General features: G+C 72.9%; 52 protein-coding genes and 1 tRNA gene (1 of these 53 only partly in view). 29 read left to right on the plus strand and 24 right to left on the minus strand.

Features of this window, described 5'->3' with window-relative positions; translation table 11 throughout:
• The 4 genes from LNK82_RS36925 to LNK82_RS36940 form a co-directional block, all read left to right on the plus strand.
• A protein-coding gene (locus tag LNK82_RS36925; protein WP_230569067.1) for an ABC transporter ATP-binding protein crosses the window boundary here: on the plus strand, positions 1–407 show its 3' portion. It extends 364 nt beyond the left edge of the window; only the last 407 of its 771 coding nucleotides appear in the window; the start codon falls outside the window, past its left edge; the stop codon is at positions 405–407.
• Positions 408–417: 10 nt separating this feature from the next.
• Positions 418–1179, plus strand: a complete 762-nt coding sequence (locus LNK82_RS36930) for an ABC transporter permease (RefSeq protein ID WP_230569066.1) — start codon at positions 418–420, stop codon at positions 1177–1179.
• A 123-nt stretch (positions 1180–1302) separates the two neighbouring features.
• Positions 1303–1614, plus strand: coding sequence for a trypco2 family protein (locus LNK82_RS36935; RefSeq protein ID WP_230569065.1), 312 nt, complete (start codon positions 1303–1305; stop codon positions 1612–1614).
• On the plus strand, positions 1614–6113 hold the full coding sequence (locus tag LNK82_RS36940) for an AAA family ATPase (protein WP_230569064.1): 4500 nt from the start codon (positions 1614–1616) through the stop codon (positions 6111–6113). Before LNK82_RS36935 ends, LNK82_RS36940 begins: the two co-directional genes overlap by 1 nt.
• Before the next feature lie 57 nt (positions 6114–6170).
• Here LNK82_RS36940 and LNK82_RS36945 read toward each other — a convergent pair whose 3' ends face one another.
• On the minus strand, positions 6171–6926 hold the full coding sequence (locus tag LNK82_RS36945) for a class I SAM-dependent methyltransferase (RefSeq protein ID WP_230569063.1): 756 nt from the start codon (positions 6924–6926) through the stop codon (positions 6171–6173).
• 386 nt (positions 6927–7312) lie between these two features.
• Between LNK82_RS36945 and LNK82_RS47225 the strand changes: the two genes are divergently transcribed.
• Positions 7313–7444 carry a hypothetical protein gene (locus LNK82_RS47225; protein WP_268996868.1) on the plus strand — a complete coding sequence of 44 codons (132 nt, stop codon included), beginning with the start codon at positions 7313–7315 and terminating at the stop codon, positions 7442–7444.
• 111 nt (positions 7445–7555) lie between these two features.
• Here the strand turns inward: LNK82_RS47225 and LNK82_RS47985 are convergent, their stop codons facing one another.
• Entirely contained in the window at positions 7556–7996 is a 441-nt protein-coding gene (locus LNK82_RS47985) for a DUF6326 family protein (RefSeq protein WP_230569062.1), read from the minus strand.
• A 216-nt stretch (positions 7997–8212) separates the two neighbouring features.
• Between LNK82_RS47985 and LNK82_RS47990 the strand changes: the two genes are divergently transcribed.
• Complete coding sequence (locus tag LNK82_RS47990; RefSeq protein WP_230569061.1) at positions 8213–8530, plus strand: hypothetical protein; 318 nt, start codon at positions 8213–8215, stop codon at positions 8528–8530.
• Between the two features lie 7 nt (positions 8531–8537).
• On the opposite strand, the gene LNK82_RS36960 is transcribed toward LNK82_RS47990, so the two are convergent.
• A complete protein-coding gene (locus LNK82_RS36960) occupies positions 8538–9524 on the minus strand; it encodes a hypothetical protein (protein ID WP_230569060.1) in 987 nt (328 codons plus the stop codon).
• A gap of 70 nt (positions 9525–9594) precedes the next feature.
• On the opposite strand from LNK82_RS36960, the gene LNK82_RS36965 reads away from it, so the two are divergent.
• Positions 9595–10065: a MarR family winged helix-turn-helix transcriptional regulator gene (locus LNK82_RS36965; RefSeq protein ID WP_230569059.1), complete on the plus strand. Its 471-nt coding sequence runs from the start codon at positions 9595–9597 to the stop codon at positions 10063–10065.
• A gap of 12 nt (positions 10066–10077) precedes the next feature.
• Here the strand turns inward: LNK82_RS36965 and LNK82_RS36970 are convergent, their stop codons facing one another.
• From LNK82_RS36970 to LNK82_RS36980, 3 genes are read right to left on the minus strand one after another with little or no spacing between them, the layout of a single operon-like run.
• Positions 10078–10575: an NUDIX hydrolase gene (locus LNK82_RS36970; RefSeq protein ID WP_230569058.1), complete on the minus strand. Its 498-nt coding sequence runs from the start codon at positions 10573–10575 to the stop codon at positions 10078–10080.
• Entirely contained in the window at positions 10572–11072 is a 501-nt protein-coding gene (locus LNK82_RS36975; protein ID WP_230569057.1) for a hypothetical protein, read from the minus strand. The genes LNK82_RS36970 and LNK82_RS36975 overlap by 4 nt, the downstream gene beginning before the upstream one ends.
• A gap of 7 nt (positions 11073–11079) precedes the next feature.
• Entirely contained in the window at positions 11080–13374 is a 2295-nt protein-coding gene (locus LNK82_RS36980; protein WP_230569056.1) for an NACHT domain-containing protein, read from the minus strand.
• Positions 13375–13961: 587 nt separating this feature from the next.
• Between LNK82_RS36980 and LNK82_RS36985 the strand changes: the two genes are divergently transcribed.
• Entirely contained in the window at positions 13962–14180 is a 219-nt protein-coding gene (locus LNK82_RS36985; RefSeq protein WP_230569055.1) for a hypothetical protein, read from the plus strand.
• On the opposite strand, the gene LNK82_RS36990 is transcribed toward LNK82_RS36985, so the two are convergent.
• The 5 genes from LNK82_RS36990 to LNK82_RS37010 all read right to left on the minus strand — a co-directional run bounded on the left by LNK82_RS36990 (position 14177) and on the right by LNK82_RS37010 (position 17689).
• Complete coding sequence (locus tag LNK82_RS36990) at positions 14177–15430, minus strand: lysyl oxidase family protein (protein WP_230569054.1); 1254 nt, start codon at positions 15428–15430, stop codon at positions 14177–14179. The genes LNK82_RS36985 and LNK82_RS36990 overlap by 4 nt on opposite strands.
• A gap of 248 nt (positions 15431–15678) precedes the next feature.
• Positions 15679–16092, minus strand: a complete 414-nt coding sequence (locus LNK82_RS36995) for a hypothetical protein (protein ID WP_230569053.1) — start codon at positions 16090–16092, stop codon at positions 15679–15681.
• A 104-nt stretch (positions 16093–16196) separates the two neighbouring features.
• The gene (locus LNK82_RS37000) at positions 16197–16526 is read right to left on the minus strand and encodes a hypothetical protein (RefSeq protein WP_230569052.1); all 330 of its coding nucleotides are present in this window, start codon (positions 16524–16526) and stop codon (positions 16197–16199) included.
• A 229-nt stretch (positions 16527–16755) separates the two neighbouring features.
• Positions 16756–16995, minus strand: coding sequence for a barstar family protein (locus LNK82_RS37005; protein ID WP_230569051.1), 240 nt, complete (start codon positions 16993–16995; stop codon positions 16756–16758).
• Positions 16996–17044: 49 nt separating this feature from the next.
• Complete coding sequence (locus LNK82_RS37010; RefSeq protein ID WP_230569050.1) at positions 17045–17689, minus strand: 4a-hydroxytetrahydrobiopterin dehydratase; 645 nt, start codon at positions 17687–17689, stop codon at positions 17045–17047.
• A 92-nt stretch (positions 17690–17781) separates the two neighbouring features.
• On the opposite strand from LNK82_RS37010, the gene LNK82_RS37015 reads away from it, so the two are divergent.
• Together LNK82_RS37015 and LNK82_RS37020 are read left to right on the plus strand one after the other, a co-directional pair.
• A tRNA-Arg gene (locus LNK82_RS37015) sits at positions 17782–17853 on the plus strand.
• Positions 17854–17874: 21 nt separating this feature from the next.
• A complete protein-coding gene (locus LNK82_RS37020; RefSeq protein WP_230569049.1) occupies positions 17875–20184 on the plus strand; it encodes a hypothetical protein in 2310 nt (769 codons plus the stop codon).
• 39 nt (positions 20185–20223) lie between these two features.
• On the opposite strand, the gene LNK82_RS37025 is transcribed toward LNK82_RS37020, so the two are convergent.
• Positions 20224–20862, minus strand: coding sequence for a helix-turn-helix transcriptional regulator (locus tag LNK82_RS37025; RefSeq protein WP_230569048.1), 639 nt, complete (start codon positions 20860–20862; stop codon positions 20224–20226).
• 95 nt (positions 20863–20957) lie between these two features.
• Here LNK82_RS37025 and LNK82_RS37030 point away from each other — a divergent pair, with 95 nt between their 5' ends.
• On the plus strand, positions 20958–21863 hold the full coding sequence (locus tag LNK82_RS37030; protein ID WP_230569047.1) for an oxidoreductase: 906 nt from the start codon (positions 20958–20960) through the stop codon (positions 21861–21863).
• 28 nt (positions 21864–21891) lie between these two features.
• Here LNK82_RS37030 and LNK82_RS37035 read toward each other — a convergent pair whose 3' ends face one another.
• On the minus strand, positions 21892–22458 hold the full coding sequence (locus tag LNK82_RS37035) for a hypothetical protein (protein ID WP_230569046.1): 567 nt from the start codon (positions 22456–22458) through the stop codon (positions 21892–21894).
• Positions 22459–22608: 150 nt separating this feature from the next.
• Between LNK82_RS37035 and LNK82_RS37040 the strand changes: the two genes are divergently transcribed.
• Complete coding sequence (locus tag LNK82_RS37040) at positions 22609–23166, plus strand: TetR/AcrR family transcriptional regulator (RefSeq protein WP_230569045.1); 558 nt, start codon at positions 22609–22611, stop codon at positions 23164–23166.
• Positions 23167–23215: 49 nt separating this feature from the next.
• Here LNK82_RS37040 and LNK82_RS37045 read toward each other — a convergent pair whose 3' ends face one another.
• On the minus strand, positions 23216–23794 hold the full coding sequence (locus LNK82_RS37045; protein ID WP_230569044.1) for an SMI1/KNR4 family protein: 579 nt from the start codon (positions 23792–23794) through the stop codon (positions 23216–23218).
• Between the two features lie 18 nt (positions 23795–23812).
• A complete protein-coding gene (locus tag LNK82_RS37050) occupies positions 23813–24433 on the minus strand; it encodes a CGNR zinc finger domain-containing protein (protein WP_230569043.1) in 621 nt (206 codons plus the stop codon).
• A gap of 138 nt (positions 24434–24571) precedes the next feature.
• On the opposite strand from LNK82_RS37050, the gene LNK82_RS37055 reads away from it, so the two are divergent.
• Together LNK82_RS37055 and LNK82_RS37060 are read left to right on the plus strand one after the other, a co-directional pair.
• Positions 24572–25510, plus strand: a complete 939-nt coding sequence (locus tag LNK82_RS37055) for a pyridoxamine 5'-phosphate oxidase family protein (protein WP_230569042.1) — start codon at positions 24572–24574, stop codon at positions 25508–25510.
• Entirely contained in the window at positions 25507–25974 is a 468-nt protein-coding gene (locus LNK82_RS37060) for a nuclear transport factor 2 family protein (RefSeq protein WP_230569041.1), read from the plus strand. Before LNK82_RS37055 ends, LNK82_RS37060 begins: the two co-directional genes overlap by 4 nt.
• Positions 25975–26053: 79 nt before the next feature.
• Here LNK82_RS37060 and LNK82_RS37065 read toward each other — a convergent pair whose 3' ends face one another.
• From LNK82_RS37065 to LNK82_RS37090, 6 genes are all read right to left on the minus strand, one after another.
• Entirely contained in the window at positions 26054–27982 is a 1929-nt protein-coding gene (locus LNK82_RS37065; protein WP_230569040.1) for a bifunctional aldolase/short-chain dehydrogenase, read from the minus strand.
• The gene (gene mtnA / locus LNK82_RS37070) at positions 27963–28913 is read right to left on the minus strand and encodes an S-methyl-5-thioribose-1-phosphate isomerase (protein ID WP_230569039.1); all 951 of its coding nucleotides are present in this window, start codon (positions 28911–28913) and stop codon (positions 27963–27965) included. Before mtnA ends, LNK82_RS37065 begins: the two co-directional genes overlap by 20 nt.
• Positions 28914–28981: 68 nt before the next feature.
• The gene (locus LNK82_RS37075; protein ID WP_230569038.1) at positions 28982–29602 is read right to left on the minus strand and encodes a LysE family translocator; all 621 of its coding nucleotides are present in this window, start codon (positions 29600–29602) and stop codon (positions 28982–28984) included.
• A gap of 6 nt (positions 29603–29608) precedes the next feature.
• Positions 29609–31189, minus strand: coding sequence for a B12-binding domain-containing radical SAM protein (locus tag LNK82_RS37080; RefSeq protein WP_230569037.1), 1581 nt, complete (start codon positions 31187–31189; stop codon positions 29609–29611).
• A 103-nt stretch (positions 31190–31292) separates the two neighbouring features.
• Positions 31293–31442, minus strand: coding sequence for a hypothetical protein (locus tag LNK82_RS37085; RefSeq protein ID WP_230569036.1), 150 nt, complete (start codon positions 31440–31442; stop codon positions 31293–31295).
• Between the two features lie 180 nt (positions 31443–31622).
• Positions 31623–32135, minus strand: a complete 513-nt coding sequence (locus tag LNK82_RS37090) for a peroxiredoxin-like family protein (RefSeq protein WP_230569035.1) — start codon at positions 32133–32135, stop codon at positions 31623–31625.
• A gap of 337 nt (positions 32136–32472) precedes the next feature.
• Between LNK82_RS37090 and LNK82_RS37095 the strand changes: the two genes are divergently transcribed.
• From LNK82_RS37095 to LNK82_RS37125, 7 genes are read left to right on the plus strand one after another with little or no spacing between them, the layout of a single operon-like run.
• Positions 32473–33936 (plus strand): class I adenylate-forming enzyme family protein, encoded by a 1464-nt coding sequence (locus tag LNK82_RS37095; protein ID WP_230569034.1) that lies wholly within the window; start codon positions 32473–32475, stop codon positions 33934–33936.
• Positions 33933–35069 carry an acyl-CoA dehydrogenase family protein gene (locus tag LNK82_RS37100; protein ID WP_230569033.1) on the plus strand — a complete coding sequence of 379 codons (1137 nt, stop codon included), beginning with the start codon at positions 33933–33935 and terminating at the stop codon, positions 35067–35069. Before LNK82_RS37095 ends, LNK82_RS37100 begins: the two co-directional genes overlap by 4 nt.
• A gap of 2 nt (positions 35070–35071) precedes the next feature.
• On the plus strand, positions 35072–35704 hold the full coding sequence (locus LNK82_RS37105; RefSeq protein ID WP_230569032.1) for an FMN-binding negative transcriptional regulator: 633 nt from the start codon (positions 35072–35074) through the stop codon (positions 35702–35704).
• 6 nt (positions 35705–35710) lie between these two features.
• On the plus strand, positions 35711–38716 hold the full coding sequence (locus LNK82_RS37110; RefSeq protein WP_230569031.1) for an AMP-binding protein: 3006 nt from the start codon (positions 35711–35713) through the stop codon (positions 38714–38716).
• The gene (locus LNK82_RS37115) at positions 38706–39872 is read left to right on the plus strand and encodes an alanine racemase (RefSeq protein WP_230569030.1); all 1167 of its coding nucleotides are present in this window, start codon (positions 38706–38708) and stop codon (positions 39870–39872) included. Before LNK82_RS37110 ends, LNK82_RS37115 begins: the two co-directional genes overlap by 11 nt.
• Position 39873: 1 nt before the next feature.
• On the plus strand, positions 39874–43839 hold the full coding sequence (locus LNK82_RS37120; RefSeq protein ID WP_230569029.1) for a non-ribosomal peptide synthetase: 3966 nt from the start codon (positions 39874–39876) through the stop codon (positions 43837–43839).
• Entirely contained in the window at positions 43839–44081 is a 243-nt protein-coding gene (locus LNK82_RS37125) for a phosphopantetheine-binding protein (protein ID WP_230569028.1), read from the plus strand. Before LNK82_RS37120 ends, LNK82_RS37125 begins: the two co-directional genes overlap by 1 nt.
• An 11-nt stretch (positions 44082–44092) precedes the next feature.
• On the opposite strand, the gene argJ is transcribed toward LNK82_RS37125, so the two are convergent.
• The gene (gene argJ / locus LNK82_RS37130; RefSeq protein ID WP_230569027.1) at positions 44093–45250 is read right to left on the minus strand and encodes a bifunctional glutamate N-acetyltransferase/amino-acid acetyltransferase ArgJ; all 1158 of its coding nucleotides are present in this window, start codon (positions 45248–45250) and stop codon (positions 44093–44095) included.
• Between the two features lie 442 nt (positions 45251–45692).
• On the opposite strand from argJ, the gene LNK82_RS37135 reads away from it, so the two are divergent.
• From LNK82_RS37135 to LNK82_RS37160, 6 genes are all read left to right on the plus strand, one after another.
• Positions 45693–46472, plus strand: a complete 780-nt coding sequence (locus tag LNK82_RS37135) for an enoyl-CoA hydratase/isomerase family protein (protein ID WP_230569026.1) — start codon at positions 45693–45695, stop codon at positions 46470–46472.
• A complete protein-coding gene (locus LNK82_RS47995) occupies positions 46469–47872 on the plus strand; it encodes an asparagine synthase C-terminal domain-containing protein (protein WP_230569025.1) in 1404 nt (467 codons plus the stop codon). The genes LNK82_RS37135 and LNK82_RS47995 overlap by 4 nt, the downstream gene beginning before the upstream one ends.
• Before the next feature lie 17 nt (positions 47873–47889).
• Positions 47890–48696, plus strand: coding sequence for a TauD/TfdA dioxygenase family protein (locus LNK82_RS37145; RefSeq protein WP_230569024.1), 807 nt, complete (start codon positions 47890–47892; stop codon positions 48694–48696).
• A 178-nt stretch (positions 48697–48874) separates the two neighbouring features.
• Positions 48875–50521, plus strand: a complete 1647-nt coding sequence (locus tag LNK82_RS37150; RefSeq protein ID WP_230569023.1) for a vanadium-dependent haloperoxidase — start codon at positions 48875–48877, stop codon at positions 50519–50521.
• Positions 50522–50639: 118 nt separating this feature from the next.
• Positions 50640–51206 carry an RNA polymerase sigma factor gene (locus LNK82_RS37155; RefSeq protein WP_230569022.1) on the plus strand — a complete coding sequence of 189 codons (567 nt, stop codon included), beginning with the start codon at positions 50640–50642 and terminating at the stop codon, positions 51204–51206.
• Positions 51207–51243: 37 nt separating this feature from the next.
• Positions 51244–51711, plus strand: a complete 468-nt coding sequence (locus tag LNK82_RS37160; protein ID WP_230569021.1) for a peroxiredoxin family protein — start codon at positions 51244–51246, stop codon at positions 51709–51711.
• A gap of 4 nt (positions 51712–51715) precedes the next feature.
• Here LNK82_RS37160 and LNK82_RS37165 read toward each other — a convergent pair whose 3' ends face one another.
• Complete coding sequence (locus tag LNK82_RS37165) at positions 51716–53239, minus strand: MFS transporter (RefSeq protein ID WP_230569020.1); 1524 nt, start codon at positions 53237–53239, stop codon at positions 51716–51718.
• A gap of 137 nt (positions 53240–53376) precedes the next feature.
• Here LNK82_RS37165 and LNK82_RS37170 point away from each other — a divergent pair, with 137 nt between their 5' ends.
• Complete coding sequence (locus tag LNK82_RS37170) at positions 53377–54381, plus strand: methyltransferase (protein ID WP_230569019.1); 1005 nt, start codon at positions 53377–53379, stop codon at positions 54379–54381.
• A gap of 160 nt (positions 54382–54541) precedes the next feature.
• Entirely contained in the window at positions 54542–56590 is a 2049-nt protein-coding gene (locus LNK82_RS37175) for a hypothetical protein (protein WP_230569018.1), read from the plus strand.
• On the opposite strand, the gene LNK82_RS37180 is transcribed toward LNK82_RS37175, so the two are convergent.
• Complete coding sequence (locus LNK82_RS37180) at positions 56571–57212, minus strand: hypothetical protein (RefSeq protein WP_230569017.1); 642 nt, start codon at positions 57210–57212, stop codon at positions 56571–56573. The genes LNK82_RS37175 and LNK82_RS37180 overlap by 20 nt on opposite strands.
• Between the last annotated feature and the right edge of the window lie 46 nt (positions 57213–57258).

Genomic DNA, 57258 nt, shown 5'->3' on the forward strand with positions numbered 1-57258 from the left:
ACCTGTTGAGGCGCTTCTCCCTGACCGACGCCGCCGCGCGGAAGGTGTCGACGTACTCCGGTGGCATGCGCCGCCGGCTCGACATCGCGATGAGCCTCGTCGGGAACCCGCCGGTCATCTTCCTCGACGAACCGACCACCGGTCTCGACCCGCAGGGCCGCATCGAGGTGTGGCAGGCCGTGAAGGACCTCGCCGACCGGGGCACGACGGTGTTGCTCACCACGCAGTACCTGGACGAAGCCGAACACCTCGCCGACCGGATCGCGATCCTCCACGAAGGACGGATCATCGTGGACGGCACGCTCGCCGAGCTCAAGCAACTGCTCCCGCCCGCCAAGGTCGAGTACGTCGAGAAGCAGCCGACACTGGAGGACGTCTTCCTCTCGCTCGTCGGCACGAACGAGTGAGGACCGGGCAATGACCAAGAACTTCTTCGGTGACACCACCGTCCTGCTCGGACGGTCCCTGCGCCACATCGCCCGCAGCCCCGACACGATCATCACCACCGCGATCATGCCGATCGCCATGATGTTGATGTTCGTCTACGTGTTCGGCGGCGCGATCGACACCGGCTCCGACTCCTACGTGCAGTACCTGCTGCCCGGCATCCTGCTCATCACCGTCGCCTCGGGCATCTCCTACACCGCGTTCCGGCTCTTCCTGGACATGAAGGGCGGCATCTTCGAACGATTCCAGTCCATGCCGATCGCACGCTCGTCCGTGCTGTGGGCGCACGTGCTGACCTCGTTGGTCGCCAACCTGATCTCACTCGTGGTCGTCGTGCTCGTCGCCCTGCTCATGGGTTTCCGCACGGGAGCCGGGCTCACGGCGTGGCTCACCGTCGCGGGCATCCTGGTCCTGTTCACCCTGGCGCTGACCTGGCTCGCCGTCATCCCCGGCCTCACCGCCAAGTCCGTCGACGGCGCGAGCGCGTTCTCCTACCCGCTCATCTTCCTGCCCTTCCTCAGCTCCGCCTTCGTGCCGACCGACACCATGCCCGGCCCGGTGCGCGCCTTCGCCGAGCACCAGCCGGTCACCTCGCTCGTCAACACCATCCGCGACCTGTTCACCCAGCAGCCGATCGGCACGGACATCTGGCTCGCCCTCGGCTGGTGCGTCGGCATCCTCGTCGTCGCCTACGCCTTCGCCACGGCCACCTACCGCCGCAAGATCTCCTAGGCCGTCCCCGACAGGAGCCCGTTCGGCAACCGACGGCGTGAGCGGATGTTCCCCAGCCGGGGCGAAGTGGTGATCGTGTCACAATCGGCCTGATTCTCGGCGCAGTGAACAGGGGGTTGGGACGTGACGAACCGGGTGGGCATCGCGGAGGCCATCGACGGGCTGCGGGAGGAGTTGGGCCTGGCCCAGGACGCCGGGGCCGACCACCAGTTCCGCTTCGAGGTGACCGAGGTCGAGGTCGAGCTCCTCGTCGAGGTGCGCAAGGAGGCCAAGGCCGGCGCGAAGGTGCAGTTCGGCGTGGTCTCGGTGAACTCGGACGGCAAAGCGGCCAGCGCCCGCACGCACCGGATCAAGCTCCGGCTCAGCGCCACCGACGCCGCCACCGGCCGCAACCTCGAGGTCTCCCGGGATGTCGAGCGTCCGTGGACTAGCTGATGGACCAGCGCAGGCTCGCCGACGTCCGCGCGGGCACGGAGGCGGTGGCGCGCAGCACCGGCTCGGGTTACCTGATCGGCAGGCGGCTGGTGCTGACCGCCAGGCACGTCGTCAGCGCGGGTGACGGCGCCTGGCCACGCGTCGTGGTCCGGCTCGGTCACCCGAACCGGGAACGACGACCGCGCGACGCCCGGCTGGTGTGGAGCCATCCCGAGTTGGACGTGGCGCTGCTGGAGCTGGAGCCGCCCGAGGACGGGGACATCGGCGACGCCGTGCGGTGGGGCGTCGCCGACGGCATCGAGCAGGTTCGCTACTCGGGTATCGGGTTCCCGGGGTTCGCCGACTACGGCGAGGCGGGCGCCGGTGTCGAGCAGCTGGCCGGCGTGCTCAACCCCCTGTCGACGGGGCCGCACGGCAGCAACGTCCTCGACCAGGACGCGGCGCCGCAGCCGGGGCGGCGGGCCTGGGCCGGTGTGTCCGGCGCCGCCGTCTTCTGCGCCGGTCTGCTGGTGGGCGTGGTCGTGCTGGACGACGTCGACTTTGGCAACCGGCGGCTGCACGCGGCACGCCTGGACGCTGTGGTGCGCGATCCCGGGTTCCGCCGCCTCGTCGAAGCGCACGGCGGATCGAGCCCCGTCGCCGAGTCGGTCACGGCGCCGCCACCGCCCTCCGGTGGACGCCGGGGCGCACGGGCGGCGTTCCGGTACGAGCTGAGCGCGGCGATCGTCGAGCACACGTCCACGGTCGTGGGGCGGGAGAGCCAGGTACGTCGGCTGATGGCGTTCAGCGGGGCGCGGGAAGGCGGTTACGCCCTCGTCGAAGCGCCGGCCGGTTTCGGCAAGACGACGCTGGTCGCGGATCTGTGGCGGCGGCACGCCACCGACGCGTGGGACGGTCCCGCGCCCGACCTCGTCGGGTTCTCGCTGCGCCGCGACCTCGGTGACCACACGCCGGCCGCGTTCGTCGCCGGGCTCACCGGTCAGCTGGCGGCGCTGCTGGACCGGTCGGACGACGGCGCCCGCCGGCTCGACGAGCTGTGGCAGGAGGCCGCGGCGAACGCGGGGCCGGACCGGCCGCTGCTGCTCGTCGTCGACGGCCTGGACGAAGCCTCGCCGGACCGCCCGGGTGTCGCGGAGCTCCTGCCCGCGCACGTGCCCGACTTCACGCACGTGGTCGTGACCTCCCGGCCGAGTCCGCGGGCCCGGTCGCTGGTGCCGCCGCACCACCCGCTGCACCGCGCGCCCCTCGTGGCGCTGCCGCCGCTGTCCGTGGCCGAGGTCGTCGAACTGCTCCACGTCTTCGGTTCCGCCGAGCCCGCGTCGTTCGGGGCGGCCGTGCACGAGGTGACCCGGGGCGAACCGCTGCTCGCCCGGTTCACCGCCCAGGACGTGGCGGGGCGCGGCGAGGCGGCCCTCGCCGCCTACCGACGGGAACGGCCCTCGGACGTGGCCGGGTACTTCCGCTGGCAGCTCGACCTGCTGGAGGTCGACGCCGAGGACGACACGACCTGGGACGCGCTCGCCCTGCTGCTCGCGGCGGCCCGCGGCCTGACCGAGGTCGAGATCGCCGAGGCCCTCGGCGCGCCGGCCCACCGGATCCGGCGGGCGCTCGCGCCGGTGCGCCGGTTCCTGATCGGGTCGCCGCGGCACGAGCTGATGCACGAGGAGTTCGCCGTGGTGCTGGCCACCCGGTTGACGGCGGCGCAGCGGCGCGCGGCCGACCGGCGCCTGCTCGACTGGTGCCGGGGTTACGCCGAGGCCGGGTGGCCCGACGACACGCCCGACTACGCGCTGACCACCGTGATCGCCCACGTCGACCGGGCGAACGACTTCGAGCTGGCCGCGCGGCTGGTCGGCAGGCGGCGGCTGGAGCTGATGGTGGCCAGGACGCTGTCGCCGCGGGGCGTGCGGGCGGACGTCAGCGCCGTCCTCGACATCCTGGTGCGGAGGTCGCCGCCGGACGTCGTGGCCGAGATCCGCACGGCCCTGGCCGCCGTGAACGTCAAGGGCATGGCCGACGACGTCCCCGGATCACTGCTGGCGGCCCTCGTCGCCGCGGGTGAGACGGCGCGGGCCGAGGCACATGCCGCGTTGGCCGAACGGCCGATCGACCGGTGCCGGGCGTTCCAGTCGATCGCGGTCGCGCTGTGGCGGGCGGGCGAGCCCGAGCGGTGCCGCCAAGCGGTCGGCGCCGCGGTCGGCGCGGCGCGCGCGGCGGGCGACCGGCACCAGTCGTCGTGCCTGGAGGAGTTGGCGCTGGAGCTGTTCTCGGCGGGCGCGGTGGCGGATGGGTGCGAGGTGATCAGGATCTGGGCGCGAGGGCGGCCGGTCGCCCTGGCGTTCAAGCGGATCGCGCCCGCCCTCGTGCGCAACGGCGCCGCGCAGTTGGGCCTCACGATCGCGCGGGGCTTCACCGACCGCGCGGACGTCGCGATCGCCCACGCGCTGCTGGCCCTCGCGCTGGCCGAGGCCGGGCAGGTCGACCGAGCGTTGGCGGTCGCCGACGGGATCGACGACCGGATCACCGGTTGGCACCCTGACAACCTGCCGCTCACCGTGGCGAAGCTGGCCATCGCCGTCGCCGACCGGGGTCGGACCGATGCCGCGCGCGGGCTCGTCGACAAGGCGAGCCTCCTGCTGGCCGGACGTGAGCACCCGTGGGACGAGGACCGGGTCGGCGTCGCGGCGGCACGGGTCAGGATGGGCGAGCCGGAGCACGGCCCGCGCGTCCTCGCCGGGCTCAGCCGCATGACCGAGAGCCGCCGGCACCGCGAGTGGCCGGAGATCGCTTGGTGGTTCGACATCGACTGGGACGAGTTCTCCGGGTGGGCCGTCGCGACGCCGCGACGCGATGCCGCCGTCGTCCTCGCCCACCAGGCGGTCCTCGCCGGGGTCGACGGTGAGCTGCTCGACCTGTGCGCGGACGGCGAGTCGGCCGAGGTGGTCCGGGCCGCGATCGCGATCTCGCACGTGCACGCGGGCGCGGTCGAACGGGCGCGGGACCTGCTCAGCGGACTCACCTCCGACCAGGGGAAGGTCCAGGTGCTGCTGACGATCGCGAGCGCGCTGGCCGTGCGGTCCCCCGTGGACGCCAGGGAGGCCGCGCTGGGTGCGCTCGGCCACTTGGAGGCCGCGCGCGGGGACGTCGCGGTCATCCTGGCCAGGGCCGGCTTCGGGGCGGAGGCGATCGAGGTCGCCGAGGCGATACCGGAGCGCTCGATCACGCGCGGGTCGACGTTCGCCCGGCTCGCGGACGTCCTCGGGCTGGTCGACGGCCCGCCGACCGCCGAGATGGCCGCAGACCTGCTCGACCGGCCGACGTTCGACTCGGACCTGGCCCTCGCGTCCACCGCCGACGAGGTGGTGGAGGTGCTGCGCCGGCGCGTGGAGTCGTCGCCGTACCCGCTCGTCCGGCGTGCGATCGTCGCCCGCGACGATCACGAGCTGCGCCGGGTCCTGCCGGAGTTCGACAAGCTGCTGCGGGTGCGCGCCACCGCGCTGGCCTACGTGGTGCGGGGCCAGCTGGCCGAAGGGCGCCCGGAGCTCGCGCGAGCGGTCGCGCTGCACTCGCTGTCCGTCCTGCCGGCGCAGGGCGTGGAACGCGATCGCCGCGTCTTCTTCGACGCCGTTGTGCGCGCCCTGGCCGGGTCCGGGCGAGTCGACGCCGCGCTGGCCGTCGCCGACCGGCTCGCCTACCGGGACGGCCGTGCCCCGGCCGTCGTCGGGTTGCTCGAAGGCGGCGACGTGGGCGCCGCGCTCAACCTGCTCGGCGAAGGTGCGGAGACCCTGGGCGAGCGGGTGGCCGACCTGCTCGCCCACGGCGGGTTGACCGAACTGGCCGTGAACCTGCCGACCGCGCTGCGCCGCCGCGCGGAGCGGAACGACCACAGGTTCTCAGCGGCTCTCGAAGCGCTCGTCGACGCCCCGGACGGCACGGACCCCCATGCGATCGCGGGGTACGAAGACCTTCGCCGGGGTGCGGTCCTCGACGCGGTCGTCACGCGGCTGGCGCGCGCGGGCCGCTTCGAGACCGCCCTGGCCGTCATCCGCGATCCGCAGCCGTACCGGGTGGAGTACTGGGACGAGGGTGACGGCCTGCCGAGCGACGAGACGCTGGCGGTCGTGCTGACGACACTGGCCACTCACGCACACGGCGTGCCGGCGAGGAGGCAGTGGGCCCGGGAACTCGCGGAGACGGCGCACCGCACGGCGTCGGCGATCGGCACGCCGTCCGGCACAGGCCGGCGCCTGACCTCGATCGGCCAGTCGAACGCGGACAAGGCCAGGGCTCTCGCCGCCGTCACCGGCTATCCGGGTTGGGCGGACGACGCGGCGCTCGCCGTGCTGCGCGACGCGCTGCGCCTGTCCCTCGACTGGAACAGGTACGTGTTCTTCTCGGTGCTGACGGCGGCGATCCCGTTCCTCGGCCGGCTCCGCGACGGGGTGCTCGAACGGACCGCGCACAGCGTGCTGGACGTGGACTCGTGGTGGACGGCCTGAGCGGGTGTTCCGGTGCGACTCCGGCCGGAGCGCGGCGGCTCCGGCCGGAGTGTCCACTCAGGACGATCGGCGCGCGACGAGCAGGAGCCGCCCGCTGCCGATCCCGTAGGGTTCGCCGCCCGGGCCGCCGAACAGCTCGACGTCGGTGAACCCGTGGCCGGACAGCAGGTCGACGATCTGCGCCACCGTGTACACGTGGTGGATCGCGGTCACGTCGAGCTGCTCCTCGCCGCGGGTGAACCGGTAGCGGCTGAACACCCGGCTCCCGGCGACGTCGTACTCGCTGGTCGCGAGGACGGTGATGTCGCCGGTCCGCATGGTCCGCGGCTCGGCCCGGTAGCCGGGCAGGACCGACTCGGCGGCCGAGCCGAAGTCGACGACCAGGCCGCCGCCGGGCCGGACGGCGCCGCCCAGCGCGGCGGCGAACTCCCGCAGGCCGTCGAGCTCGAGGTAGCCGAAGCTGTTGCCGAGGCAGAGCACGGCGTCGAACCCGTTGTCCCGCGGGATCTCCCGCATGTCGGCGCGGACGAATTCGACGTCGAGGCCGTCGGCGGCGCGCCGGGCGTGCCCGATCGCTTCGGCGGACAGGTCGACACCGGTCACGCGGTGCCCGCGCCGGGCGAGCTCCACGCTGTGCCGCCCGCTGCCGCACGGCACGTCCAGGATCAGCGAGCGGGGCGCGAGACCGAGGCGTTGCTCGACGAAGTCGATCTCTTCGACGGTGACCTCCGGCGGCACGGCGCGCCGCCAGAACTCGTTGGGCAATTCGGTGAAGAAGTCCACGTACCAGGTGGACGAAGGTGTTTCGGACATGGAGGAACTCCTCGCGGTGCATCGGCGTTCACAGGCGATGTCACCGGGCGACCCGGGCCGTCAACCGGCCTCGGTGCGGTGGCCCGGCGTGAGGCTCCGGGCAGCCATGGCTTCCTCCACGGTCAGCGATTCCCCCCGACGCTACCAGCCGTCCGACCGGACCGTGAACGCATTTTCCGACCGCCGTCACCCCCGCCGGACAGCCCGGAACAGCATGCCCGCCGTGGTCCGCACCACTGCGCCGCGCCCGGTCGACGTCGCGGCACACCTGCCCCGCCTGGCGCCGCCGGCGCGCACCGCCGTGCGGCTGCACCCCCGGCCCGGCGAACCGACCTCGCGGACAGCTCGATCGGCGGCCCACTGCTGTGGCGGATCCTGGCGCGGGCGTGGCCCAGCCGTACGCGCGGGACGTCCCCGGTCTCCCCCGCCCGGACTGCGCCGACCTGCTGCAGGTGCTCTGGTGCCCGCTCGACCACGAGGACGACGGCTACCTGCCGACGAACCGACGATGCTGGTGATCGGTCGCGGCTCCAGCTTGCAGTTCTACTCGTGCGTGGCATTCCCGGCGCACCAACACGTCACGAACGTGCGGTAGCCGCTCTGCGGCAGGAGGGTGCGGCCTCGGTTGGTCATGACAGCGAGGGTGCGACCGTCGGCGACGGCCACCTCCAGGCGGTGCGGGCGATGACGACGAGGAGCACCACCTCGACGAGGCTGCCGAGGAGGTAGTAGACCCACGTCTCGCCGATGCACGACACGACGATGGTGATCAGGTAGAGGAAGCTGACGACGATGTTGACGATCCGGTCGACCCGGGGTGCGAGGAGGAGGGTCAGGACCACCATCAGGATCGACGGCAGGATGTAGATCAGGGTGGTGGTCAGGAACACCTGGTCGACCGCGAACGCCGTGTTCGCGATCTTGCCGTCGAGCGCGGCGTCGAGGACATCGGCGCGGAAGAGCCCGAAGATGTCGACGTAGGCGAACACGAAGAGCATCGTGACCCACAGGGCGCAGAGCACGAGCTTCACGTCGACGGGCGTGTCCCGGTACTGCCTTGGCGTCGTCACGGATCCGCTCCTTGATTGGCGAGGAGGTCCAGTGTCATCGCGGCGGGGACGTGGCGCACCGGGATCTCGGCCAGTGTCGCCCTGACCGATCGGCCAGGCCCGGACCTGCCCTTTCGGTCGATCCGCCGTCTCGTCCGCGGCCCTACTCCGTGGCCGGTGAGGAGAACGCCCGGTTGGCCGCGGACGGAGCCTGACGGCCGGGGTCCGCCGGTTCTCGTGCGCGACTGGTTGCTCGTCGCGGGGGTGGCGGGAACGGCACCGGCGGAGGTCGTCGTTCGCGCCGACGTGGTGTGGCGTCCCGTCGGCGTCGTGGCCGGTGTGGCGTTGGCGCTCGCGATGCTGTGGCGGCGGGTTCGCCCGCTCGCCGCGGTGGGGCTCGGGTTCGGCGGGTTGATGGTGGTCGACCTCGCGTCGGTCCTCGGCGGCAAGCCCTTTTCCCCCTACGCCGGGGGTTCGTCGTCGTTCTCGTGTACTCGCTGTCCCGGTGTCCAGATCGCCATCCGGGCGTACGAGACCAAGCGGGTGCGGCCCTGAGCCCGGGTCACCGGCGGGTCGCCCGGACCAGCCGCAGCGGCGCCCAGATCATCAGCGCGAGCACGGCCACCAGCAGGTATTCGATGGCCGGGATGCGCACGACCTCGTCGATCCGGTCGTACCCGCGCCACGCGTAGACGCCGAGGGCCGCCACGCCGATCGCACCGGCCACCCACCACCGCGACGTCCGGCTCAGCCCGACGCCGTGCAGCTGGGTGATCACGAAGACGCCGACGAACCCGAACAGGAACATGGGCCAGATCCCGTTCGGGCCCGAGTTCATCACCGCGACCAGCGTGCCGTGCAGCGCCACCATCAGCTCCAGCCCGAGCGTCCACCACCGGTTCGTGTGCGCGGTGGTGAACATCAGGCTGCTCTGGAACAGGAGGAGGAACATGTAGAAGAACCCGATGAGGTGACCGCTGGTGGACTCCATGGGGTGGTACCAGAACGTGTAGATCGCGGCCCAGCTGAAGAGGTAGCCGTGGTACCGCCGCACGAACGCCACCACGTCGGCCGCGATCGGCGCCTGCCTGCCGAAGAACAGGCCGCGTCGCTTGTTCTCCATCAGCAGCACGGCCACGAGCAGCAGCACGACCGAGCCCTGCGAGCTGAAGATCGACACGTCCTGGGCGATGCCGTCGTAGAACACCCGGGTCTGCACGGCGTGCAGCGCGATGAAGCCGCCGTTGGCCGCGAGCGCGAGGACGTTCACCCGGTGCAAGCCCGTGGTGTAGCGGCGGACCCGCGTCTGCGCGTAGTAGATGAGGCCCCAGGACACCAGCTGGTGCGCCGCGTACCCGGCCCACGCCGACGCGCGCGTCCAGAAGGTCGGCTCGGGCAGTTTCCAGTAGTACCAAGAGGCACCCCGGTCGGGCAGCAGGACCGTGCCGTGCAGGCCCTGGCCGACCAGCCACACCAGGCCGGTGAGCACGAAGCTCCCCGCCACGCCCCAGAGCAGCAGCCGGCTGTGACCCCGCAAAACGTTCAGCATGCTGAGCATTATGGCAAAACACTCAGCAGGCTGAACGATCGTGCCCCGGTTGCTCTGCGAAGATGGTCCGATGGGCCGAGGAGACGAGCGGGAGGTGTCGCGGCGACCGGATCAGGTGCGCGCCGACGTCGACTCCTGGCCGACCGGGCGGCTGCTGTCGGTGGCCGCGCGGGTCGTGGAGAGCCGCTTCGACGAGGTGCTCGACGGGCTGGGCCTGACCCACGCGGGCCTGATCGCGCTGCACCACCTCGCCGACGGGCCCCTCGCCCAGCGCGAGCTGGCGACGCTGTGCCGGGTGACCGACCAGACGATGAGCCGCACCATCGAGCGGCTGAACCGCTCCGGCCACGTGACCCGCGGCGCCGACACCCGCGACCGTCGCCGCACCCTGGTCGAGATCACCCCGACCGGCCGCGACGTCCTGGCCACGGCCCGCCGCAAGGAGCAGGAGTCCGAGTCGCTGCTGGGCGCGGTGGACGACTACGACCACTTCCGCCGTCAGCTGATCACCCTGATCACCGCCGCCACCCGACCGCGCTGACGGGCGGCCGGCTCACGCGGTCGAGGGCCGTGCGACACGTCGGGCGATCTCGGCGTCGAGCGGGCTCATGCCGTCGACGACCGGGTCGGCGGGCGGCCACCACAGGAAGTCGAGCGCTTCGTCGTTGACCAGCAGCCGGGGCGCGGCCCGCAGCCGCACCCGGTAGATGGCGAGGAGTTCATGGCGGTCCGGTGCGACGAGGTCGAACTCGGCCACCGCGACACCGTCCAGCGCCACCTCGCCGATGCCGGTCTCCTCGCGCAGTTCCCGGACCGCGGTCTGGCGCGTCGTCTCCCCCGGCTCGCGCCCGCCACCCGGGAGCTCCCACTCCCGGCGCCAAGCGTCGAACACCATGAGCACGGCGCCCGCGTACTCGACCACCACCAGGGCAGCCGGGACGACGTCCCGATCACCCAGGGACTCCAACTCCCCGTCGACGACGGTGCGGAACCCCACCAACGCGTTGCCCGCGCGGTCGCGGATCGGGAGCGGTCGCGGGGAAGGGTTCACCGCGATTCCCGCTCGCCGCCCATGGCGATGGTGCGCCGCCCGCCCGGCGACCCGTAGAACCACCGCGTCCCGGTAGGTGGTGGTGGGAGCGTGCCGCGGATCAACTGCGCCAACGCGTGCCCCAACTCCGCCGCGGGCGCCGTCGGCTGCGGTTCCCGGCCCCGGAACGTGACCGGCGTGTCGTCGAGGATCGGCCACGCAGCCGCCTCGTCGGCGGTGAACACCCCACGCTCCCGCACCAGTCCGGCCGCCTCGTCGAACAACCGCGCCAGTTCCTCCCGCTGTCCGGCGCTCAGCCCGAGGTCGAGGTCGAGGTGGAACTCGGTGATCACCGCGTGCACGCGCAACTTCCGCACGACACCCGACCACCACGCCGGCCGCCGGTCGGGCGAGGACTCCTCGACGAGGCGCACCGCCTGGGCGAGCACCAGCGACAAGCTCGCGTCGTACGCCCACAGGTCGACGCCGTGCAGCCCCACTGCCTTGGTCGCGGTCACCGCACGATCATCGCAGGGACTTCCGGGCGAGGTGGTCCTGCAGCCGCGCGTGCCGGAACTGGTACACCGGACCGGTCCGGCGGACGATGCCCAGCCGGTGGGCGTCGTCCAGGAAACCCAGGAGCCGTCGGGGGACTTGCCGGCGGGCACGCAGCGCGAGCACCGCCACCAGGTACCGCCCGCTGGGCTGGTGAGCCCCGACCCCGAGTGCGATCGCGAGGGTGACGAGGACCCCGACCACAAGCCCGGTCGGCGATCCCCAGGTCCCGCCGATCACGTCCTGGACCCAGAACGCGAGGCCGATCACGAATCCGCCCACGACCGCCTTGAGGCACACCAGCCGCACGTCGCGGCGGAACGCGGTGACCGGAGTCCGCGGCCGGTCGTCGGCCTGCGGGGTCTCGGCCCAGTCGACCAGCCCGACCGCGAGCCAGGTGGCGCCTCCGAACACCAGGGCGAACACCAGTCCGGACCACAGCCCGTCGGAGGTCTCGCCCGCCGCGCCGAGCACGCCGCCGAACACGAGCCCGGCCGAGAACCCGGGCACGAACCGGAGCACCAGGCCACCACCGGCCCACCTCGTGAGCTCGCGCACGAGCGACCGGGTTCGACCGCGCAGCCGCAGATCCGCGTACGCCGGCGTCTCCCGCGGGGTGAACCCGACGGCCCGCGCCGCCAGCACGCCGACGATCACCACCGGGATGCCGCCCGCGACCAGGAACACCAGTCCCACCACGGGTTCACCGGCGACGAGTCCCGCGCCGACGGCGGCGCCCAGCAGGCTGAACCCGAACGCGAGACCGGCCACGTGCCCGATCGTGAGCCCGCGGGCGAACCCGACGACCAAGCCGAACACGAGCCCGACCAAGGGGCCGAGGAGAGCGCCGTTGACGGGCCCGACGAGGAGCCCTTCGCCCACCGCCACCGCGAGCCCCAGCACGACTCCGGCGATGAGCCCCGACGCGACCGCGACGCGGTGTCGCGCCGCGCGGTGCAGCCGCCACCAGGCGAAGTCCCGGCTGCCGATCGTGGTCAGGTGGTGGGCGAGGAACGTCAGCCACCTCGTCGCGTCGGTCGGCTCCCAGGCCCGCCGGGGCCGGAACACGTGCTCACCGTCGCGGGGCGGGTTGACGGTGACGAGCGCGGCCACCAGGTGGTCGAGCAGGTGCTCGACCACCGCGTCCGCACTCGGGAACCGGCCGCGGTCGCACAGCTCGGCCGGGTGCGTGCCGGTGTCGACGTAGACCTTGCGGAGCAACCACAGCGCCAGCGGGGTGGACAACGCCTCGGTGACCGGGCCGCGCCGATCGCCGGTGAGGGTCGTCAGCAGACCGCGCCAGTCGGCCGCGGCGCCCGGCGGGAGGCACCCGGCGAGGTAGTCGGCGGCGTCGGCGGGGGTGAGCGGGTCCGGCTCGATGACCGCGCCGCCGGTGAGCACGTCCCCGCCCGGCGCGGTGACGGCCGCCTGGTACTCCGCGGTGCGGCAGGTGAGCACGAGCGGATCCGCGGCGACCTCGTTCAGGCGCAGCAGCACCGCTGGGCGGACGCGCTCGGGCAGCTCGTCCAGACCGTCCAGGATCGGCAGGACCCGCCGCCCGGTCACCAGGGAGCGGGCGGCGTCCGGACCGAACGCGGTCGCGCGCAACGCCGGGTAGTCCTCGGCCAGCCGGTGGGTCAGCCACTCGTGGAGCGTCTCGGCGCCGGGATCCCAATCGGACAGGGAGAGGAGCACGGGCACGGGTTCACCGGGCTCCGCGTGGTCGAGCAGTTCGCGGAGCAGCAACAAGGCCAGCGTGGTCTTGCCCGTGCCCGGCTCGCCCAGGATCACGAGCCGCCGGCGCTTCAGGTCCCGGAACCGCGCGGCGATGTCGCCGATGCGGTCGGTCCGCCCCGTGAACCGGTGGCGCCCACGACCGAGCAGGACGCGCAACCGGCTCTCGTGCGCGACGTGCTCGACGTGATCCGCGACGTCCAGCTCGGTGAACCGCCAGCGCACCGCGAGCGGGCCCGGGTCGTCCAGCTGACGGACGTCGATCTCGTCGCGCCACTGACCGAGCACCTGGCCCGCCAGCTGGCGCTGGGCGGCGTCGGCCTGCTCCGCGGTCGAGGTCGTGAGCGTCACGAGCGGTGGCCGGCGCGCCCAGAGGACGAGCCCGAGCAGGAGCGGCGTCAGCGCCGCCACGAGGCTGCCGACACTGGCCGCCGACTGCAGCCCGTTCGGGGAGCCGAGGGCACGGACGAGCACGGTCACCACGGCCACCAGCGCGACCGCCACGACCGCCCACCGCCGCCAACCCGTCACATCACCTATCTCGCCGCCGGGCGATCGGCGTTAGCCCTTCCGCACCCGCTGCACCCGATCGGGTCTCCGCCTCCCGCCAAGTCGACCGAGCCCACGGAACACACGCGCCGTTCCGCCGCACGCCGCCCGTCTATCCGCTCATCGGTACGTGCGTTCGTTCGCCGACGCCCGATCAGCGGCATGTTCGCAGGCACCGCTGTTGCCCGTGGTCACTCCCGTTGCCGGGTTGCGAGGTCGATGGCGCGCTGCATCGCGATGCCGAGGGGTCGACCGGTGCGCAGGGCTGTTTGTCCGGCCGCGAGGACGGCCCCGGCGCCGGCGCCGACGATCGCGGCGGCGTCGATGTCGTCGAGTTCGTCGGTGCAGGTCTGCCGGAGTGCGGCGGGACGCGTTCCTCGAGCCGCTGCCGTTGCGGGAGGGTGCGCACCGGCAGGGGAAGCTGACCTACCGGATGGAGCGCCTCGACACCGGGACGTGGCGGATGCACCAAGTGCTCGTGGCTCAACACCACCGCGACGACCACGAGCTGGCCCCTCCGCGCGCGCACGATCACCCGCGCCGGGCCGCACGGCGCCGATCGACGCACGTTGTCCACTCCGGACGAGTTCGCCGAGGCGCTGACCGAGTTCCGGATACCGCTGGACGACATCCAGCCCGAACAGCTGACCGCGCTCTGGGAGAAGACCGCCCGCCAGCACGAGGCCTGGCCGGCCATCCAAGCACGGGCAGTGCGGACCCGAGCACGAGGAGCCACTCCGGCGGGGCAGTGGCACCGGACGTGCCACTCGACTGCTCGCGATCACTAGCAGGGCACGGCCGAGGCGCCCAGTGCCGCCACCGGCGTGTCGCCGGCGAGGTTGCCGAGCGTGACCGGTACGCGCACGCAGTTGTCGTTCTCGTCGAGCTCGCGCAGCTTGTTCACGGGGTCGACGCGGGTGACGAGCGCGTACGTGCCATCCGCCAGACCGCTGACCTCGATCATCTGGTCCGGGAGCGCCCACCAGTACTCGTCCGCCCAGCCCCGGGCGATGCCGTTCCTGAACGCGTCGACGCCGGGCGGCGAGTCGGGTTCGGGGGCGAAGCAGCGGGGCGCCGGGTAGCTCTGGGGCGCGCTGCCCTTCCGGTCCCACCACGCCAGTTCGGTGTCGGCCATGCAGAAGCCGTTCTTCTTCCCCACGGCCGCGGGCGCGGTCCCGGTCGGCTGCCCGTCGGCGTCCACCGCCCACAGCTCGGAGACGGAGAAGTCCTCGAAGTGGTAGTGGGAGTGGATCGGGTGGTAGCGCATCGCGCCCACGGACGCGAGCTCGGTGAACGTCCCGTCGGAACGGTGGACGCGCTGGACGCCGGGCACCTCGTCGGGCCGCTGCCCGGCGGGCGTGCGGTAGCGGACGTCCACCGGCCCCTCGCCGGTGTTGGCCATGGCCTGGCCGAACCGCAGGCACAACCGCGCGTGCTGCTCCTCGACCTCGCTGCCGAAGCACGACGAGCCCGGTTCGGCCGCGTCCCCGAAGATCGGCGGCGGCGTGTCGAAGGTCGCGAACCGCTGCGGCAGCGCCTCCAGGTTGGGCAGGAGGTCGCGCGGCGCGGGTTCGACGGGGGAATCCTCGTTCTCCACCAACCCCTCGTACCGCACGGTGGGTGACGCCAACTCGGGCACGAACGGGTTCTGGAAGACGTAGACGGTGTAGCGGGCGGTGGCCTTGGGCAGCCAGACCGAGCGGGACGTGCCGATCTGCGCCTCGGTGAGCGCGATCCGGCGACCGCGCTCGTAGACCGCGAAACCCAGGCTGTCGTCAACCGTGGCACCGACCGTGCGGATCGCCACCTCGACCCCACCGGGCCGGTCCCGCAACCGCGCGGGCAGCCGCACCACCACCTCGACCCGGTCACACCCCACCCGGCATTCGGGCACGTCCCGGGCCCGCCGGTCGTCCCGTCCGACCGAGCCGTGCCAGGCCACCGACCGGTCCGAGTCGACCACCACACCCGTACCGGCGGGAAGCGGGACGGTCAGGAGCGACACCAACGCCGACATGACCGCGAACACCCCTGTCATACGGGTCAGCCTCCCGCAACCGCGCGACGGCTGTCAGCTCCCGCACCCCGATCGGGTGCGACGCCGAGAGGGGACATCCACCCGTCAGGTTGAGCTCAGGGCTTGTCGTCCACCGGACGGTGCGGGAGCGGGCCTTACCAGCTGGTCCACCGTGAATCGGCAGGAGCGGACGTCGGAGCAGCGGGTGCCGCCTTGCCGGCTCACCACCCGACTACGACGCGGTCGAACCCGTCCCGCGTGCCAGGGCTTCAGCGCTCCCTGAGGTCACGCCACCAGTCCACGTCGACGACCAGCTCGTTCCTGTCGAGCAGGCGGCGCTCGAACTCGGTGACGTCCACCGGCCGCGGGAGAATGTCCATCGCCGCGGTGATTTCGGCCGGCAGTCTGACGTCGTGCGCCTCGACGTAGTGCGCGAGACCTTCCGGCCAGACGAACCGAACGCCGTCCGTCAGCTCCGCACTACCGTTCGCCTGCCCGCAGATGCGACAAAGTGACGTGCCGGCGGCGGCGACGAACACGCTCCCGCCCCGAAGGTATTCCACCACTCGATCGCGCAGCACGGGGTCGGGCGAGTGATCGACGAACGACCGGACGTCAGGCCAATCCGGTGCCTCAGGACCGAGCCAGTACCCGATCAACCGCAGGCTCCAGGTCGCGTTCACCGCGTCATCGTGGCGGGTGCGTACCCGGAGTTCAAGGTCAGCGGATGTCCGCTCGGCGGCGGCATCGGACGTTCACGGCACCGGTCACCCGACCGGTTCGCTGTTCAGGGGATCGGTTGGAGGGCGGTCACAGAGACGTCGAACACGAAGGGCTCGCCGTGGCGATCGCTCACCCATCGGGTGCTGACCGTGGCGACGTCGTGGTGCACGTGGTCGATCGTGCATCGCACGAGGGCCGGCCTCGGATAGGCCGCGTCCGGCGTCAGGTCGTCGCCGTTGTCGAAGTAGGCGACCTTGCCGACCAGTTGGTGCGACCTTCCCCGGACGTCGGTCAACTCCACGAGGATCAGGCCGGGCTGGGGCTCGTCGGTGAGCCAGCAGACCGCGGTGGCGGCGAGATCGCAGTCATCCCCGTTGGCCGGCGCAGGTTCCACGACCCTCACACTACGACCTGAACTACACCGCGTACGCACATCGGCATGACCGCATATCGACTCATGTCGTGGAAGCCACGGATCATCCGGCTGATCGACAGCGATCAGTTGCCGGACGTCGAACCTCGATCTGACGCGCACGCGTGTGTGACCACCGGGCAGAAGCGCGGCGGTCGTCGCCACAGCCTGGCCTGTCCTGAGCCTGCGGTCGGGGTGGACGGGCGGCGGTTCAGCGCAGGTCGACCTCGATGTGGTGTTCCGACAACATGTCGAGCAGGTATGACAAGGGAATCGCCGGAGCAGGCTTGCGCCGGTCGTGGCCGACGACCAGGCGGTCGGCTGCGATGGCCGAGTCGTGCCACACCAGTCGGAACGGTGGGTGTGCGCCGAACTGCCCGGTGACGCACTCGTCGAGCGCGTCGAGGTTCCAGCCGAAGTAGCCGCCCGGGCCGTTGATCGCCTCACCCATCGCACAAGTTGTTCCGGGCCGACGAACCATCGGCGGCGACATGTGGCGGTCACTCGCGGCCCACCCAGGTGGCCACGTCGACCTCGTTGCCCTCGGCGTCGGCCAGTGTCCACCACTCGGGCGCGTGCCGGTCGCTCACGAGACGCCCGCCGGCGGCGATCGCGGCCGCGACCCGCGCCTCCGCCTGGTCGTGCGGCACGGAGACGTCGACGTGGATCCGGTTGCGCTGCGGACGCGGCGCGTCCATCCCCTGGAACCACAGCGACGGTCCCCGGCGACGCGGATCGAGCAGGTCCTCGTCACCGACCTGCTCGTACCCGAGCACGGCCCGCCAGAACGGCATCACCGTCGCGCTCACGAGCGCGTCGACGGAGATCTGCACGGCCTGCACGGCGGACGGGTCGGCGGGCAGGCCCAGCTCGCGCGCCGCCGCCGAGATCCGCCGGGCCAGCTCGACGTCTCTTCGGTCCTGGCCGCCGAAACCCACCGGCGGCAGGCACACCGTCACGCCTGCCGGTCGGAGGTCGACCTCCGGGTCACGGCCCGCGGCCAGCCCGCCGATGGCGTCCACCAAGGCGACGCCCGCCGTGAACGAGTCGACCCGGAAGTGGGCGCACGCCCCGGAGAACAGCACCCGCCAGTCCTCGACGCCCTCGGCCTCGTGGAACTGCCGCGGCGAGATCCGATCCGTCATCCGCCCGATCCAACCGCAATGCCCCGATCAACGTGCGGACAACGGTAAATCGGGAGCGACGGGCGTGCGCGGCCGATACGATCCCGCCACCTCATGGAGTAGATCAGTGGCAGATCGCCCCGCTCCGGACGGGGAGGGCGCGGGTTCGATTCCCGCCTCCATGTCCGCCAACCGTGGAGTCCACCGTGTCCGACCAGTTCCGCACCGCTTCCCCCGGTTACGCGACCGGTCAGCTGGCGCGGGCGTTGGACGCGGTGGCCTCCGCGCACGGCGAGGCCGACGGTGAGCGCGCGCTGCGCAAGGTGCGGCGCTGGGAGGACGTCGTCAACGGGATGGCCGACGGCACGCTCGCGGTCGGCTCCCGCACCCCTGTCGCGAACACCCCGGCGTGGGTGACGCTCGAAGTCGCGCACGGCGGCTTCGCGACGGGCCGGTACCTGGCCGAGGCGCCGTTGTCCGAGGACGAGACGGCGCGCGTCGCGTCCCTCCCGGACGACGTGCCCGGCCGGAACGCGCGGGAACGGCTCAACCTCTGGTACCTCGGCGACGCGGGCCAGGCCGAGCTGCTGGACGCGATCCGCGGCGGGCGCTTCCGGGTCGAGGTGCCGGAGGACGCGGCGCTGCCGGTCGTGGCGCTGCTGCTGGACACGGGTTTCCCGGAGCAGGCCCTCGACCTGATCGCCGAACTGCGCCCGCTGATGCACCGGCTTCGGCTGACGCCGCGCTTCGCGCCGATCGCCCGGCCGTCGGACTCCGCCGTCCGCCTCACGTCGGTGAAGGACGCCGCCGCGTCGCTGCGCTCCGTGCGGGTGCCGGCGCGGATCGCCACCATGCGCGACACGGTGACCGTGTGGGACCCGCTGTACGACCGGCTGGTCGCGTTGTGGTGCCGCACCGTCGACGGCGAGCTGCCGCACCTCGCCGCGGACGGGACCGTGCGCGGCGGTTGGCCGTGTCGCACGTGGCCGGCCGAGTGGGCGGCGGCGAGGGCCCAGTGGCTCGCGGACTTCGCCGAGGCGTCCCGCACCCACCCGCTCTCGGGCAGGCAGGCCCACCCGAAGCACAACTTCGCGAGACTACGCCACGCCCTGGAGTCCTGTCCGGACGGCAGCGACGCGCTCACCGCGCGGGAGGTCGGCCGGCTCCGCCGCGCCATCGCGAACACGGTGAGCCGCCGGGGCGCGCCGGACTCCGACCGGCGCGACGCGTGGCGCACCGCCGGGGCGGCGTCCGTCGCGGCGCCGACCAGGGCCGCGCTCGCCGGCGTGCTCGCGAGCAGGCTGGACCGGTACCCGGCCGACGGCGGCCTGCCGTCGCTCGACGTCGCGTCGGCCCCGGTGTCCGAAGCCGAGACGACCGCCGAGGTCCCCCGCGGCACGACGATGCCGGACCGCCTGGTGCACAAGGCGGCGCGAGCGCTCGAAGCACCGGCGGACGAGCTGGTGCGCCTCGGCGTGATCACGTCGGGGGAAACGCTGGCCCTCGTGCTGCCGCAGCTCACCTCGCGGCTGCTCGGCACGGCGATCGACGACCCGGTCGTGGCAGGGCTGTACGAGCAGACCTACACGGCGTTCCGGCGTCGTCGCGGCCTGCTGCTGCTCAACCTCGAACACCAGGTGCGGTTCACCGAGCTGCCGTGGGTGCGGGCGCTGGAGCCGCACCGGTCACCTCGGCCGGACGGCGCCGCGGCGGCTTGCGGCGCGCTGCGGCAGGTCACGATGCTGGCGCTGACCGCGTTCCCGCACGCGCTGCTGCCGAACCCGCTGGTGACCGAGCTCGGCGCGCTGGCGAAGCAGGCCGCGCTGGAGTTGCCGCTCGTGGAGGAGGTGGCCGCGGACATCTTCACGGGCCGCTTCACCACCAAGTGGCGTGACGCCGCGGTGGTGGCGAGCCGGCTGCTGGCCGACACCCCCTACGCGAACTACTACGACCTGCCGGCGGACTGGTCCGAGCCACCGCGCACGGTGCTGCACTGGGGCAAGCGGACCGCGCCGGACTTCGCGGCGCTGTGCCGGGAGCGGGCGGGCACCTCCGGTGGCTCGGTCGCGGCGAACGGCATGGTGCTGGAGCAGAGCCAGATCCTGACCACGCACAACCTCGCCGTGCTGATCGACGGCCTGGACCTGACCGACGAGGTGCGCGAACGCGCGCCGGAGCTGGCGTGGCGCGCGTTCGGTTGGCTCGTCCGCCGGTTCGACCAGCGCCCGGACCACCGGCACGCGGCGTTGATCCAGGTGAAGAACGCCGCCTACGCGTGGCGGCAGGCCCTGTTCCTGCTCAGCTTCTGCGAGCCGGCCGTGCGGCTCTCCCAGGCGGAGAGGCTGGCGGGCGAGGTGCGCGGCACCGTGCTCCAGCCGGCGGTCGACGGTCTGCTGCACGTGCTCCACGGCGGCCGTTTCACGGCGGCCGGCACGGCGCGACACGGCTCAGGTCTGCGGTTCCTCGGCTGGTCCGACGGCTCGAACCCGTTCCTGGTCCACCCCGGCCGCGGCTGAGCCGGCGAGGCGATCACCGGGCTCGCGCACGGCGCCGGCTCAGATCAGGCCCAGGTCGCGGGCCCTCGCCCCGGCCTGGAAGCGGGAGTTCGCGCCCAGGACGGCCATCAGTTCCGCCACCCGCCTCCGATAGGTCCGCACGCCGAGGCCGAGCGCGCGGGCCGCGGTCTCGTCCTTGCAGCCCGATGCCAGCAGCTCCAGCACCCGCGGCGCGAGCGCGCGCAGCTCCGCGTGCTGGGCGTCGTACACCGCGAGGTCGGTCCCCGAGCGCCACGCGGCGTCGAACAAGGACGCCACGTTCTGCACCACCGTCGGCTCCGTCACGACGCCGTAACCGCGGCGGCCGTCCACCACGTCACCGGCCAGGATCGCGAGCCGGCGGTCGATGATGATCGTCTCGTTGACGTCGTCCTGCGTGATCCGCACCTCCGCGCCCCGCGACGCGGCGGTGCGGAGGTGCTGCGCCATCGACGGGTTCAACAGCGCCTCCGGCCGGTACAGCTTGCGCAGCCTCGGCATCGGCGCCGGGTGGACGTCATCGTGCCGTCGCCGGGTCGCCGCGAAGGTGTTCAGGTCCCTCGCGGCGCACGTGATCTCGGTCGCCGTCGCGAACAGGTGGGCGGTGCGGGTGAACACCTCCTCGTCACTGTGGAGGACGGGCACGAAATCGAGGCTCATGCCACCCAGTCTGCGCACGGCACAACCCCACCGCCAATGTCGGCAGGAAGTTGCCATTCGCGGCGGGCCGCACCCTGAGAACCGAAGCTGGAGCCATGAGCACAACGATCGACGCGACGGCCGCCGGCACCTGGGACCTCGGCGACCGGACGGTCAACCGCCTCGGCTTCGGGGCCATGCGGCTGATGAGCGACGCCGACGGCGGCCCGAGCGACCGCGGGCGGGCCATCGAGGTCCTCCGGAAGGCCGTCGAGCTGGGTGTCAACCACATCGACACCGCCGCCTTCTACTTCTCCCCGCTGCGCTCCGCCAACGAGCTGATCAACACCGCCCTCGCGCCCTACCCCGACGACCTGGTCATCACCACCAAGGTCGGCCCCGGCCGCGACCCGTCCGGCGACTGGCTGCACGTCGAGGACGGGAAGGGTCTCCGCGGCCAGGTGGAGGAGAACATCCGCCAGCTCGGCCTCGACCACCTCGACGTCGTCAACCTCCGCATCGGCCGGGGCCTCGAACGGGGCGAGGGCTCCATCGCGGACCGCTTCGGCGCGCTCGCCGAGCTGCGGGAGGAAGGTCTCATCCGGCACCTCGGCATCTCGAACGTGGGCGTCGAGCACCTGGAGGAAGCCCTCGCGATCGCGCCGGTGGTGTGCGTCCAGAACCAGTACGGGCTCGTCACGCGCCGCGAGGACGACGCGCTCGTCGAGCTGTGCGCGCGGCACGGCGTCGCGTTCGTGCCGTTCTTCGCCATCGGGGCCGCGATCCCCGGCGCGTCGCCGTTCGGGGCGGCCGACGAGACGGGCAAGGACGTGATCGAGGAGGTCGCGAAGGCGCACGACGCCACCGCCGCGCAGGTCCGCCTGGCCTGGACGCTCCACCAGGGTCCCAACGTCCTCGCCATCCCGGGCACCGGCAACCCGGCGCACGTGGCGGAGAACGTGGCCGCGGCCGGGTTGCGGCTGACCGACGAGGACATGTCCCGCTTGAACGCCATCGCGTGAACCACGGCCCGCCCGCACCGCCGCGACGTCACCGACCGCGGCGGTGCAGGCGGATCGCCGAGATCAGGAAGAAGACGCCGCCCACGGCCGCGTAGCCTGCGACGTTGGTGAGCGTGGCCGTCGTCCCGCCGGCCTGCACGACGAAGGTCGTGCCGGCGACCGCGGAGAGCCCACCGCTGAGGATCATCGCCCACTGGCCGCCGAGCCGGTAGCGCAGGATCGCCACGATCAGCTGCACGATGCCCGCCGTGATCGCCCACGCGCCCCACACCCGCAGCACGCTCGGGATGCCGGACGTGACCGCGAAGGCCAACCCGATGGCGGTGAGCAGGCTCGACGCCATGTTGGCGTAGAGCGCCACCCGAGGTCGCGCGGCGTTCGAAGAGCGGAAGTCGATCACGGCGGCCGCGACGTCGAACAGCGGGTAGGCCACCAGCAGCACGATGCCGACCGGGGTGAGCGTCGAGGCGGTGAGGGCGAGCAGGCCCGCCCAGACGATCGCGAAGCCGAACCGGGCGTAGTACAGGTTTCGCAGCGCCTCGGCGCCGCCGGCGATCCCGGAGACCGGGTTGCCGGCTTGGGTGGAGCTGGACATCGCGTTCCTCTTTCGACGATCGAGACGGGTGACGGCTCGAAGTAGATAGAACGATCGGTACACCTGAGAGCTTGCGGCAGGCGTGCGCGACTGTCAAGACCGAACGTTCTATCTGCTAACCTCGGGGCCAGGCCTCGAAGGGGGAAGCGGATGTCGGAAGCGCGGACGCGGCTGCTCACCACCGCCAGCGGGCTGTTCTACGCCGAAGGGCTCCACTCGGTGGGCATCGATCGCATCATCGCCGCCGCGGGAGTCACCCGAGCCACCCTGTACCGGCACTTCCCGGGCAAGGACGACCTCGTCGTCGCCTACCTGACGCTGGCCGACGAGGCGATCCGCGCGCGAGTGGACGCCGCGCGGACGGAGGACCTCTCCCCCGACGACGTCGTCCGCACCGTCGCCCGGTCCATCGCCGACGACATCCGGCGCCCCGACTTCCGGGGCTGCGCGTTCCTCAACGCCGCCGCCGAGTACCCCCACCCGACCCACCCGGTCCACCAGGCGGTCCTCAGGCACCGGCAGTGGTTCCTGGCCACGATCACCGAACTCCTCGCAGCCACCGGGGAAACCGATTCGGAAGCCGCCGCCCGCCACTTCGTCATGCTGCGGGACGGCGCCATGGCCGCCGGCTGCCTGACCGACCCGGAACCGATCGGCGCGACGTTCCTCCTCGGGGTCGAAGGCCTCCTCGCGCGCCGCGGCCGGTAACCGAACCCTCGGCCCGCTTCGACCCGACACCGCCGTCGACGGCCGCGCCTCAGCCCGGGTGGGAGACGTACCCGCCGGCCCAGTGGCCGCCGAAGTCCACCGGCTTGCCGGCCATGTCCCACTGGAGGAGGTTGTCCTCGCCGGTGCTCACCAGCAGGTCGCGGACGGCGCTCGTCATCGGCCCGGGATGTTCCTCGTGCCAGAAGTCCCGGTTGTGGTAGGCGACCCGCCAGTCGTCCGGGTCCGCCGAGTCGGTGATCCACCAGAACGTTCCCCCCGCCCCGTTGGTCCCCCAGGGGTAGAGACCACCGGGCTCCGGGAACAGCCGGTACGGCACACCTCGCAGGTAGTCGAGGTCCTCGTCGCCGAAGATCTCCAGCAGTTCGTCGTTGTGCGCCTTGGCGTTCGCGCACTCCTCGGTGCTCTGACCGGGGTTGGAGAACTGGACGGCGCCGCGGAAACCGCCGGAGGGGAACCTCGTGAGCAACGCCTTGTAATCGCCGGGGAGCGGTGTTCCCAGCTCGCGTTCGACGGTGGCCCAGTCCAGCTCCGGCCGGAAATCACCGGCCCGCCACCCGACGAGCTCGCAGATCTCGTCGACGTACGACCGCCTCGGCGCGTCTGCCACGTGTTCTCCTGGTTGCCGTCAGGCCGTCGCGCCGCGGTGGCGCTGGTAGTGGCGGGCGGAACGAGCGCGGTTGCCGCAGCCCGCCGAGCACCACTCCCGGCGGGGGTGGTGCTTGAGGAAGTACAGGACGCAGCCGGGGCCGAGGCAGGCGCGCAGCAGGTGGCGGGTGCCCTGGCTGAAGAGCGCGATGGCGTCCTCGGCGATCGCGGAGACGGCGGCGGAGGCGGCCTGCCCGCCGGTGCGCGTGTGACGTGATGGTGCCTGGCCGGGCACCCAGGACAGCGCCGACCAGTGGGGCGTGTGGCCGGCGGCCCGGTTGAGCTCGGTCACGGCCGCGTCGAGGCCGCGGGTGTCGGACGCGGCCGCCGGGCGCGGGTCCCCGGTCGCCTCGGTCGCCAGCCGGCGCAGCGCGTCGCGCAGACCGATCAGCCGGTGGCCGAGGCGGTCGAGGTCGGACGCGGTGAGCGCGTCGAGGTCGCCGGGGGTCATCAGGTCCGTCCTGGCGCAGACGGCGCGCAGCCAGGCCCTGGTGCCGTCGGGATCGCGCAGCGCGTCGTGCACGCCGTCGCGGTCGGCCCAGACGGTGTTCATCAACTCCACCGGGAGCGGCTCGCCCAGCAGCGGCGCGTCCGTGTCCATGCCGTCGAGGCTACCCCACTTCTAACGGTTGCAGAGGTCTCTATCCGTTGACAACGGGCACCGGCGCGTGTCATGGTCGTTCTAACGGTTACTGGCGCATGCAAACGTCAGAACCGGTGATCGGAGGAGTGCTCCCCCATGACCGACACCGCGGGCTTCCACGAGGGCGAGTTGGCCGTGCAACGCCGTGCCGGCGTCTCCGCGGACGCCGCCCGGCTCGCGGGCATGGTGGCGCCCTCCCGGCTCAGCGGCGGGGCGGAGCGGTTCCTGGCGGAGCGCACGTTCGCCGCGATCACCGCACGCGACACCGGCGGCTCACTGTGGCTCTCACCGCTCACCGGGCCGCCGGGATTCCTCCACGTCGACGCACCCACCACCCTCGCGGTGCGGACGTCGCCCGGCGAGGGCGATCCGCTCCGAGGCCTGCCGGCGGACCAGCCCGCCGGCGTGATCGTGGTCGAGTTCGCCACCCGCAGACGTTTGCGCGTCAACGGCACCCTGTCCGACGCCGGGGACGACGGGCTGCGCGTCGAGGTGGAGCAGGCGTACGGCAACTGCCCGCGGTACATCCAGGCCCGACGCCTCCACAGCGCGCCCGGCACGTCCCGGACCGCCGCACCCGTCCGACGCGGCACGGACCTCGCGCCGGACGACGTCGACCTGATCCGCCGGTCCGACACCTTCCTCCTCGGCACCACCCACCCCTCCCGCGGCAACGACGCCTCGCACCGCGGCGGGGCGCCCGGGTTCGTCCGCGTCGAGGACGGGAGGCTGTGGTGGCCGGACTACGCGGGCAACAACATGTTCAACACCCTCGGCAACCTCCGGTCGGACCCCGACGCCGCGCTGCTGTTCTGCGACTTCACCACCGGCCGCACCCTGCACCTGTCCGGCCGGGCCGAGGTGGAGTGGACCCGCCCGGGCGTGCCCGGCGACGACGACCGCACCGGCCGCCGCGTCCACTTCACCCCCCGGCACGTGGTCGCCGGCCGACCGCTGCCGCTGCGGGCCGACTCCGTGGCCCCGTCCCCCGACAACCCGCCGCTCACCGCACCGTGGAGGACAGCCCGGCCATGACCGACGCACGCCCGCCGTTCCCGCCGTTCGACGTCGACGGCGCCCTGGCCAAGGTCCAAGCCGCCGAGGACGCCTGGAACACCCGCGACCCGCACCGCGTCGCCCTCGCGTACACCGAGGACTCGGTGTGGCGCAACCGCGACGTCTTCGTCACCGGCCGCGCGGAGATCGTCGGGTTCCTCACCGCGAAGTGGGCCCGCGAACTCGACTACGTCCTGCGCAAGAGCCTCTGGGGCTTCCGCGGGAACCGCATCGCCGTCCGCTTCCAGTACGAGTGGCGCGACGCGGAGGGCCGGTGGTCCCGCTCCTACGGCAACGAGCTGTGGGAGTTCGCCGACAACGGCCTGATGAGCCGCCGCGAGGCCAGTATCAACGACGTGCGCATCGACGATGCCGACCGCCGCTACTTCGGCCCCCGCCCGCAGGACGAACGAGGCCCGGGCCACGACATCCCGCTCGCCTGACCCGCGTCCTCGGCATCCGCCGGTCGGTCCAGGTCCGTCCACAAAGGACACTGCGGGCGGACCTGGCCGACCGGCGGGGTCAGACGACCCGCTCGTTCCCGCCGTCGACCGGCACCTGCGCACCCGTGGTGTGGGCGAAGGTGTCCGAGCACAGCTCCGCGATCACCCGGCCGACCGCCGCGCTGGTGATCTCGGCGCCCAGCAGGTTGCGCCGCTTGTAGGCGTCGACGCTCAAGCCGTAGTGCTCGGCACGCCGGGCCAGCACCTCCGCGGTCCACAGGCCGGTGTCGAAGACCGCGTCCGGGTGGACCGCGTTGACCCTGATGCCGTCGGCCGCCCACTCCAGCGCGGCAACCCTGGCCAGTTGCGTGACCGCCGCCTTCGAGGCCGAGTACGCCGCCGCGCCCGGTCCGGGGGCAGGCACGTTCTTGGAGGCCACGACGACCACCCGCCCGCCGCGCGGCGCGAGCTTGAGCAGGGGGTGCGCCTTGGCGAACAGGGCGGCGATCGCGTCCGCGTTGACCGACATCGCGTGCCGCCACGTGGCCGGGTCCAGCTCGGCGATCGGGGTGTTGGCCGGGAACACGCCGGCGGACGCGACCAGCACGTCCAGCCCGCCGAACCGCTCCACGCCCCGGTCGATCGCGGCCTCGACCGCGGCGGGGTCGGTGACGTCGGCCCGGAGGCCGAGGTAGTCCGCGCGGCTCTCGGTCGGCGTGAGGTCGAGCCCGATCACGCTCGCGCCCTTGGCCCGCAGCGCGTCGACGCACGCCCGGCCGATGCCGGACGCCGCGCCGGTGACCAGCGCGACCTCGCCGGTGAACTCCGCCGGCGCGCCGGAGAGCCGCAGCTTGGCCTGCTCCAGCTCCCAGTACTCCATGTCGAACAGGTCCCCCGGCGGCAACGCGCGGTACCCGCCCAGCTCCTCCGCCCGCTCGATGACGTCGATCGTGTGGGCGTAGATGTCGTACGCGATGTCGGCGTCCTTGGCCCGCCTGCCGACCGAGAGCATGCCGAGCCCGGGGTCGAGCACGACGCGCGGCGCCGGGTCGAGCATGGTCAGGCCCGGTCCCGCGTGCTCGTCGAAGTACCGGCGGTAGTCGGCCGCGTAGCCGTCGACGTCCTCGCCGATCAGCGGGACGCGCTTGGTGCGGATCACGTGGTCGGGGGTCGCCGGGCCCCGCGTGGCCACGTCGGCGAGGTCCGGCCGGGCGACGAAGGCCATCGTGGCGGCGTCGGCGTGCCGGCTCACGATCATCGGCGCGCCCGCGACGTCGGAGATCCGCCTGCGGAGGCCGGCGAGCCGGTGGCGGTCGACCGGCGGCGCGGGCACGGACCTCCGCTCGGGCCGGTGCCGGGACAGGTACGCCTCGGCGTCGCCGACCAGCTCGACGTGCCGGTCGTAGGCCTGCCTGGTGTCCTCCCCGAACGTGAACAGGCCGTGGTTGAGCAGCACCACGCCGATGGTGCGCTCGCCGGCGTGCTCGGGGAAGAGCTCCGCGCACGTGCGGGCGAGGGCGAACCCGGGCATGACGTAGGGGATCACCACGACGCGGTCGCCGAAGACCTCCTCCACCAGCGGCTTGTCCAGGTTGGTCAGCGTGATCACGGCGTCGGCGTGGCTGTGCAGCACGGCCGGGTGCGGCAGCACGGCGTGCAGCAGCGTCTCCACGCTCGGGTCGGGCGCGCTCGCGTCCAGCAACGCGCACCGCAGCTCGTTCATCATCGCGGAGTCCGGCAGGCTGGGCACGGTCAGCAGCTCGCGCAGGCGGTCCAGCCGCAGCGGCGCGAACCCGGCCCGCTCGATGGTCGCGAGGTCCCAGCCGCTCCCCTTGACGTGCAGCACGTCCACCGCACGGCCGGTGATGTCCACAGTGGACGTCTTGACCGAGGTGTTGCCGCCGCCGTGCAGCACGAGGTCCGGCTCGCGGCCGAGCAGCCGTGACCCGTAGACGCACGCGTCCAGCTCGTCGGTGTGCGTTTCCGTTTCAGCCCAGCGGTTTTCCACAGATCGTCCGTTCGTCGGTGACGATGGCCGTGACCAGGTCGGCCGGGGTGACGTCGAAGGCGAAGTTCAGCGCGGCGGTGGCGCGGTCCCCGACGACCTCCGCCGGGTCCCGCACCTCGATCTCCACGTGCGCGCCGTCGGGGGTGGCCAGGTCGATGGTCGACTCGGGCGCCGCGACGACGAACGGGATGCCGGCCCGCGCCGCGGCCAGCGCCAGCGGGTACGTGCCGATCTTGTTGACGACGTCGCCGTTGGCCGCGATCCGGTCCGCGCCGACCACGACCGCGTCGGCCAGGCCCTTGGCGATCACCGTCGGACCCGCCGAGTCGACCACGACCGTGTGCGCGACGCCCATGCCGGCGAGCTCCCACGCCGTCAACCGGCTGCCCTGCAGCAGCGGGCGCGTCTCGTCCACGTAGACGTGGCCCAGCGCGCCGTCCTCGTGCAACGCCCGCACCACGCCGAGGGCGGTGCCCCACTCGACGCACGCCAGGGCGCCCGCGTTGCAGTGGGTCTGCACGTTGACCGGTCCGCCGAGCCGCTCGACCAGCCACCGCGCGCCGCGCAACCCCAGCGCGCGGTTGCGGCGGACGTCGTCTTCGAGGACGTGGACGGCCTCGGCCACCACCGCGTCGAGGCCGTCGTCGAGCCGGGCCAGCACCCGGTCCACGCCCCACGCGAGGTTCACCGCCGTCGGCCGGGCGGCCCGCAACCGCGCCGCCTCCGCGCGCACGTCCCCACCACCACCGGCGGCCAGCGCCACCCCGAGCGCGCCCGCGACGCCCAGCGCGGGCGCACCCCGGATCGCCAGTCTCCTGATCGCGTCGACGAGCTGGTCGACCGTGTCGATCCGCAGCGTCGTCACGACGTCCGGCAGCAGGGTCTGCTCGATCGCGATGATCCGGCCGTCCACCCAGTCGATCGTCCGCATGGCTGAAGTCTCCAGGTTGGGCGCCGGTCGGGAAAGGATGATCACTCCGTCGGCACAGCGGTGGTGCGTCACACGACCGCGACGATGGTGCCGACGCCCAGCGCGCACAACGCGGCGGAGCTCAGGCCCGCCATCGTGCGCGACACCCTGGGCCTGCGCAACCACAGGACCGCCTTGGCCGCGCCGACCGCCAGCGCCGCCAACCAGACGAACGCCACCACCGCGTCGATCAGGCCGAGCAGCATGATCGTGCCCACGTTGATGGCCTCGGCGGGCAGGAACTGCGGCACCACGGCCAGGAAGAACAAGCCGACCTTCGGGTTGAGCAGGCACGAGAGCACACCCGCCCGGAACGACGGCCCCCACCGCCACTGCACCGGGTCCCCGCCGCCGGTGTCGGCCACCTGGTCGCGTTGCAGGAAACCCACCACCCCCAGGTACAGCAGGTACAGGCCACCGACGATCTTCACCACCAGGAACGCGGTGGGCGAGGAGCTCAGCAGGTCCGCCAACCCCAGCGCCACGGCCGCCGCCCAGAACAGCGAGCCGATCCCCGACCCCGCGGACGCGAACACGCCGAACCGCGCGCCGCCCAGGCCGTACCGCAGCACCAGGAAGGTGTCCGGTCCGGGGGTGATGGCCAGCAGCAGGCACAGGCCCGCGAACCCGAGCACCGCTCCGGCGGTCACGCGCGCTCACCCGCCGATCGTGACGCCGAGGCCCTTGCCGTACTGCCGCACTTCGGCTCGGGCCGCCGCGAGGTCGTCGAGGGTCAGGCCGGGCATCACCGACTCCACGTAGTCGGCCATCGCCGATTCGCGGTCGATCAGGTCGGTGTCGCGCCACCGCCGCGCCAGCTCCTCGTGCCGGTCCCGGTCGGGCAACGAGAGGCCGAGCTCCTGCGCCCGCGCCGACGCCATGGCCGGGTCGAGCAGCATCTTGAAGTCCAGCGATCCCGGTTCCGGGGAGAGCACCTCGACGTCCAGCGACGCGATGCTGCCCACGCCGGAGCCCAGCATCGCCTTCATGGAGTCCACGTTCTCCCGCAGCAGCCGCGCGTCCATGCCGAGGTGGCCGATGACGAAGCCGACCTTGAGCAGCAGACCCGCGTTCTCCGCCGACTTCAGCGCGCGCACGTTGTGATCGAACATCTTCTCGGCCCCGAACGGCGAGTTCGCCTCGCGGATCGACACCAGCGGCTTCTTCATCGCGTGCAGCGAGATCGGCGTGCCCGCGTCGAGGCCCACCATGAGCTGGCGGACGCCGAGCGCGCGCAGCATCGTCGCGTGCCGTTCGTCGGACAGCCCGTCGGCGCGCGCGTAGCCGACCATCACCGGCCGGTCGTCCTCGGGCAGCGCGCTCCACCAGGCAGGCGGCGTGCCCACCATCTCGCGCAACAGCTTGCCGAACGTCAGCGGCAGCTCGTCGGCGGTCAGGTAGAGGTAGTCGAAGCCCTCGTCGTGCGCGGCGCGGATGACCTCCCACGCCGCCTCCGCGTCCGGCACCGAGTTCCGCCACAGGCCGCCGAACTGGATCGAGCAGAACGAGCAGGCGTCGTTGCGGGCGAACTTGATGCACCCGCGCCCGATCTCCACCGGCATCCCGGCGCGCACGTGCCGCCCGGTGAGCTTGTGGAACGTGGGCGCGACGCGCTTGTCGAAGTTCTCGCGGTACAGCCGGGAGTGGTCGAAGCCCTCGTTGATCAGGGAGTAGTCGAGCGCGGTGTGGATCGGCTCCGGGCGCTGCGGCTCGCTGTGCAGCACGCCGTCGCGGTGGACGACCAGACCGGCGTAGCCACCCGACGCCGGGTCGCGCCCCTGCGCCAGCGCCGCGACGAACGCGACGAAGCTGCCGACCACCTCGTTGCCGACGAACGCGTAGTCGATCACCCCCTGTTGCCCGGACAGGCACTCCCGGGGTAACGCGGTGATGTGGTCGTTGCCGAAGATCGTGACGATCCGGTCGTTGATCCGCTTCGCCGCGCGGCACAGGTGCAGGCCGGCTTCGTAGGTCGCGGTGAGGGCGCTGACGCACAGGGCCAGGATGTCGCCCGCGTTGTCCTCGACGTAGGTGAGGACCTCCGACCAGGGCACCACCGTGCCGTCGAGGTAGACGGGCTCCACGCCCGGCACGGACCGCAGGGCGGAGGCGAGGGTGAGCACGCCGAGGTTCGGGAAGTCCGACCAGTCGGTGTGCTCCTCGGGTCTGGTCACGGTGCACGAGGCGCCGTCGATGACGGTGTTGGAATTGGGCGGGCTGACCACGAGAACCTTCACTTGCGCACGACCTTTCGCCACCCCCGGCGGCGCGGTGGGCGCGCGCGAACGGGGGCGGTAGAGAAATCCGATCAGAGACGAACGCCAGGAGTGGGCGTGCCGATCACATCGACGCGGACATCGCCGCCGAATCACGATCCGGGTCACCAGGGTGACCGGCCGGTGTGAATTCGACGAATGTCCGCTCGCCGTGGAATGCGCGCGCGACGGCGCCGATTCGGCGCAGCCCGAACACGATAGTGATCAGTCGCATGCGTGCGACTCCCCCTTGGACGTCGGGTTCGCAACCCCCGCGAACACCTCTCCCGAGAATGTCCACCGGGCTGCGACCCGTCAAGGGATCGGCACGTTCCCGCTCAGCATCCAGAACCTGTTCACCCGGTCGTCGTAGCGCCGGTGCCGAGGTCGCGCGGAGTAGCCGGCAGGGCTCCGGTCACACCTCGCCGCGCGCCGGGTAGTCGTGCTCGCCGACCCAGCGCAGGGTGTCCAGGACCTCGTCCAGGTGCGGTCGCAGGAACGGGAAGCTGGTCTGCACCACCGCGTACAGCGTGCCGTCCGGGCGGATCACGAAGAGGCCGGGCTCGCTGAACTCGTTCGGCTGGCCTTCCTTGATGGCCTTGGAGATGTACAGCCCCCACTCGCGCATCGACCGCGGGCTCAGCCCGTAGCCGACCGGCACCCGGCCCAGGCCCCACTCCTCGACGGCACGTGCGGCGCGACCCTCGTCGTCACCGCTGACGGCCAGCACCGACGTCGCGCCGACCTCGGCGAACTTGTCGACGAGCGCGTCGAGCTCGGTGATGTGGTCCTTGCACATCTGGCAGTGCACACCGCGGTAGAACACGACCACGCTGAACCGCTCGGGCCGCTGTTCGGCGAGCACCCACCGGCCGCCGCCGACGAGCGGCACGTCGAGCGCGGGCACGGGTTGGCGTGGCTTGAGCATCGCGGCTCCTGTGTCGCCGTGGAGCCGAGGCGGCCCCTCCAGTGGTCTGTCGCCGACAATGCGGCGGACGTTCGCGGCAAACCGATCCACGGCTACGGTTCCCCCCGCAGATCAGGGCAAGTCTAGGCACCGCGCGTCAACTGTCAAGAGGCTTGTGGCGGTGGCGACGTTTGGGTAAAACTGCGCACCGACGACACCTCGGGATGCGAGCATTCGTTCACCCCGACCGGGCCTGCGGCCACTACGGAGGACCGCAGTCATTCCCATTTCCAGGTAACGCGACCGAAAGAGTGCGCGCCCGCGACCGGGCACGAGAAAAAATGGCGGATTGCTGACGATGTCGGACAACGGCTTACGCACCACCGCGCCCGGCGGGTTGTACGCGGACTTCCGGCGCGTCGCCCGCGGCGCACCGGACGCGCCCGCGGTGATCGGCTACGACGGGCGTGCGTCGACCTACGAGGCGCTGCTGACCGCGGTCGACGCGGCGGCGGACCGGCTCGCCGCGCGGTTCGTCGACGGCGACGTGCTCGGCCTGGCCGCCGACGACCCGTCCACCTTCGTCGCGCTGTACCTGGCGGCGGCGAAGCTCGACCTCGTGGTGGTCCTGCTGGACAGCCGCCTCCCGGAGCCGGAAGTCGACCGCCACGCCGCCAAGTACGACCTCTCCTGGCTGGCCGTGGACGACGCGGCGGAGGCGTTCATGCTGCGCCCGCTCCCCGACGCCGACCTGCACCGCCACCGGGCGTCGACCGGGTACGCGCCCGACGACTTCGTCGTGCACTGCACGTCGGGGTCGACCGGTGAGCCCAAGGGCATCGTGATGAGCCAGGCCGCCATCTCCGCCCGCGTCCGGTTGTGGGGCGGTGAGCTGGAGCTGACGGCGGCGGACGTGGTGCTGTGCGCGCTGCCGCTGTCGCACTGCCACGGCATCGACGTGCTCACCCTGCCGACGCTGCTCGCCGGCGGGACGGTCGTGTTCGCCAGGGGCGGTCGGCTCACGGGACGCGGCCTGACCCGGTTGATCGAACGGCACGGCGTCACGGTGATGAGCGGCTTGCCGGTGATGTACCAGATGCTCACCGCCGCGCACGGCGCGCCGACGGACGCGTTGCGCACGCTCCGCACGGCGATCTCGGGCAGCGCGCCCCTCGCGACGAGCACGCAGGAGCAGTTCGGGTCGCGGTACGGCCTGCCGCTGCGGCAGGTGTACGGCCTCTCCGAGATCGGGGTCATCTGCTACGACAAGGACTACGTCGGCGGCGGCTCCATCGGCAAGCCCATCGCGGGCGTCGAGTGGAAGCTCGAACCCGTGCCGGGCGAAGAGGAGCTGCACGAGCTCTACGTACGCGGCCCGGCGTTGGCGCGCGGCTACTACCGCGACCCGGTGGCCGGCGCGCACATGTTCCAGGACGGCTGGCTGCGGACGCGCGACTTCGTGTCGACCACCCCGGACGGCTGGCACGTGCGCGGGCGCCAGTCGGGGTTCATCAACGTCGCGGGCAGCAAGGTGGGCGCGCTGGAGGTCGAGGCCGCGGTGCGGGAGTGCCCCGGCGTGCTGGAGGTGGCGGTGGTCGGCGTGCCCGACCCGGCCAGCACCGAGCGGATCGCCGCGCTGCTGGTGGCGGAGGCGGGCTTCGAGCTGGGTCCGCTGAAGCGGCGGCTCGCCGAATCCCTGCTGCCGCACCAGTTGCCGCAGCGGTACGAGGTCGTGCCCGCGTTGCCGCGCACCCCGCTCGGCAAGATCGACTACGCCGCGGTGAAGCGGCTGATGACCGGGAACGAGGTAGCCGCACGATGACCGCGACGCACGACATCGGGGTCGACGACCGGGCCGGGCTCGACGCCGTGGCGGACGGGCTGTTCGACCGCTTGGCCACCAGGTCGACCGAGGAGCACGAACAGGACGCCGGGCCCGCGTTCGCCGCCCTGAAGGACACCCGCGCGGCGACGATGCTCGTCCCCCGGACGTGCGGTGGGGCCGGCGCGTCGGCGCGGGACGCCGTGCGGTTCCAGGACGCGCTCGGCGCGATCGCGCCGTCGGCGGCGCTCGCCACCACCATGCACCACTACAAGATCGCCGCGTTCGGCAACGTCGCCCTCTCCGGCGACGACAACGCCCGCGCCCTGCTGCGGGACATCGCCGAGGACGCGAAGCTGGTCGCCTCCGGCGGCGCCGAGTCCACCCCCGGCCGCGACCTGCGGACGCTCGGCAGCTGGGCGGTCCGCGACGGCGACGACTACCTCGTCACCGGGCTCAAGCGGCCGTGCAGCCTGTCGTCCGCCATGGACGTGATGTCGCTGATGGTCGAGCTGCGCGCGCCCGACGGCACCCCCGAGGGGTACGGGCAGGCATTCGTGCCGGCCGGCTCCGCCGGGCTGGAGCGCGAGGAGTTCTGGCACAGCCCCGTGTTCCGCGCGGCGCAGAGCCACGCGGTGCGCCTGACGGCCGTGCGGATCCCGCGCGCGAACGTCTTCCCGCTGGTCGGCGAGGTCGGCCTGCGGTTCGCCGCCGACTGCTACCTGTGGTTCCAACTGCTGATCAGCGCCTCCTACCTGGGCATCGCCCGCTGCCTGGCCGAGGCGACCCCGCCCGCCAAGCGCGCCGGCTCGCGCTGGTGGCCGAGGGCCGCGGCCGACCTGCACCGGTTGCGGGAGGGCCTGCTCGACGCGGCACGCGCCGTGGACGACGGCAGGCCGGTGCGCGACGGGCTCAACCTGGCCGTGCGGGCCCGCGACCGGGTCGAGGACGAGATCGCCGACATCGGCGGGCGGCTGCTGCGCGCGGCGGGCGGCGGCTCGTTCGCCACCACCGGCCTGCACACCGCGCTGGCCGGCGGGCTGAACGCCATCGCGTTCCACCCGCCGCAGCGCGGAGCCCGCGAAGGCGTCGGCCTGGAACTGCTGGAACCCGACGTGAGGGACGCTGAGTAGACGTGTACACCAGAGAGCACTTCAGCCTCCCCTCGTTGGAAGCCACGTGCGAGTTCGTGCGGGAGCGGTCGTTCGGCGTGCTGGCGACGTGCCACGAGGGCGAGGTGTTCACCTCACCGCTGCCGCTGGACCTGCGCGGCACCGAGGAGACCGGCCTGTTCGTCGCCGGGCACGTCGCCAAGGCCAACGACATGGCCGCCGCCTTCGCCGCCGGGCCACCGGCCACGATCACCGTGCTGGGGCAGGACACCTACGTGCCGGCCGAGTGGTTCGGGGTGCGCAGCCGCATCCCCACCTGGCTGTACACGTCGGTGGAGATCTCCGGCCGGCTGGAGCTCAGCGACCCGGCGCGCACCCGCGAGGACGTGGTGGTGCTGATCGACCGGCTCCAGCGCAGCACGGTCGAGGGCTCCACGTGGACGCTGGACGAGATCCCGTCGAACCTGTCGGACGGCTACCTCAAGAACATCGTCGGCTTCCGCCTGCACGAACCGCGGTTCAAGTCGTGCTTCCGGCTCAACCAGCGCAAGGGTGAGACGGAGAGCCTGGCCTCGGCGCTCGCCGCCAGCGACGTCGCGGCCCGCCGCGAGCTGGCACCGCTGGTCCTCGACCCGCCCACCCACAGACCCGGGTAGGCGGCCGTGGACTGGGGGAACGACGGCTTGGCCGAGCTGCTGGAGCTCGCGACGACCGGTGACGCGACGACGGCGGTCGAGTGGCGTGACGGCGGGCTGACCCGCGCCGAGCTGCGGGCGGCGGTCGACGCGCTCGCCGACCTGCTGGTGGAGCTGGGCGCGCCGCGGACCACCGTGCTGCTGTTCGGACCGCTGTGCCCGGCCTACGTGGTGGGGCTGCTGGCGGCGTTGCGGTGCGGCGCCGTCCCGGTGCCGGTCGACGCCGGGCTCGACCCCGACCGGTACGCGTGGACCGAAGGGGTCGCGCGCCCGTCCGTGCTCGTGACCAGCGACGTGTCCACCGTGGCGCACTTCCGCGGCCGGACGGACGCGGGCGAGGTGCTGCTCGACGCGGCGACCGGTCGCGTCGCGCTGACCACGTCGCCGGGCGCGCCGACCGCGTGGCGCTACCCGACGCCGGACGCCGGCTACCTCATCCCCACGTCGGGGTCGACGGGCGAGGCGAAGGCCGTCGTGGGCAGCCGGAGCGGCCTGCACGCCTTCCTGTCGTGGTTCGTGGCCGAGTTCGGCCTGCACGCCGGCGACACCTGCGCCGCCGTGACGAGGGTGAACTTCGACCCGTCGTTGCGGGAACTGCTCGCCGTGCTGGTCGCGGGCGGGAGGCTGCGCCTGCCCGAGGTGGACGCCCAGCTCGACCCGCGCGCGGTGGCGGAGCACTTCGCGGCGGGCACGTCGACCGTCGCGTTCCTGGTGCCGTCGCTGGCCCGGCGGGTCGCCGACGCGCTGCACGCCCGGTCGGCGACGTTGCCGGACCTGCGGTTGGCGTTCTTCGCGGGCGAGGTGCTGCCGACCCGCGTGGTCGAGCGGTGGGCGCGGCTCGCGCCCGGCGCGGAGTTCGTGAACCTGTACGGGATGACCGAGGGCACCCTCGCCCAGCTCTACCGCCGCGGCGTGACGCCGACGACGGGCGGCGCGGCGAAGGTCGTACCGGTCGGGCGCCCGCGGCCGGGCGTCGAGGTGAGGGTCGACCAGCCCGGCCCGGACGGCCACGGCGAGGTACTGGTCACCTCCGCCAAGCCGGCGCTGGGCACGCTCGCCGACGGCGGCGGGTCGGCGCCGGGCACGTTCCGGATCGACCCGATGCCCGCGACGCTGCGCACGGGTGACGTGGGACGGCGCACCGACGAGGGTGAGCTGGTGATCGTCGGGCGGCTGGGCAACACGCTCAAGGTCGCCGGCAAGCGGGTGTCGTTCGACCGCCTGGTGGCGGCGGTGGAGGACCTGCCGGGCGTGGACCAGTGCGTGGTCGTGGACCGGCAGGGGCCGCACGTCTTCGTCGCCGCACCGGACCCGGGTGCGTTGCGGGAGCTCGTGCTCGACGTCGTCAAGCGGCTGGAGCTGCCCCGGCCGGTCGTGCACGTGCGCGCCGAGTTGCCGTTGCTGCGCAGCGGGAAGGTCGACCGGGTGGCCCTGGCGGCGTCCGTCGAGGACACACCGGTGGTCGACGCGGCGGCCGGGCGCGGTGTCGAGGACGCCCTGCTCGACCTGCTCGGCCTCGACGCGCCGGAGTCCTTCGTGGACGTCGGCCTGTCGTCGTTGGACATGATGGACTTCGCCCTGGAGGTGAACCGGCGCTTCGGGGCGGACCTGTCGGTGCGGGACTGCTTCGAGCACCGCGACGTGGCGTCGCTGGCGCGGGCGATCGAACGGTCGGCGGACCGGACCGCGCCGACCGGAGAGGTCCTGGGAGGCGACCCCGGACCGGGCCCGTACCCGTTGTCGACGCGCCAGCACGCGTACATGGCCATCACGATGGCCGACGGGAACGCGAACTGGTGCAACCTCTCGCGCGAGATCCCGGTCGACCGCGCCCTGTCCACGGCCGAGGTCGGCGCGGCGGTCGCGGAGCTGGTCGCGCGGCACGACGTGCTGCGGCTCGCGCTCACCCCGGACTGGTCGCGGCAGGTCCACGTGGACACCGCCGGTCGCGGGTTCGCGGTCACCGTCCACGAGTCCTCCGGTGATCACGACGACCACCGCGACGTGGTGCAGCGGGCCCGCGTCGAAGCCGTGGCGGAGCTGGTCGACCCGACGCTCGCGCCCGCGATCCGCGTGGCCCTGGTCCGCGGCCGGGAGACCGGTTCCGTGATCCTGGTCGCGCACCACCTGTTCGTGGACGGCCTGAGCCTGGACCTCCTCGCGGCCGACTTCCGCGCCCTGCTGCGCGGCGAGCGGCCGGACGACGTGCCGCGGCAGGGTTTCCGGGGCTACTGCGTGGCGACGCGGCGCTCCCCGGAGCCGCCGGCGGCCGACGTCGAGCACTGGACGGCGTTCCTCAGCGGCGTGCGGCAGGTCGAGCTGCCGGAAGCGCCGGGAGCCGACGCCCAGGACGGCATGCTGGTGTCGCGGCCGTTCGGCGTCGCTTGTTCCCGGGCGGCGCACCGGGTGGCCGAGGCGGTCGGGGTGTCGGTCTTCGCGGTCGTGCTGGCCGCGTTCGAACGGGCCGTGGCGGAGGAGTTCGGGCTCGGACCGCTCTCCGTCGTGGTCCCGGTGCAGGTGCGCGAGGGCTACCGGACGTCGACCGCGGGCATGTTCATGAGCCAGCTCGTGGTCCGCGGCACGGGCTCCACGTCGTTGCGCGACAACGCCCGGGAGCTCGCCCGCCAGGTCGAGGTCGGCACGGCGCACAGCGCGTGGGAGTTCGACCAGCGCGTCGAGGCGTTGGGCTTGGCGGGTTCCGCCGGGTTCCCGTTGTCGACCGTGCTGTTCAACCAGCACCCCAAGCCGCGCGGGCTGCGGGTGCGCGACCTCGGCAGCCGCTCGCCGCGCGAGTTGGGCCGGAAGCTGCGCTACCAGTTGCAGGGCGAGTTGCAGATGTCTGCGGGGGAGATCGCCCTGACCTACTACTACCGGCGCGGGATCGCCCCGGACGGGACGGGTGTGGTGGACCGGGTCCACGCGCGGGTCCTGGCGGCGGTCTCGGCGGCGGGGAGGGCCGGACATGCGGACTGAGGTCGCGACGATCGGCGACGACGAGGCGCGCCTGCTCGTGCACCGGGCCGGTGGCACGCCCGTGTACGCCTACAGCCGGGAGGCGCTGCGCGCGGCCGTGCGGCGGGTGCGGGCCGCGTCCGTGCGGGACGCGCACATCTACTACTCGTTGAAGGCCAACCCTCACCCCGGCGTGGTGAACTTCCTGTCCACGCTGGTGGACGGGTTCGACGTGTGCTCGACGACGGAGCTGGAAACCGCGCTCGACACGGGTACGCCGCCGGAGTCGGTGCTGTTCACGGGGCCGGCGAAATCGCGCGCCGAGGCAGCCGCCGGGCTCGCCGCCGGGGTCGCGGTCACGGTCGAGTCACCGTCCCAGGCGCGGCTCTTCGCCGACGTGGCGGCCGAGCTCGGCGTCACGGGGCGGGCCGTGGTCCGGCTCAACACGCCCTATCCCCCGCGCGCCGCCGGCGGGCCGGTGTCGCCCAACCAGTTCGGGGTGTCCGCGGCGGACTACGACGAGGTCGCGGCCGTCCTGCGCGGGTCGCCGGTGGAGTTGGCCGGGTTGCAGGTGTTCTGGGGCTCGCAGTACTTCGACGCCGACGTGATCCTGGCGGCGCGGAAGGCGGCGTGGGAACGCGCGGCCGAGCTCGCGGCACGGCGGGGTGGCCCGTTCGGGTTCCTCTCGCTCGGCGGCGGCATCGCCATGCCGTGGCGCGACGGCGAGCCGGACGTGGACTGGGCGGGGCTGGGAGCGGCCGGCCTCGCGCCGGTTCGGGACCGCCCGGCGGAGGTCGTGGCGTGCGAGTACGGCCGGTCCGTCGTCGGCCCGGCGGGCAGCCTGATCACCACCGTGCTGGACGTCAAGGTGATCGACGGTCGGCGGTACGTGCTGGTCGACGCGGGGATGAACCACGTGATGATCGCCAGTCGGCTGGTGGCGGGGTCGGGCCGGGGTGAGCCCTCGGTGCGGGCGGTCGGGGCGGGCGGGGCGGTCGGGCGCGCGCACGTGACCGGACCGCTGTGCTCGCAGCTCGACGTGCTGGCGGAGGACGTGCCGCTGCCCGAGGTGGTGGTCGGCGACCTCCTGGTGTTCTCCGGGGTCGGCGCCTACGGGCCGTCGTTCAGCCCGGCCGGGTTCCTGAGCCGTGATCCGGTCCGAGAGGTCGTGCACTGAGATGATCACGGGTGTCGAGGCGCTGAGCCCGATCCAGCGCGCCTACCTCGTCGGCGACCAGGACGGGCTGGAGCTGCGCGGTCCGGCGCGCTACTACCTGGCGTGCGACCTGAGCCCGGAGCACGTGCCGGGCATCGGGGCGCGGCTGGACCGGCTCGTGCGCGCCAACGACGTGCTGCGGACCCGGGTGGGCGCGGACCTGGCGCTGTCGCCTGCCGGAGAGGCCGTGGTCGAGGTCGACCTCCGGCCGGTGGCGGACGCCGACTTGGCGGCGGCCGACGACGCGGTGCGCCGTGAGCTGACCTCCGACGGGTTCGGCTTCGGCGAGTGGCCGCAGTTGCGGGTCGTGGTCGTGCACAGCGCCCGGCGGGCGAGCCTGCACCTGTGCTACGCGCTGTGGTTGATGGACGCCGCGTCGCTCGGTCTGTTCCTGGCCGGGTTGGTCTCGGACCAGGTGTGCCCGACCGGCGACGCCCCTGCCCCGGTGCGCCGGCGGTCGGCTCGTGACGAGCGGTTCTGGCGCGAGCGCGCGGCCACGCTGCCCGGCCCGGCGGAACTCCCGCTGCGGCCGACGTGGCGGCAGTCGGGCCCGGCCGTCGCGCACCGCGTGGTGACCTTCGACGCGGCGACCGCGGACCGGATCGCCAAGACCGCCCGCCACCACGGGCTCACGCCGCCGATGGTGTACCTCGCCGTTTACGGGTCCGTGCTCGGGCAGCTCGGTGGCGAGGCGGCGCACACGATCACGGTGCTGCACTCGCAGCGGTCGGCGACCTCCGGTCTGGGCAATCACGGCAACACCATGCCGTTGGCGATCCCGGCCACCGCCGGCACGAGCTTCCTCGACCTCGCCCGCGCGGTGCAGCGGACGTACCTGACCCAGGCGATGCGCGGTTCGCTCAGCGGTGCGGAGATCGTGCGGCTGGGTGATCCCGACGGCGACCCGCGGCGCCTGCCCCACCCGTTCGCCTTCACGTCCCTGGAGGTCGACGGGCTGGGCGAGGCGGACCTCGGTCTGCGCCGGCGGTGGGACGAGGTGCAACTGCGGGTGCCGCAGGTGCTGATCGACCACCAGGTGGTGCTGGAGTCGGACGGTGAGGTCCGGCTGGGCTTCGACTGGCGGGCCGACGCGTTCGACGAGGGTTTCGTGGAGGACTTCGTCGACCGCTGCGCGGACCTGGTGCGGGCCTTGGCCGATGACCCGCTTCACCCGGTGCCCTCGGGGAGCGACGTCCTGGATCAGTCGGACGGGCGAATAACGCAACCTGTGACAACCCCAACCGCATTTCTCACGTTAGCCGGTGAATACGGCCCCGGCGGCGGCGAGGCGTGGACGTGCGTACCGCAGCGCACCCCTGCGCCCCAGGCGCCGCGGGCCAGCGGGACGGGACGGGAGGTGCGGCCCGAGGGAGCTCTGCGGTCGGGCGGGGTCGCGCGGCCCGAGCGCGCGGTGGGACCCGGCGCGATGTCGCGGCCGGGCGGGATGGCGCGGCCGGGTGGGATGGCGCGGCCGGGTGGGAGGGTCGTTGATGCGCTGCACGAGCGGGTGCTGCGCGTTGCGGCCGAGCGCCCCCACGCGCCCGCCGTCCACGACGAGAACGGCACGCTGAGCTACGCCGACCTCGTCGAGCGGGCCGGTGGGGTGGCCGACGCGCTGCTCGCCTCCGGCGCGCGGCCTGGTGACCACGTCGCGGTCCACCTGCCGCGCGGACGCGACCAGGTGGTCGCGGTCCTGGGCGCGCTGCTGGCGGGCTGCGTCTACGTGCCGCTGGACCACGGCGTGCCGGACGGCCGCCTCGACGGCATCGCGCGCCGCGCGGGCGTGAAGTTCGCCGTCACGGTGGCGGGAGCGGCGGCCGGCTGGGAAGCCCGAGGCGCTTGCCCGCTGCTCGTGCCGCAGAACGCCGGCCCCAGCAGCCGCAGCGCCCGGCCGGATGGGTGGCCAACCGCGTACGTGATCTTCACGTCCGGCTCGACCGGGGAGCCCAAGGGCGTCGTCATCAGCCACGCGGCGGCGGTCAACACGATCGACGCGGTCAACGACGTGCTGGGCCTGGGCGACACCGACAGCGTGCTCTCGGTCTCCTCCATCGGCTTCGACCTGTCCGTGTACGACATCTTCGGCCCCCTCCTGCGCGGCGGGTCGGTGGTGATGCTGTCCGAGCGGACCGCGCGCGACCCGGCGGCGTGGGCCCGGTTGATCGACCGGCACGCGGTGACGGTCTGGAACTCGGCGCCGGCGCTGGCCTCGCTGCTGGCGGAAGAGGGTGCGGCCACGCCGTCGGTCCGGGCGTTCATGCTCAGCGGCGACTGGATCCCGCTGACCCTGCCGCACGCGCTGGAACGCCTGGCGCCCGGCGCGGAGGTCGTCAGCCTCGGCGGCGCGACGGAGGGCGCGATCTGGTCGATCCACCACCGGATCACCGACGCCGACCGCACCGGCCGCTCGATCCCGTACGGCACGCCGCTGCGCGGCCAGGACGTCCTCGTCCTCGACGCCGCACGGCGGGTGTGCCCCGACTGGCAGGTCGGCGACCTCCACATCGCCGGCGCCGGGGTGGCGGACGGCTACCTCAACGACCCCGAGCGCACCTCGGCCGCGTTCTTCGACGACCCCGAGCACGGCTGGGTCTACCGCACCGGCGACCGCGGCCGGCGGTTCCCCGGTGGCGTGGTGGAGTTCCTGGGCCGCACCGACACCCAGGTCAAGATCAACGGCCACCGGGTGGAGCTCGGCGAGGTCGAGCACCTGCTCGAAGGCCTGCCCGCCGTGCACGGCTGCGCCGCCTGCGTGCGCGGCGAGGGCCGGCGCAAGCGGATCGTCGCCTTCGTCAGCCTCGCGCCGGACGCGCCGACCACGTGGCGCGAGGAGGCCTACGCCGCGCTCCGCAACGCCCTGCCGCAGTACATGGTGCCGGACGTCCTCGCCGAACTGGACGAGATCCCGCTGACCGCCAACGGGAAGGTCGACCGCCGGAAGCTGGGCGCGCTGGCACTGGACGACGCGCCCGACCCGACGGCGACGCCGCAACCGCGCGACCTCGTCGGGCACGAGGTCGCGGCCTGCTGGCAGGAGGTGCTGGGCGAACCGCCGGGCGAGGGCGGCTTCTTCGAGGCGGGCGGCGGTTCGTACGACGTGATCCGGCTGCTGTCCCTGCTGCGCGCCAGGTTCGGGTACGCCGTGTCATTCGGCGACTTCATGGTCGACCCGACCGTCGCGGGCCTGGCCGCACGGTGCCGGCAGGCGCGTCCGGCGGAGCAGACGATCTGGGCCTACCAACCGCGTGCCGCGGCGGCACCGCGGCTGCGACTGGTCCTCTTCCCCCCGGTGGGCGGCGGGGTGTCCTGCTACTCCCCCCTGATCCGCGACCTGCCGGTGGACGTCGAGGCGCACGTCGTCGGCTTCGACGCACCGCAACCCGACGACGCGCTGACGTTGACCGACCTGGCGCGCCGCTGCCTGGAGCGGCTGCCCGCCGACGTCCGGTCCGGTGACGTGCCGCTCGTGCTGGGCGGGTGGTCGTTCGGTGGCGCGCTGGCCTTCGAGGCGGCACGCCTGTGCGGCGAGGAGGTGGCACGAGTGGTGGTGGTCGACACGCCGGTGTCGGCGGGGTCGCGGGGCTTCGACGAGCCGTCGCTCGGCGGGTTCGCCGCGGACGTGCTGGAGACCAGCGGTGTGGCGGTCGACGCGGAGCAGGTGGCCGCGGACCCGACGTTGGCGAACAGGTTCGAGGTGTACCGCCAGAACCTGGCGCTGCTGCGCGGGTGGACGCCGGCAGCGGCCGGGGCGTCAAGAGCGCCGGTCGTGGAGTGCCGCGCGGAACGGCGCCCGGCCGAGCGCGACGCCGACGCCTGGAGCCGGGTGGCGGAGGTGGCGGACGTGGTGGTCCTGGAGGGCGGGCACTTCGACGTGTTCGGTGGCGACAACGCCCGCTCGGTGCTCGCGGCGATCAGGGGTGTGCGGTGATGGCGGTGGACGTGCGTGGCGCGATCGTCCGGGAGTTGGGTGCCCGCGGGTTCACCCTGTCCGGTGACGAGCACGAGGTGGACCTGATCAGCGCCGGGGTGAACTCGGCGACGCTGATCCAGGCCCTGTCCGCGTTGGAGGAGGTCTTCGACGTCGACCTCGACACCGAGCGGCTGTTCTCGGCGCGCGTGACCGTGACCCGCTTGGAGGCGGAGATCACGCGCGCCTTGGCGTCGCCGTGAACGGGCCGTCGTCAGGTCGTGTAGTCGGCGTTGATCCGGACGTAGCCCTCGGTGAGGTCGCAGCCGTACACGGTGAACGCGCCGTCGGCGATGCCCAGGTCGATGTTGATCACGACCTCGTCGGCGCCGAGGTACTTGGCCGCGCGCTCCAGCAGCGCGTCGCTCGGCTCCTCGGGGTGCATGGGCAGGTCGTCGAAGAGGATGCGGACGTTCTCGGGGACGATGTCGGTCTCGTCCTCGAGCTTGCCGATCGCCATGGCGATGCGGCCCCAGTTCGGGTCGCAGCCGTGCACGGCGGTCTTGACCAGCGGCGAGTTGACGACGCTCTTGCCGACGAGCTTGGCCTGCGCGTCGTCGCGGGCGCCGGTGACGCGCACCTCGATCAGCTTGCTCGCGCCCTCGCCGTCGGAGGCGATGTCCCGCACGAGGTGCAGCGCGCACTCGTAGAGGGCCTGCTCGAACTCGGCGGTGTCGACGGGGCCGGCCAGGCCGTTGGCGAAGATCGCCGCCGTGTCGCTGGTCGAGGTGTCGGTGTCGATGCTCAGCGCGTTGAACGTGCGGTCGACGACGCGGCGGAACGCGGCGTCCAGCTCGGCGCCGTCGATGTCGGCGTCGGTGAAGAAGAACGCGAGCATGGTGGCCATGTTCGGCTCGATCATGCCGACGCCCTTGGCGATGCCGACGAGCACCGCGTCGCCGACGCGGACGTGGCAGGTCTTCGGGCGGGTGTCGGTGGTCATGATCGCCGTCGCGGCGCGTTCGTAGTCGGCCTCGGGGAACGGCCACGTCAGCGCGTCGAGGTTGGCGCGGATGCTCTCCATCGGGTAGGGCCGGCCGATCACGCCGGTCGAGCCGATGACGACCTCTTCCGGCGCCACACCGGCGATCTCGGCCACGCGCCGGCGCACCTCGACGGCGTGGGCGGCGCCCGTCCGCCCGGTGGCGACGTTGGCGTTGCGCGAGAGCACCACCATGCCCCGGCAGTGGCCGGTCGCCGCGGACTCGCGGCTCAGGACCACGCTGGGGCCGGCGAACCGCGACTTGGTGAACACCGCGGCCGACCGCGCCGGCACCTCCGAGACCACGGCGGCGAAGTCGTCGCCGACGTCCTTCAGCCCCATGTTCTTCGTGATCCCGCGAAAGCCCCGCGGCACCGCCGTCTCCGTCATGGACACCTCAGATCTGCTCGTGTGCGGCCACCCCGCCCAATGGATGGGCATACCTTACACTGCATAGTCAACATGCGCTCTGTCGACAGAGCCCGGAGCCTGCCGCCCCCGCGTTGCATAACTATCCACAACGCCCACGTCACACGATCGGGTGAGTCGGCCGCGTCTCCCACGATCCGGGAGGTTTCCGGCCGCGCATTGCCCCCGCGGCGCGCGCTGCGCGACGCCGGCCTCCGCGCGCGGACGTCGGGGGACGCGTGGCGGGGGCACTGGGGGCATCAGCGCTTCGGCTTGCGCGACAAGGGTTTCCCACCGCGGATCGCGGCACGTCCGCCGTCCGCGTCCCACGCCGTCCGGGCGAGCCAACCCGGACCGACGACACGGCGGTGTTCCGGTTTCCCCGCCGTGCGCTCTTTTCCCTTCCCGTGGAGGACGGTCGGCTATGACAAGTCTTGACACCTCGGCCAGAGAGACGTTCGCCGTGCACGCGCACGACGGCGTCGTGCGGATCGCCTTCGACGGCACGCACCGGTCCAACGCCATGAGCAGCGCCCGGATGCGGGCCCTCACCGAGATCCTGCGCGAGGTGGAGGCCGACGACGACGTCGCGGCCGTGGTGCTGCACGGCGGCGAGGGCAACTCCTTCGCGGTCGGCGGCGACTTCCACGAGGTCAGCCACTTCTCCGGCGGTGACGAGGTCGACCACTGGATCGACAGCATCACCGACCTCTACGTCGCGAGCTTGGAGATCACCAAGCCGACCGTGGCCGCGATCGAGGGCTACGCCATCGGCATCGGCCTGCAGCTCGCGCTGACGTGCGACTTCCGCGTCGGCGCGGACACGTCGGTGCTGCGGATGCCGGAGTTCCAGCTCGGCATCGCGTGCAACTTCGGCGCCTACATGCTGGAGCGCTCGGTCGGGCGGCACGTCATGCAGAACATGCTGCTGTCGTGCGAGGAATGGCCCGCGGAACGCGCGCTGGGCGACGGGCTGCTGCACCAGGTGGCGCCCGCGGCGGAGGTGTCGGCCACGGCTCTGGCGCGGGCCGCCGCGTTCGCCGAGTACAACCCGGTCGCGGTGCGCGGCACCAAACCGCAGATGAACGGCGACTACGTCGAGGGGTTGCACGTGCTGCGGGAGACCGCGAAGAAGTCGCACCGCGCCGGGTTCGCCTCCGGTCGCCCGCAGGAGCGGATGCGCCGCATCGTGGGGCAGGCGTGAGGGGAGCGTGGGCGGTCGTCGCCGACCGGCGCGTCCCGGGGCTGGAGCGGTTCACCGAGCCCGTGCGGGTCGGTGACCTGTTCGTCTACCACCGGGGCGGCACGAGCCTGCCGTCGACCGCGCCGTTCGAGATCGACGTGCGCACGCTGGCCGCCACCGTGCCGGACGGCGAGTTGCCCGCGGAACCCGTGCAGCGGACCGTGATCCGGGTCGCCGAGGGCGAGGTGCTGGCGTCCACGTCGGTGTTCAACGAGGAGGCGATCTACGCCGCGGAGGGCCCGTCGGGCGGGTTCGCCTACTTCACCGACCTGCTGCTGGCCGCGCTCGTGCTGCCGGCGCTGGAACTGGGCGTCCGGACGTCGACCGCGCCGGTGGGCGTGGACCCGGAGGCGACGCTGGTCGTCGGAGTGCGGCGGCTGCGGCACTCCACGCGCGAGCGCCGGACGCTCGCCGACCGGCACCGTGCCACCGAGCAGTTGGACGACCTGCTGGAGCGGTTCCGCGAACCGCACCGCGACGACCCGCTGACGGCGGGCAAGGCGCAACTGTCCGAATTGGACGGTGTGATCGGCGCCATCGCCGCCGACCGGCCGGGCGCGGGTTACGCGACGTTGCTGTCCGGCGGCATCGACTCGGGGACGGTGACCTACCTGGCCGCCGCACGCGGGCTCGACGTCGTGCCCTACAGCGTCGGCACGCCGTGGGGCGACGAGTTCGCCGACGCCCGGGAGCTGTCCGACGCCGCCGGCCTGCGGATGCGGGAGGTGCGGCTGGACGAGGACGCGATCGTGCGCGCCATCCCCGCCGCCGTGCGGTGGCTGGGCACGGCCGCCGCGGAGGTGGTCGAGGTCGCGCTCACGGCCACCGCCGTCTACCAGGCGGGCGTGCTGGAACCGGGTCGCGTGCTGCTCACCGGCTACGGCAGCGACCTGATCAACGCGGGCCTCTTCACGCCCTTCGAGCGCCCGGAGGAGCTGATCGAGCAGGGGTTGGAGTCGATCCGGCGCACCCGCGTGAGCGGCGAGCTGTCCAACCGGATGCCGCTGGCGCACGGCGTCGAGGCGTTCCACCCGTTCTGGACCCTGCCGGTGATGCGGGTCGCGCTGGAGACCACGCCCGCGTGCAAGGTGCGCGAGGGCCGGGAGAAGTTCCACCTGCGGTCGGCCATGGCCGAGCACGTCGCACCGGGGATCGCCTGGCGGCGCAAGATCGCCGTGCACCACGGCGGCGGGCTCCAGGACGGCATCCGGCGGCGGGTCGCGGCCGACCTGGGCGAGTCCGATCCCGAGCGCGTCTACCGCGCGTGCTTCGCGGAGCTGCTCTCCCTGGCCGGGCGAGGACGTCTGGACGACTGGGACGCGCAAGAGGTCTACACCGCCGCCGTCGCGGCATCCCGATGAGTGAGGAGAGTGGTGTCGTGGAAGGCAGCCTGACCGAATCCGGGCTCGGCGCGGTGCTGGCCGCGGGAGCCGACGAGCCGATCGAGGAGTTCGTGCCGCGGGTGCGGGAGGCGGCGCTGTCGCGCGGTGTCGTCCTGGTGCGGGGGCTCGACTTCGACGAGCCGTCCTTCCAGCACCTGGTCCACCTGCTCGGGCAGACCGTCGACCACAAGTTCGGCGAGGGCCGGGCCGACCTGCTCAAGCTCAACGCGTCGCGGGACGAGGGCAAGGTCGTGACGGGCCGCGGCCCGCTGCCGCTGCACACCGACGGGCTGCTGGTCGGTGAGCAGGTCGACCTGATCGTGTTGTTCGCCAAGGACTTCTCCGACGAGCCCGGCTCCGGCGAGACCACGGTGTGCGACCAGTTGGCGGCGTGGCGGGAGATGCCGGAGCACCTGGCGGGGCCGCTCGCCGACGGCGAGCTGGAGTACCTGGTGGAGGAGCGCGGCTACTTCCCCCAGGTGCCCGCCGACTGGTACGGGATCGCCACCACGCGCGATTACGGCCGGGTCCGGTCGTTGAACCTGGCGCTGCGGTTCGGGCCGGACGTGCCGCGCGGCTGGCTGGTGCGCCTGGCGGGCGTGGACGAGGCCGCGTCGGACAAGTTCTTCGAGGAGCTGTCGGACCACCTGCACTCGCCGCGCTACCTCTACCAGCACCGCTGGCAGCCGGGCGACCTGCTGGTGATCGACAACCAGCGCACCCTGCACGGGCGCACCGCGATCAGCTCGGACGGCGTCCGCCTCCTGTTCCGCGGCCAGGTGACCCTGCCGAACGCGCCCTGACCGCGCGCGTCCCGGATCCCGTCGGCGCGGCGGGATCCGGGACGCCGTGGTGGGTGGTGTCGCACCTTCGGGTGGACGGTCGGTTCCGCCGTTCCGCGACGCCGGCGCTTCGCGCGATGCTGGCTCACAGGCCCGCCCGGGCCGACGAGAACAGCAGCCAAGGACAGGACGGGCAGTCGTGGCAGTGCCGTCGGACGAACCGGTCGAGAACGCGCCGGAGCACCGCTCGTTCAGCCGTCGCGCCGTCCTCGGCGGGCTGGGGGCGGCCGGGCTCACCGCCGGCCTGCCCGGCGCCGTCGCCCACGCCGAGGACCGCGCGGACCCCGTGCCGCCGGGCTCACGGCGGGCACGGGCGTACCGGATCCGCGAGCAGGCGGCGGCACGCCAACTGGGGCTGCCGGCGGCGCAGCACCACGACAACGGTGACGAGGCGGCCCACCCCGACCTGATCGGCAACTACGGCAAGGGGCTGCCGCACGACGGGCTGGGGCGCGTCGACCCGGCCGCCTACGCCGGCATGGTGCGCGCGGTCTCCGGCGACGAGCCCGGCGACCTGGACGGGATCGTCGTGGACGGGCCGGTCGGGCTGGCCAACCCGCACGCCGCGTTCACCTACGGCCTGGTCGGCGCGGACTCCCACCAGCTGACCGTGCCGCCGCCACCACCGTTCGCCGGCGCGACGACGGCGGCGGAGATGGTCGAGCTGTACTGGCAGGCGCTGTGCCGCGACGTGCCGTTCGCCGCCTACGACACCGATCCGCTCATCGCCGCCGCCTGCCGCGACCTGTCCCGCCTCACCGGTTACGAGGGCCCGACCGAGCACCGGCGCGTCACACCGGCGACCGTGTTCCGCGGCCCGATGCCCGGCGCCCTGACCGGGCCGTACCTCTCGCAGTTCCTCCTGCGCGACGTCCCCTTCGGCCCCGCGACGATCAAGCAGACGTTCCGCGTGCCGGCGCCGCGCGACGACCACCTCACCGACTACGACGAGTGGCTGCGCAACATCCGCGGTCACCAGCCGGAGCGCGAGAGCGCCTACGACGGCACCGCCCGCTACCCGCGCAACGGTCGCGACCTCGCCGAGTACTCCCGCCTGAACTTCGCCCACCAGCCCTACCTGATGGCCACCCTCCTGCTGATCGACCAGGGCCCGGACGCCTGGGACCGCAACAACCCCTACCTGCGCGCCAACACCCGTCCCGGCGTCACGTTCGACTGGTCCCACCCGCTCGACCTGGTGACCCGCGTCGTGCAGGCCGCGCAGCTGGCCGCCTGGTTCCAGAAGTGGTGCGTGCACCGCAGGCTCCGCCCCGAGGAGTTCGCCGGCCACGCCCACAACCACGCCCTCGGCCGGGTCGACCACCCCCTGCACCCGCAACTGCTCGACGCCGAGGCGCCGGACCGCGTCCGCGCCGAGCACGGCACCCTGCTGCTGCCGATGGCCTACCCGAGGGGATGCCCCACCCACCCCTCCTACACCGCCGCGCACGCCACCGTCGCGGGCGCCTGCGCGACCGTGCTCAAGGCGTTCTACGACGAGGCCTTCGTCCTGCGCGACCCGGTCGTGCCCAGCGCGGACGGCACGTCGCTGCGCCGCTACCCGGGGCCGCCGCTCACCGTCGGCGGGGAGCTGGACAAGCTCGCCTTCAACGCCGCCTACGGCCGCAACTTCGCCGGCGTGCACTGGCGCTCCGACACCACCGCCGGGCTGCTCCTGGGCGAGCAGGTCGCCGACCACCTGCTCGCCGACCTGCGCCGCACCCTCACCGAGGAGTTCGACGGCTTCACCTACACCCGCTTCGACGGCACGACCGCGATCGTGTGATCTGATCCACGCCGACCCGGGCGGGCCGGGGTGAATCCTTTCGCGGTGTCGGGGTCTCTTATGGGCGATGGTTACGTCAAGAGGGACACGTGCGACGGGTTCGCGGCGTGCTGCGGGGGTGGACGTGGTTGACCGCGGTTGGGCGAGCGAGCAGCTCATCGAGGCCGCACAGGGCGGTGACCTGGAGTCGCTGGCCGCCGTGGTGCACGGTGCTCATCCGCACGTGCTGCGGTTCGCCGGGCACCTGTGCGCCTCGCCGCAGGACGCCGAGGACGCGGCGCAGGAGGCGTTGATCGTCCTCTACCGCAAGATCGGGTCGTTGCGGGCCACGGCGGCGCTCGCGTCCTGGATGTTCCGGGTGGTCCGGCACGAGTGCCTGCGCCGCGCCCGGCGGCTGTTCGACCGCTACGACGAGGCCGGCGTCGTGCCGGTGGCGTCCGCCGAGGACGAAGTGCTCCGGCGGCTGGAAGCCGAACGCGTCGCGGAGGCGATCCGGGCGCTGCCCGACGTCCAGCGCCGCGTGCTGATCATGCGCGACGTGCTGGGCCGACCGGGACGGGCGGTCGCCGAGGCGCTCGGGCTGAGCACCCCGGCGATGAAGTCCCACCTGCACCGGGCCCGGACCGCGCTCCGGCTCAGCCTGGGTGGCGGAGCCGTCCCGCCCTCGCCGTCCGTCCCGAACTGACGTTCCCGACCACCCCGCTCCGAAAAGGAACCCCACCATGCTCGAAGCCGGATCACCCGCACCGCACCTGGCGCTGGAGGACACCACGGGGCAGGCCGTCAGCCTGTCCGACTACCGGGGGCGGCACGCGGTGTTGCTCTTCTTCATGCGCTCGACGTCGTGCCCGGTCTGCAACGCGCACGTCCGCGACCTCGTCGAGCGCGCCGACGAACTGGCCGCCGACGACGTCCGCGTCCTCATCGCGGTCCCGGAGGACCGCGAGGCGGCGACGGCGTGGAAGGCGAAGCGCGGGATCCCGTTCCCCGTCCTCACCGGCCGCCGCGAGAGCCCCCACGAGCTGGTCGGCTTGAGCAGGAAGGTGTTCGGGTCGATGCAGCAGTCCGGCAGCGTCCTCGTCGACCGCGAGGGCGTCGTCCGCCACGCCCACGGCGCCACGCTGCCCACGAGCAGCTACGACAAGAAGGGGATCGCCGCGGCCGTCGCGTCGCTGCGCGCCCCGGCCTGAGCGGTCAGCGGTTCTCCAGCGCGGGGACCGGCTCCTCGACGGGGCCGGTCCCGCGCAGCGCGATCATGCCGACCACCGCGAACACCACGACGACCGAGGCGCCCACGACGGCGACGGTGTGCAGCCCGGACGCGAAGGCGTCCCGCGCGGTGGCGAGCACGGCGTCCGCCGGCGAACCGGGCAGGCTCCCCGCCGCCTGTAGAGCGCCGGCCATGCTGTCCGTCGCCAGGGCGGCGGCCTCGGCGGGCACCTGCTCGGGAACGGCGACCTCGGCGCGGTAGACGGCCGTGCCGACGCTGCCGAACACCGCGATGCCCATGGCGATGCCGAACTCGCCGCTGGTCTCCGACATGGCCGACGCGGCACCGGCCTTCCGCGGCGGCACCGAGCTGACCACCATCTCGGTGCACAGCACGCCCTGCGGCCCCATCCCGAAGCTCGCGATCGCCATGCCCGCCACCACGAACGCCACCCCGCCGACGCCGGTGGCCTGCGTGAACAGCAGGATCCCGCCCGCCGCGACCAGCATCCCGAACCCGAGCACGAACTCCGGCCGGAACCGCCGCGCCAGCCGCGGCGCGATCAGCGACCCGACCACCACCGCGCCGGCCTGCGGCACCAGCCAGAGCCCGGCTTGCACGGCGGTGAGCCCGGCGACCATCTGCAGGTACTGGCTGACCAGCAGGAAGACACCGCCCATGGTGAGCGCGCCGACCAGCATGATGCTCACCGCCGCGCTGAACGCCCGCACCCGGAACAGCCGCAGGTCCAGCATCGGGTCGGCCAGGCCGCGCTGACGGCGGACGAACACCACGCCGACCGCCACGCCGACGACGAGCACGACCACGTTGAGCGGCGACACGCCGTCCTTGGCCGTCTCCTTGAGGGCGTAGACGATCGGCAGGATCGCGCCGAGCGACAGCACCACGCTCGCCGGGTCGAGCCGCCCGGCGGCGGTGTCGCGGTACTCCGGCAGCAGCTTCGGCGCGGCGACCAGCAGCAGGACCATGACCGGCACGGCCATCAGGAACACCGAGCCCCACCAGAAGTGCTCCAGCAGCACGCCGCCGACCACCGGCCCGATCACCATGCCGCCCATGAAGCAGCTCATCCACACCGCGATCGCGGTCCCCCGCTGCCCGGGGTCCTGGAACATGTTGCTGATCAGCGCCAACGTGGACGGCATGAGCGTCGCGCCGGCGATCCCGAGCACGGCCCGCGCGCCGATCAGCATCTCCGGGCTGGTGGTGAACGCCGCCACGACCGACGCCACGCCGAACGCGGCGCCGCCCGCCATCAGCAGCTTCCGCCGGCCGATCCGGTCACCCAGGGTGCCCATCGTGACCAGGAAGCCGGCGATCATGAAGCCGTAGACGTCGATGATCCACAGCAGCTGGGTGCTGCTCGGGCGCAGGTCGGCGGCCAGGTGCGGGACCGCCAGGTGCAGCACGCTCATGTCCACCGACAGCAACAGCGTCGGCAGCGCCAGCACCGCCAACCCCGACCACTCGCGTCGTCCTGCCCTCATCGTCGTCTCCCCGGTCTCGATCGTGCCCTGTCACCCTTGAGTCGAACGGCGACGACCCGGATCGACATCCCGGCCCGAGGTCGTCGAAGAAATTTCCGCGGATTTCTCCTTTGACACCCCTGGGAGAGTGGATTCTCGTGGGACGAAACGACGATGACGCGACTGCGCTCCGCGACCTGGCCGGGCTGGCCACCCCGATGGCGCTGCGGGTCGCGGTGACCCTGGGGTTGCCGGACCGGTTGCTCGGCGACGGTCGCCCGGCCGACGAGCTCGCGGTCGAGCTCGACGTCGACCCGGTCGCCCTCGAACTCCTCCTCGCCCACCTCGTGACCCTAGGGGTGCTCGAACGCACCTCCACCGGCTACCGGACGAGCGCGTACGGCGCGAACCTCCGCGTCGACGCCGGCAACGGCCTCGCCGACCTCCTGAGCCTGGACACCGCGGGAGGGCGGGCGGAACTGGCGTTCGTCGAGCTGGCGCACAGCGTCCGCACCGGTCGGGCGGCCTACCCGCACCGGTACGGGCAGGACTTCTACCGGGACCTGGCCGAGCACCCGCACCTCCGCGCGTCGTTCGACCGGCAGATGACGCACCGCTTCCGCGCCGACATCCCGCAGATCGTCGCCGGTGTCGACTGGTCCCTGTTCGCCACCGTCGTGGACGTCGGCGGCGGCGAGGGCGGCCTGCTCGCCGCGATCCTCCTCGCCCACCCCGGGATGCGCGGCCACCTGGTCGACCTCCCTCCGACCGCCGCCGGCGCCCGCCGCACGTTCAGCGCTCACGGTCTCGACGAGCGGACCGAGGTGACGGCCGGCAGCTTCTTCGACCCGCTGCCCGCCGGCGCGGACGCCTACGTGCTGTTCGACATCCTCCACAACTGGGACGACGAGCACGCCGACCGCATCCTGGGCCGCTGCGCCGAGGCCGCCCACCCCGGCGCACGCGTGCTGGTCGTCGAAGGGGTCGGCGGGCTGCGTGCGAGCACCGCGAGCGACCTGGACATGCTCGTGATCTTCGGCGGGCGCGAGCGGCGGCTCGACGAGTTCCGCGCGCTCGGCTCGCCGCACGGCCTGGTCCTCGACACCGTGACCGACCTGACCGATCACCGGTGCCTGCTCGAATTCCGGCTCACGGCCGGATAAGCGTCGCCCGCGTGGCGAGTTCGGCGGATTTCGAGTCCCCGTCAGTGTGAATTCACGCTTTACCGTTAACAGAACGTGATCGTCTCGGTACCGTCCGAACAAGGGCGGGAGACCAGGGGACGGCATGGGCATCTCGGGGCGTGATCGAATCGGGCCGCGGGTGGTCCGCAACGAATTCGGCGGGCACGCGGACACCGTCGTCCAAGCGGATGTGATCAACGGTGACGTGGTCACCCGGGCGCGATCCGCCCTGGACGACGCCGCCGACCTCCTGGCGGCCGTGGTGCGCCGGCAGTGGGAAGCCGAGGCCGCCGTCCGCTCGCTGCGGCGGCCGGAGCCGTTGCGGCTGCGCTGGGCGCCCACCCGCCGGCCGGTCGCCTACCCGCACCCGCCCGCGGTCATGGGCGGCGACCTCGGCGACCTCGACCGGTTGTTCGCCTCGTTGGCGAGCCGGCAGCTGGTGGTCCTGGGCGGACCGGGCGCGGGCAAGTCCGCCACCGCGCTGCTGCTCGTCCTGGACCTGCTCGAACGCCGAACGCCCCGCGAGCCCGTGCCGGTGCTGCTGTCCCCCGCCTCGTGGAACCCGCACGACGAGCACCTCGAAGACTGGATCATCCGCCGGCTGGAGATCGACTACCCCGCGTTGAAGAACCGGAGGGCCTACGGCCGGCACGCCGCCCGCCGCCTCGCGGTCGAGCAGCGCCTGCTGCCGCTGCTCGACGGGCTGGACGAGCTGCCGCCGGAGCTGCTCGCGCCGGCGCTGGAGGGCGTCCACCACGCGTTCGGCCCCGGCCGGCCGTTGGTCCTGACCTGCCGCGGTGACGAGTACGAAGCCGCGGTGCGCGCCGGTGGCGCGGGGCTGCCCGCGGCCGCGGTGGTCGAGCTGGAGCCGGTCGCCGCCGACGACGCGATCGAGTTCCTCGCCACCTCGCTGCCGCAGGTCGTCCGGCGCTGGACCCCGGTGCTCGACCACCTGCGCACGACCGGCGACCCGGTGCTCGCGCGGTCGCTGTCCACGCCGTTGACGATCAACCTCGCCCGCGCCGTCTACGGCCGCGTCGACCGCGACCCCGCCGAACTGGTCGACCGGACGCGGTTCGCCGACCACACCGACCTCGAACACCACCTGCTCGACTCACTGGTGACCGCGGTCTACGGCGACCCGCCGACACCGCCGCCCCGGCTCGCGCCCCTGCCGCCGGGCGCCGGGCGCTACCCGGCCGACCGGGCACACCGCTGGCTCGGTTTCCTGGCCCGCCACGCCGCCGCGAACGCGGCCGGCGACATCGCCTGGTGGCGCCTCCCCCGGCCGCGCCTCGTCCTGGCGACCACCATCACCGGCCTGCTGTTCTGGGCGACGGTGAGCGAGAACTCCAGCATCGCGGTCGGCTTCGCGCTGGGAGTCTCGTTCACCTGGCTGATCGGCACGGTGCGGCGGCGGGCGCCGTGGCGTCACCTGCTCCTCACACCCGTGGTGCTCGGCGCGGCGACCTTCTTCATCAACTACAAGTACCCCAACTCCCCCGGCATGAACGCGGCGGCCGGGGTGGGGCTCGCGCTGCTGGTCGCCATCGCCCTGTCGGTGGACCGCCCGCCGCACCGGACGGGCCTGCGCCTGCACGGACGTGGCAAGGCCGTCGTGTCCAGGATGGCCCTCGGCCTGGTGATCGCGGTCGCCGCCGTGGTCGGGGCAGCGGTCGTGCACGGGGCGGGCGGCGGCCGGGAGGTGTGGATGGCGCCTCTCGCGCTCGGCGTGATGGTGGCCGTGGCCCTGGGCATCGGCGCCTGGCTGACCAGCCCGCCGGACCGGTTCAGCGTGCCCCGGCCGGACCGGTCCCTGCGAGGTGACGTCGCGTCGACCGCGGTGTGGCTGTTCGCCTGGGCCGTGGCGTTCCAACTGCCCTTGGTGTTCGCCATCGTCGCCCTGGGCAAGTCCGTCGACGCCTCGCTGGTGGCCGCGGCGTTGAGCTTCGGCCTCGGCACCGGCCTCGGCTGCGTGGTCAACAACGCCTCGGTGCTGTACGCGGCCTCCCTGGCGTGGTGGGCGTTGCGCGGCCGGCTCCCGTGGCGGTTGATGCGGTTCCTCGACGACGCGCACCGACGTGGCGTGCTGCGGCAGACCGGCGGCGTCTACCAGTTCCGGCACACCCGCCTGCGGCGTCACCTGGCCGCGTCCGGCCGACGCCCGGTCAGTCCTCGTGAGCCTTGACCACCTTGCCGATCGCGGTGGCGGCCAGGGTGGTCGCGCCTGCCTTCACGTTCGCTCCCTCGGTCTGGTTGGAGTACGTGACGGAGTAGACGACGTTGCGGTAGCGGACGACGATCTCCGCGGTCCACTTGACCTTCTCCTGCGCCACGAGCTCGGCCTCGTCGGCGCCTTCGACGTGCACCGCGACGCCGGTGCGGACCTGGTCCTCCATATGCTCCTTCGCCTTGTCCACGCCGGACAGCTGGTGGTTGGCGTGGTAGACGTAGCTGGTCACGATCACGAAGGCGCCGCGGACGTTGTCCTTGGCGAGCCTGCCCGAGTTGTTCCAGGTGCACTGCCCCTGGTCGTGCAACTGCCCCGTGCCCGGGTTCGCGCCGCCCGCGCTGTAGTCCATGCGGCCGGGGATGTGCGGCGCCACCTCCGCCTCCTCCAGCATCGCGCAGCCGATCGGGGCCTTCTCCAGGTCCTCGGACGTGTCCACGACCGGCTTCGCCTGGCTGTCGCCTTCGAGCTCGACGTACACGAAGTACCCGCCGACGCCCAGGCCCAGCACGAGGAGGATGACCAGCACCGCGATCAGGGGCCCCTTCCCGCCGCGCCGGGCCGGCGGCCCGCCAGGCATCCCAGGCCCACCCGGTCCCCCCGGCATCCCATGCCCGCCAGGCATT

Source organism: Saccharothrix luteola (assembly GCF_020859565.1).
Taxonomy (GTDB): Bacteria; Actinomycetota; Actinomycetes; order Mycobacteriales; family Pseudonocardiaceae; genus Actinosynnema; species Actinosynnema luteola.

Excerpts from the sequence above, each read along its gene's own strand:
- LNK82_RS36930 (WP_230569066.1), top strand. The coding sequence starts at position 418 with ATGACCAAGAACTTCTTCGGTGACACCACCGTCCTGCTCGGACGGTCC.
- LNK82_RS37100 (WP_230569033.1), top strand. The coding sequence starts at position 33,933 with ATGACCGCGACGCACGACATCGGGGTCGACGACCGGGCCGGGCTCGAC.
- LNK82_RS37085 (WP_230569036.1), bottom strand. The coding sequence starts at position 31,442 with ATGCGACTGATCACTATCGTGTTCGGGCTGCGCCGAATCGGCGCCGTC.
- LNK82_RS37165 (WP_230569020.1), bottom strand. The coding sequence starts at position 53,239 with ATGAGGGCAGGACGACGCGAGTGGTCGGGGTTGGCGGTGCTGGCGCTG.
- LNK82_RS37005 (WP_230569051.1), bottom strand. The coding sequence starts at position 16,995 with ATGGGTGAGGCGATCAACGGCCCGGGCGGCTACTTCGGCTGGAACCTC.
- argJ (WP_230569027.1), bottom strand. The coding sequence starts at position 45,250 with ATGACGGAGACGGCGGTGCCGCGGGGCTTTCGCGGGATCACGAAGAAC.
- LNK82_RS37135 (WP_230569026.1), top strand. The coding sequence starts at position 45,693 with ATGACAAGTCTTGACACCTCGGCCAGAGAGACGTTCGCCGTGCACGCG.
- LNK82_RS37030 (WP_230569047.1), top strand. The coding sequence starts at position 20,958 with ATGAGCACAACGATCGACGCGACGGCCGCCGGCACCTGGGACCTCGGC.
- LNK82_RS37160 (WP_230569021.1), top strand. The coding sequence starts at position 51,244 with ATGCTCGAAGCCGGATCACCCGCACCGCACCTGGCGCTGGAGGACACC.
- LNK82_RS37010 (WP_230569050.1), bottom strand. The coding sequence starts at position 17,689 with ATGACGGATCGGATCTCGCCGCGGCAGTTCCACGAGGCCGAGGGCGTC.
- LNK82_RS37090 (WP_230569035.1), bottom strand. The coding sequence starts at position 32,135 with ATGCTCAAGCCACGCCAACCCGTGCCCGCGCTCGACGTGCCGCTCGTC.
- LNK82_RS37180 (WP_230569017.1), bottom strand. The coding sequence starts at position 57,212 with ATGCCTGGCGGGCCGCCGGCCCGGCGCGGCGGGAAGGGGCCCCTGATC.
- LNK82_RS36965 (WP_230569059.1), top strand. The coding sequence starts at position 9,595 with ATGGGCCGAGGAGACGAGCGGGAGGTGTCGCGGCGACCGGATCAGGTG.
- LNK82_RS37050 (WP_230569043.1), bottom strand. The coding sequence starts at position 24,433 with ATGGACACGGACGCGCCGCTGCTGGGCGAGCCGCTCCCGGTGGAGTTG.
- LNK82_RS36960 (WP_230569060.1), bottom strand. The coding sequence starts at position 9,524 with ATGCTGAACGTTTTGCGGGGTCACAGCCGGCTGCTGCTCTGGGGCGTG.
- LNK82_RS37095 (WP_230569034.1), top strand. The coding sequence starts at position 32,473 with ATGTCGGACAACGGCTTACGCACCACCGCGCCCGGCGGGTTGTACGCG.
- LNK82_RS37025 (WP_230569048.1), bottom strand. The coding sequence starts at position 20,862 with ATGAGCCTCGATTTCGTGCCCGTCCTCCACAGTGACGAGGAGGTGTTC.
- LNK82_RS37125 (WP_230569028.1), top strand. The coding sequence starts at position 43,839 with ATGGCGGTGGACGTGCGTGGCGCGATCGTCCGGGAGTTGGGTGCCCGC.
- LNK82_RS37115 (WP_230569030.1), top strand. The coding sequence starts at position 38,706 with ATGCGGACTGAGGTCGCGACGATCGGCGACGACGAGGCGCGCCTGCTC.
- LNK82_RS37060 (WP_230569041.1), top strand. The coding sequence starts at position 25,507 with ATGACCGACGCACGCCCGCCGTTCCCGCCGTTCGACGTCGACGGCGCC.
- LNK82_RS37035 (WP_230569046.1), bottom strand. The coding sequence starts at position 22,458 with ATGTCCAGCTCCACCCAAGCCGGCAACCCGGTCTCCGGGATCGCCGGC.
- LNK82_RS37055 (WP_230569042.1), top strand. The coding sequence starts at position 24,572 with ATGACCGACACCGCGGGCTTCCACGAGGGCGAGTTGGCCGTGCAACGC.
- LNK82_RS36940 (WP_230569064.1), top strand. The coding sequence starts at position 1,614 with ATGGACCAGCGCAGGCTCGCCGACGTCCGCGCGGGCACGGAGGCGGTG.
- mtnA (WP_230569039.1), bottom strand. The coding sequence starts at position 28,913 with ATGCGGACGATCGACTGGGTGGACGGCCGGATCATCGCGATCGAGCAG.
- LNK82_RS37040 (WP_230569045.1), top strand. The coding sequence starts at position 22,609 with ATGTCGGAAGCGCGGACGCGGCTGCTCACCACCGCCAGCGGGCTGTTC.
- LNK82_RS36990 (WP_230569054.1), bottom strand. The coding sequence starts at position 15,430 with ATGACAGGGGTGTTCGCGGTCATGTCGGCGTTGGTGTCGCTCCTGACC.
- LNK82_RS37120 (WP_230569029.1), top strand. The coding sequence starts at position 39,874 with ATGATCACGGGTGTCGAGGCGCTGAGCCCGATCCAGCGCGCCTACCTC.
- LNK82_RS36945 (WP_230569063.1), bottom strand. The coding sequence starts at position 6,926 with ATGTCCGAAACACCTTCGTCCACCTGGTACGTGGACTTCTTCACCGAA.